Source organism: Paenibacillus sp. Root52 (genome assembly GCF_001426865.1).
GTDB lineage: Bacteria > Bacillota > Bacilli > Paenibacillales > Paenibacillaceae > Paenibacillus.
Window position 1 is genome coordinate 115,343 of record NZ_LMFO01000002.1, and the last position, 57,671, is coordinate 173,013.

The 57,671-nt window shown below is 44.8% G+C and carries 44 protein-coding genes (2 of these 44 running past the window's edge); 8 read left to right on the plus strand and 36 right to left on the minus strand.

What is annotated here, in order from left to right:
• Nucleotides 1-2,911, minus strand: partial view of an S-layer homology domain-containing protein gene (locus ASD24_RS05665; protein ID WP_056692881.1) — the 5' portion only. It extends 1,088 nt beyond the left edge of the window; 2,911 of the gene's 3,999 nt are visible here — the first part of the coding sequence; the start codon lies at nt 2,909-2,911; the stop codon falls past the left edge of the window.
• A gap of 482 nt (nt 2,912-3,393) precedes the next feature.
• On the opposite strand from ASD24_RS05665, the gene ASD24_RS05670 reads away from it, so the two are divergent.
• Entirely contained in the window at nt 3,394-4,233 is an 840-nt protein-coding gene (locus tag ASD24_RS05670; RefSeq protein ID WP_162248927.1) for a helix-turn-helix domain-containing protein, read from the plus strand.
• Nucleotides 4,234-4,454: 221 nt separating this feature from the next.
• Here the strand turns inward: ASD24_RS05670 and ASD24_RS05675 are convergent, their stop codons facing one another.
• The 3 genes from ASD24_RS05675 to ASD24_RS30915 form a co-directional block, all read right to left on the minus strand.
• A complete protein-coding gene (locus ASD24_RS05675; protein WP_056692886.1) occupies nt 4,455-5,081 on the minus strand; it encodes a type 1 glutamine amidotransferase family protein in 627 nt (208 codons plus the stop codon).
• A gap of 108 nt (nt 5,082-5,189) precedes the next feature.
• Nucleotides 5,190-6,152, minus strand: coding sequence for a helix-turn-helix transcriptional regulator (locus ASD24_RS05680; protein WP_056692888.1), 963 nt, complete (start codon nt 6,150-6,152; stop codon nt 5,190-5,192).
• Between the two features lie 270 nt (nt 6,153-6,422).
• Nucleotides 6,423-6,719, minus strand: a complete 297-nt coding sequence (locus ASD24_RS30915; protein ID WP_235540405.1) for a hypothetical protein — start codon at nt 6,717-6,719, stop codon at nt 6,423-6,425.
• 436 nt (nt 6,720-7,155) lie between these two features.
• On the opposite strand from ASD24_RS30915, the gene ASD24_RS30920 reads away from it, so the two are divergent.
• The gene (locus tag ASD24_RS30920) at nt 7,156-7,404 is read left to right on the plus strand and encodes a hypothetical protein (protein ID WP_082560294.1); all 249 of its coding nucleotides are present in this window, start codon (nt 7,156-7,158) and stop codon (nt 7,402-7,404) included.
• 383 nt (nt 7,405-7,787) lie between these two features.
• Here ASD24_RS30920 and ASD24_RS05695 read toward each other — a convergent pair whose 3' ends face one another.
• The 8 genes from ASD24_RS05695 to ASD24_RS05730 all read right to left on the minus strand — a co-directional run bounded on the left by ASD24_RS05695 (nt 7,788) and on the right by ASD24_RS05730 (nt 17,621).
• Nucleotides 7,788-8,789: a hypothetical protein gene (locus ASD24_RS05695; RefSeq protein ID WP_056692895.1), complete on the minus strand. Its 1,002-nt coding sequence runs from the start codon at nt 8,787-8,789 to the stop codon at nt 7,788-7,790.
• Between the two features lie 4 nt (nt 8,790-8,793).
• A complete protein-coding gene (locus tag ASD24_RS05700; protein ID WP_056692897.1) occupies nt 8,794-8,976 on the minus strand; it encodes a hypothetical protein in 183 nt (60 codons plus the stop codon).
• A gap of 377 nt (nt 8,977-9,353) precedes the next feature.
• Nucleotides 9,354-9,635 carry a hypothetical protein gene (locus ASD24_RS30925; RefSeq protein ID WP_235540407.1) on the minus strand — a complete coding sequence of 94 codons (282 nt, stop codon included), beginning with the start codon at nt 9,633-9,635 and terminating at the stop codon, nt 9,354-9,356.
• A gap of 286 nt (nt 9,636-9,921) precedes the next feature.
• The gene (gene rlmD / locus ASD24_RS05710) at nt 9,922-11,691 is read right to left on the minus strand and encodes a 23S rRNA (uracil(1939)-C(5))-methyltransferase RlmD (protein ID WP_056692902.1); all 1,770 of its coding nucleotides are present in this window, start codon (nt 11,689-11,691) and stop codon (nt 9,922-9,924) included.
• Nucleotides 11,692-12,348: 657 nt separating this feature from the next.
• On the minus strand, nt 12,349-13,230 hold the full coding sequence (locus tag ASD24_RS05715) for a diacylglycerol kinase (protein ID WP_056692905.1): 882 nt from the start codon (nt 13,228-13,230) through the stop codon (nt 12,349-12,351).
• A 624-nt stretch (nt 13,231-13,854) separates the two neighbouring features.
• Nucleotides 13,855-16,233: a GH36-type glycosyl hydrolase domain-containing protein gene (locus ASD24_RS05720; protein WP_056692908.1), complete on the minus strand. Its 2,379-nt coding sequence runs from the start codon at nt 16,231-16,233 to the stop codon at nt 13,855-13,857.
• Between the two features lie 315 nt (nt 16,234-16,548).
• Entirely contained in the window at nt 16,549-17,328 is a 780-nt protein-coding gene (locus ASD24_RS05725) for a sirohydrochlorin chelatase (RefSeq protein ID WP_056692911.1), read from the minus strand.
• A gap of 2 nt (nt 17,329-17,330) precedes the next feature.
• Nucleotides 17,331-17,621, minus strand: coding sequence for a YerC/YecD family TrpR-related protein (locus ASD24_RS05730; protein WP_017690665.1), 291 nt, complete (start codon nt 17,619-17,621; stop codon nt 17,331-17,333).
• A 454-nt stretch (nt 17,622-18,075) separates the two neighbouring features.
• Between ASD24_RS05730 and ASD24_RS05735 the strand changes: the two genes are divergently transcribed.
• Together ASD24_RS05735 and ASD24_RS05740 are read left to right on the plus strand one after the other, a co-directional pair.
• Nucleotides 18,076-18,711: a hypothetical protein gene (locus tag ASD24_RS05735; RefSeq protein WP_082560299.1), complete on the plus strand. Its 636-nt coding sequence runs from the start codon at nt 18,076-18,078 to the stop codon at nt 18,709-18,711.
• 198 nt (nt 18,712-18,909) lie between these two features.
• Complete coding sequence (locus ASD24_RS05740) at nt 18,910-19,995, plus strand: DNA alkylation repair protein (RefSeq protein WP_056692919.1); 1,086 nt, start codon at nt 18,910-18,912, stop codon at nt 19,993-19,995.
• A 203-nt stretch (nt 19,996-20,198) separates the two neighbouring features.
• On the opposite strand, the gene corA is transcribed toward ASD24_RS05740, so the two are convergent.
• From corA to ASD24_RS05760, 4 genes are all read right to left on the minus strand, one after another.
• Nucleotides 20,199-21,158 carry a magnesium/cobalt transporter CorA gene (gene corA / locus ASD24_RS05745; protein WP_056692921.1) on the minus strand — a complete coding sequence of 320 codons (960 nt, stop codon included), beginning with the start codon at nt 21,156-21,158 and terminating at the stop codon, nt 20,199-20,201.
• 356 nt (nt 21,159-21,514) lie between these two features.
• Nucleotides 21,515-22,504, minus strand: coding sequence for an inorganic phosphate transporter (locus ASD24_RS05750; RefSeq protein WP_056692924.1), 990 nt, complete (start codon nt 22,502-22,504; stop codon nt 21,515-21,517).
• A gap of 14 nt (nt 22,505-22,518) precedes the next feature.
• Complete coding sequence (locus tag ASD24_RS05755; protein ID WP_056692927.1) at nt 22,519-23,136, minus strand: DUF47 domain-containing protein; 618 nt, start codon at nt 23,134-23,136, stop codon at nt 22,519-22,521.
• Nucleotides 23,137-23,463: 327 nt separating this feature from the next.
• Nucleotides 23,464-24,537: a DUF3048 domain-containing protein gene (locus ASD24_RS05760; RefSeq protein ID WP_056692930.1), complete on the minus strand. Its 1,074-nt coding sequence runs from the start codon at nt 24,535-24,537 to the stop codon at nt 23,464-23,466.
• A gap of 338 nt (nt 24,538-24,875) precedes the next feature.
• On the opposite strand from ASD24_RS05760, the gene ASD24_RS05765 reads away from it, so the two are divergent.
• Complete coding sequence (locus tag ASD24_RS05765) at nt 24,876-25,415, plus strand: DoxX family protein (RefSeq protein WP_056692933.1); 540 nt, start codon at nt 24,876-24,878, stop codon at nt 25,413-25,415.
• A 349-nt stretch (nt 25,416-25,764) separates the two neighbouring features.
• Here the strand turns inward: ASD24_RS05765 and ASD24_RS05770 are convergent, their stop codons facing one another.
• Nucleotides 25,765-30,549, minus strand: a complete 4,785-nt coding sequence (locus ASD24_RS05770; RefSeq protein ID WP_056692935.1) for an InlB B-repeat-containing protein — start codon at nt 30,547-30,549, stop codon at nt 25,765-25,767.
• 434 nt (nt 30,550-30,983) lie between these two features.
• On the opposite strand from ASD24_RS05770, the gene ASD24_RS05775 reads away from it, so the two are divergent.
• Nucleotides 30,984-31,196: a hypothetical protein gene (locus ASD24_RS05775; RefSeq protein WP_056692938.1), complete on the plus strand. Its 213-nt coding sequence runs from the start codon at nt 30,984-30,986 to the stop codon at nt 31,194-31,196.
• A gap of 154 nt (nt 31,197-31,350) precedes the next feature.
• Here ASD24_RS05775 and ASD24_RS05780 read toward each other — a convergent pair whose 3' ends face one another.
• The 3 genes from ASD24_RS05780 to ASD24_RS05790 form a co-directional block, all read right to left on the minus strand.
• A complete protein-coding gene (locus ASD24_RS05780; protein ID WP_056692941.1) occupies nt 31,351-32,136 on the minus strand; it encodes a DODA-type extradiol aromatic ring-opening family dioxygenase in 786 nt (261 codons plus the stop codon).
• A 99-nt stretch (nt 32,137-32,235) separates the two neighbouring features.
• On the minus strand, nt 32,236-33,066 hold the full coding sequence (locus ASD24_RS05785) for an alpha/beta hydrolase (RefSeq protein WP_056692944.1): 831 nt from the start codon (nt 33,064-33,066) through the stop codon (nt 32,236-32,238).
• A gap of 374 nt (nt 33,067-33,440) precedes the next feature.
• Complete coding sequence (locus ASD24_RS05790) at nt 33,441-33,677, minus strand: hypothetical protein (RefSeq protein WP_056692947.1); 237 nt, start codon at nt 33,675-33,677, stop codon at nt 33,441-33,443.
• 427 nt (nt 33,678-34,104) lie between these two features.
• Here ASD24_RS05790 and ASD24_RS05795 point away from each other — a divergent pair, with 427 nt between their 5' ends.
• Nucleotides 34,105-34,857, plus strand: coding sequence for a DUF1129 family protein (locus ASD24_RS05795; protein WP_056692950.1), 753 nt, complete (start codon nt 34,105-34,107; stop codon nt 34,855-34,857).
• Nucleotides 34,858-35,042: 185 nt separating this feature from the next.
• Here ASD24_RS05795 and ASD24_RS05800 read toward each other — a convergent pair whose 3' ends face one another.
• Nucleotides 35,043-35,954: an AraC family transcriptional regulator gene (locus ASD24_RS05800; protein ID WP_056692951.1), complete on the minus strand. Its 912-nt coding sequence runs from the start codon at nt 35,952-35,954 to the stop codon at nt 35,043-35,045.
• A 210-nt stretch (nt 35,955-36,164) separates the two neighbouring features.
• Nucleotides 36,165-39,332: a copper amine oxidase N-terminal domain-containing protein gene (locus tag ASD24_RS05805; protein WP_056692955.1), complete on the minus strand. Its 3,168-nt coding sequence runs from the start codon at nt 39,330-39,332 to the stop codon at nt 36,165-36,167.
• Between the two features lie 328 nt (nt 39,333-39,660).
• Between ASD24_RS05805 and ASD24_RS05810 the strand changes: the two genes are divergently transcribed.
• Nucleotides 39,661-40,629, plus strand: a complete 969-nt coding sequence (locus ASD24_RS05810) for a hypothetical protein (RefSeq protein WP_056692957.1) — start codon at nt 39,661-39,663, stop codon at nt 40,627-40,629.
• A gap of 282 nt (nt 40,630-40,911) precedes the next feature.
• Here the strand turns inward: ASD24_RS05810 and ASD24_RS05815 are convergent, their stop codons facing one another.
• The 14 genes from ASD24_RS05815 to purF form a co-directional block, all read right to left on the minus strand.
• The gene (locus ASD24_RS05815) at nt 40,912-41,517 is read right to left on the minus strand and encodes a GNAT family N-acetyltransferase (protein ID WP_235540409.1); all 606 of its coding nucleotides are present in this window, start codon (nt 41,515-41,517) and stop codon (nt 40,912-40,914) included.
• Complete coding sequence (ilvA, locus tag ASD24_RS05820) at nt 41,517-42,803, minus strand: threonine ammonia-lyase IlvA (RefSeq protein WP_056692960.1); 1,287 nt, start codon at nt 42,801-42,803, stop codon at nt 41,517-41,519. The genes ASD24_RS05815 and ilvA overlap by 1 nt, the downstream gene beginning before the upstream one ends.
• A 67-nt stretch (nt 42,804-42,870) precedes the next feature.
• Nucleotides 42,871-43,761: an alpha/beta fold hydrolase gene (locus ASD24_RS05825; protein ID WP_056692962.1), complete on the minus strand. Its 891-nt coding sequence runs from the start codon at nt 43,759-43,761 to the stop codon at nt 42,871-42,873.
• A 242-nt stretch (nt 43,762-44,003) separates the two neighbouring features.
• Nucleotides 44,004-46,295, minus strand: coding sequence for a beta-glucosidase family protein (locus ASD24_RS05830; RefSeq protein WP_056692964.1), 2,292 nt, complete (start codon nt 46,293-46,295; stop codon nt 44,004-44,006).
• A 222-nt stretch (nt 46,296-46,517) separates the two neighbouring features.
• Nucleotides 46,518-47,123: an alpha/beta hydrolase gene (locus ASD24_RS05835; RefSeq protein WP_056693031.1), complete on the minus strand. Its 606-nt coding sequence runs from the start codon at nt 47,121-47,123 to the stop codon at nt 46,518-46,520.
• An 8-nt stretch (nt 47,124-47,131) separates the two neighbouring features.
• Entirely contained in the window at nt 47,132-48,082 is a 951-nt protein-coding gene (locus ASD24_RS05840; RefSeq protein WP_056692967.1) for a ring-cleaving dioxygenase, read from the minus strand.
• Nucleotides 48,083-48,473: 391 nt separating this feature from the next.
• Nucleotides 48,474-49,556 (minus strand): hemolysin family protein, encoded by a 1,083-nt coding sequence (locus ASD24_RS05845; protein WP_056692970.1) that lies wholly within the window; start codon nt 49,554-49,556, stop codon nt 48,474-48,476.
• 89 nt (nt 49,557-49,645) lie between these two features.
• Complete coding sequence (locus ASD24_RS05850) at nt 49,646-50,986, minus strand: hemolysin family protein (RefSeq protein ID WP_056692973.1); 1,341 nt, start codon at nt 50,984-50,986, stop codon at nt 49,646-49,648.
• 702 nt (nt 50,987-51,688) lie between these two features.
• The gene (gene purD, locus ASD24_RS05855) at nt 51,689-52,954 is read right to left on the minus strand and encodes a phosphoribosylamine--glycine ligase (RefSeq protein WP_056692975.1); all 1,266 of its coding nucleotides are present in this window, start codon (nt 52,952-52,954) and stop codon (nt 51,689-51,691) included.
• 134 nt (nt 52,955-53,088) lie between these two features.
• On the minus strand, nt 53,089-54,636 hold the full coding sequence (gene purH / locus ASD24_RS05860) for a bifunctional phosphoribosylaminoimidazolecarboxamide formyltransferase/IMP cyclohydrolase (RefSeq protein WP_056692977.1): 1,548 nt from the start codon (nt 54,634-54,636) through the stop codon (nt 53,089-53,091).
• A gap of 186 nt (nt 54,637-54,822) precedes the next feature.
• On the minus strand, nt 54,823-55,443 hold the full coding sequence (gene purN, locus ASD24_RS05865; protein WP_056692980.1) for a phosphoribosylglycinamide formyltransferase: 621 nt from the start codon (nt 55,441-55,443) through the stop codon (nt 54,823-54,825).
• A complete protein-coding gene (purM, locus tag ASD24_RS05870; RefSeq protein ID WP_056692983.1) occupies nt 55,443-56,483 on the minus strand; it encodes a phosphoribosylformylglycinamidine cyclo-ligase in 1,041 nt (346 codons plus the stop codon). Before purM ends, purN begins: the two co-directional genes overlap by 1 nt.
• 52 nt (nt 56,484-56,535) lie before the next feature.
• On the minus strand, nt 56,536-56,970 hold the full coding sequence (locus ASD24_RS05875; RefSeq protein ID WP_056692986.1) for an immunity 26/phosphotriesterase HocA family protein: 435 nt from the start codon (nt 56,968-56,970) through the stop codon (nt 56,536-56,538).
• A 12-nt stretch (nt 56,971-56,982) separates the two neighbouring features.
• Nucleotides 56,983-57,671, minus strand: partial view of an amidophosphoribosyltransferase gene (purF, locus tag ASD24_RS05880; RefSeq protein ID WP_056692989.1) — the 3' portion only. 790 nt of this gene lie beyond the right edge of the window; the window shows 689 of its 1,479 coding nt (coding positions 791-1,479); its start codon lies off the right edge, out of view; the stop codon is at nt 56,983-56,985.

Consider the following 57,671-nt stretch of genomic DNA (forward strand, 5'->3'; position numbering starts at 1 on the left):
TGGTTCCATTCTTCACCGTTGTCTGCGGGGTCACTGTCTCATTCTGAACAACTGGTGGTGCTGGTGCCGGCGTTGAAGGTGTATATGGATTCGATGGAATTGATGGATTAGACGGGATAGATGGGATAGACGGAGTCTCCGTCTTGCCATTTTTCACTTTTATCGTATACGTATTTACCGTACCATTGGCAGCTGTTACCTCTACATTGATGTTCGTTACTGTACCAGGTGTCAGCGATATGGCTTCGGAAGCTGCACCGCTAGCAACAACTGTACCGTTCACTTTAACGGTTGCCCTGTTGTCCGCTGCTGTCGCAATTACGTTAATGTTATTAGCATCCTGCAAGGAAACAGCGTATTGGGTCGTTGCTGCATCAAAAGTCGGTTGCAGTGTTCCACTACTCAGTGTCAAGCCGCTGAGGTTGAGGTTCACACTCACATTATCCCGGGGTGTATAGATTCCGAGATCACCAAGATCGATTTCATTGCTCTGGATTTTCTCATATTCACCTTCATAGAATTCATCCAGATATGAATGTCCAAGAATGAATCTGTCTGGATTCGCGGCTCCATAGTAGCCGGCATTGGCATTGCTCTGACTGTCAAACAGCACATAGCTTCCCTGCCATCCTGAGCCAGCTACGCCCCAGCTGATAATATGATCGATGTATGGAGAGAACTTGTCGAACATTTTGTACAGCAGCGCGTACTCATAACCCAGAGCATCCGATTGTCTGACATTAAGCGTTGCTGGAGCAACGGCACCACCACCTGGGGTAGTCGTTGGCATCTTAAGGTCAAGTTCTGAATAAGCGATACCGGACAGAAGACCCTGGTCAACGAGAGAAGCATAGAGGGCTACGGCATATTGGTTATCGCTTGCAAGTGTCCTCCCAATCGAATCATGTCCTTGAATACCGATATCTTCGATAAGGGGCCTTCCGTCATATAGTGGATCAGAGAGCCATGCGGTGTTCAGCGCACGAACCATGTTGTATACCGTTCTCGCCTTGGTACGATTAGAAATGTCGTAATCGTTGTAAGTCAGCTTTGGTGGATCGTTAACGATATAAGCGTCAATGCTACCAGCATTGTCGTTGCCATCAAGCTTCATGTACTCGGGAAGGTCAGCGTAATTGGCTTTGTAAGCCTCAGCCATCTGGGTATTGGGTGCCGCGATGTGCGCGTATTTGAACAGCAAGTAAATGTAATGCTCAGAGATATCGCCGCCAATCACATCATCCGACATTGCAGCAAGCCAGTTGGTGTTTTTGAGTGTCTGTCTCCAGCTGTTCGGGTCCTCAGGAATCGTCTCACTGTGACGGCTTTCGTGAACCTCTTCATTGAGTACATCCCATGAATGAAACGGAATTACTCCTCGGGATATGCTTGAGCCATACTTCGTATCTGTAGTCAGGAAGTGCCGCATTACATACATGGTGTGGTTAAACTGCACTCTTCTGGCCATTTCTTTGTCTACTTTAACCATGGTTGTAACACCGTTACCCAATCCGTAGTAATCAGTTGTGCCATTGTATCCCAATGTAATGGTCGCAGGAATCATTTGTCTCATCCATGCAGGAGCTTGGTTATACCATGCCAGAACGTGGCCGTGGGACTTGTACTGTCCGGGAGTTCCGGAATCCCTAATCGCTTGATATGAGCTAGTCGGAAAACTGTATTCTCCTATACCAGGAGTGGTGCTTGCGCCGATCAGAGCCTCGTCAGTAACACTTTTCAACCAGCTTGGACCGCGGGGATGCGTAGCATCGGCTTTGAGATTATTGCCATCGACAAAGATTTCATAATGATTGGCTCTCGTTCCGGTTACTGCTCCGGTTCCAATCGTACCGACCATGAACTTGCCATTGTCTCTATTGTAAATATCCTTTAAAGGCGTTACGGCACTCTGGTTTTCCTTGTTGACTACGCTCGGAAGTGGAACACCGTTAGGATCAGGTTCGGTTATTTTGATATTGCCGACAAGAAGCATACTGGTTTCTGCAGGACGTCCGTTCTCGCCGTGGAGTTCAAGAATGAAGTTAGAGGACATACCTGTGGTAGCAGTAATACTGTGATGCTTCAACAACCAGGTTTCGCCGTTGTAGCTACCAGTCCAGTCGGGGTTAAGGTTGTTATAATCGTAATCTCTGAGGTATGCATCGATGTCCGTGCCAGCATTTCTGATTCTCCACCTCATAAATTTGCCTTGAGCGCTCTTGGGATAGTACACATCAAAATCAATCGTTGCACCTTCAGGAACATTTACACTCGGAGACAAGGGTGATTGAATGGACATTCCGCCGAAGTTGCCTGTCCCATCGTGGACGTAATTGATCTGAAGAACATCAGCTTTACCTTGGGAATCTGCAAAAGGATATGGAATCATTTCAAATGTACCACCAGCAAAGTCAGCAGGAACACGGTTATCGAGTGGTGGATTTTTGGCAGACCAATCATTGGTGGGCTCTGTAATTTTTACAGGTAGCTTCCCCGTACCTGGATCAAGACGAAAATAGGGATCTGAGCCGTCCGATTTGATCGTTTCAGTGAAATTCACTATGGCTTCTTGAAGGCTAGCTATAGCTTCGTCTGTGGGAGTGAGCGCATCACGCGCATACTCAAGCGCATGATCAAGATCTTGAAGTTCATTGGCATTAACCCAGGGAAAAGCTTGATTCACATCAGAGCCATCGCCAGACTGACTAACTTGGAGTGGGAATTCCTGGTTTCCGGCTTTGAGAGCCTCAGCTTGAGCAATGAGATCGTTCAGTTCAACAGTCATATTAATATCAACGGTCAGTTCGTCTTCAGCCGCAGCAGCTGGGATAGGAGTAAATGTAAATATGGAGAGCAACATGATGACTACGAGCATGCGGGAAACGTTTTTTAAACATTTTTCATGGTTCATCTTCGTTTTCTCCTTTTCTCAAGGCAATTTCTAAACTCGTCATAGAGCTGCCCAATAGAATAATATTGAGAGGTTGAGTGTTTGATATCTTATCTTTCTATATTTTCCTTTGATTACGTCATACATGGCTTAACGAACAATACAACACCTCCCTCTGATATTGAACGAAAACAATTTGAAAGCGCATTCACAAAAGTGAATGACTACAAGGTCTCAACTGTCTACAACCTTACGATTGACGAGCAGTTGAATGAAGCTCAGCAATCCGTCACCGACATGTAAACTCTCTCTCTGCCACTCTGAGTTGATGATTGATAATATGATATACACTCCTTATAATTAACTCCATGGATGAAGTCTAGATGCTTTGTATTTTTTTCGAAAGCGGTTACAATAAATCCCCTCCTATAGCTCACGTCTACTCTTTTTTTGGAGGTCTCCAATTCTAGATCACTATGTTGTAACGAAAAATGGAGATGATTATGGACTACAAAGAAATTAATCCGCAAATCGAATATTTCATCAATAGGCGTTCCACTCCGAATTGGATTATTGAAGATGCGACAACGAACTTTATCGATTTATCCTTTTTCACAAGCGGGAAAGCTGTTTACAAAGTGAATGATGAATATGTTGAAGTCAATCAGGGCGATCTCATATGTATTCCACAAGACAGTCGGCGAAGTGCAACTACGGATGCGAACAATCCGATCGAAAGTTTTGCTATTAATTTTCAGTTATATGATATTAAGGGCAATCATGTGGAGCTTCCCTTTCCGTTGATAACCCATATTGGCTTCTCCGAAGAATTATTATCTTTATATAATGAACTGACACTTGTGTGGTTGAAGAAAGAGCCAGGATTTGAAATAAAAGCCCATGCGCTGCTCTTGATGATTCTTCATCAATATTTCAAGCGCTTCTATTATAAAATTAACGTTCAGAACATAGACAGCAGAATCCAGAAAACCATCAGATATATCCTGAACAATCTCCACCATCCGATCAAAGTAGAAGAACTTGCTAATATTGCCGGCGTAACAACCGCATATTACGGAACACTTTTCAAGAAGTGTACAGGCTCTTCTGTAAAGGAATATATTAATAAAATGAAGATTAGCAATGCGGAGAATATTCTGCTTAGCGGTGAGTTTACCGTAATGGATGCCGCATATAAATGCGGCTTTGAAGATATCTTTTATTTCAGCAAGCTATTCAAAAAAATTAAAGGGTATCCGCCCTCCAAAATCCTATTGGATAAAAAGATGAACGAATTGACGGGTCCTCACCAGAACATTTCTTCCAACCTGGAACAGGAGTAAGTAGGGACAAATTATTTCCTCTATGGGGCATCGTGTCTGTTCAAAATCGACGAAGCCCATAGCTGGAATTAAGTTAAGTATCAATTACGTTCTATTACTGCTCGTAGCCTGCAAAATACCCCCACTAATCAAAGAAGGGGCTTAAAACCAATGCATCTTTATCATTAATCTTTCCTTATCAACAATGCCATCGATTCTACATGGCTTATATCCCTATACTGTCATTGGATTGAATTCATTAATTCATAGAAATATGTAGGTTCATGAGTTTTATTAAGACGATACCAAGCATCCAAGGTTGTGGGAGAAAACACATCTAACTCTTTTAACACATGAACGGAAAACTCTAATGGAGCTACTCCGGATGCAGTGATCAATTTCCCATCCGTGACAGCAGATTCCATATTGTAATATTCTTCGCCTGTGTAAGAGGGGCAGATCATTTTAAGGTAGGCCAAATCATTGCTTGTGTGCCGACGTGAATCTAGCAAACCTGCTTGAGCAAGTCCTATGGTAGCACCGCAAATTGCTCCAATGACAATCCCTTCCTCTAAACATATCTTGGCTATTTTTAATATGGGCTCGTGAACAGCTTCTGTCCATGTATTTCCACCAGGTAAAATAAGTGCATCTATGCTTTTAATACTGCATTCATCCACTGTAACTTCAGGTATTATTTTCAATCCGCCCATGGTTGTTACTGGCGTCTTTTCTACTCCAACAGTGACTGTTTTTACTGGAGCCAGCCCCTGTCTAAAGTATCTTCCAGAGTTCAATTCGGCGGTTAAATAACCGATCTCCCAATCGGACATGGTATCAAAAACATAAAGGTATACGGTATTATTCATTTCTAAGTGCTCCTCATAAAGTTATTAGTAACAGCAACCATTCATCTTTCATGAGTGGTTATCATTATAATAAAATAACTTCACTGACAACTGCTGTCAGTGAAGTTATTAAGCTTGATAATATTCCATTAAGTCTGAGGCAACCGCCACAAGTCTCTTCTTTAAATTCTGTGGCTCTATAACGTGAATGGATTTCCCATAGGGAAGAATGATATACGGAACATGTGTATACAGTAAATCTTCCTCAAGTAAAAAAATGGCTTGCGTTGCTGTTCGCTCCTGTAAATGATGCTCCAAAAACCAGTGTAAGCATAAATCATCCAACGCCTCTGCCCTGCCACCAATAATTAAAGAAATTAATCCGGGTTTACCTGCTACATCTGGCAGCAGATTTCCTATAAAAAAAGTACGCGCTGAAAAATCTTTGGGACGACTAAAAGAGAATGGCGTGCGTGTGATGTTCAGAATTCGTTCTACCCGAAAGCTTCGGATCTCATTCCGAAGGTGGCAAAACGCAATGGTGTACCACTTATTATTCCAATTCACCACGCCATACGGGTCAATCACCCTATTTTGCGACTGCTCTTCATGTTTTTTGCGATAACAAATTTCTACAGACTCTTCATTTGCTACAGCAAACTCTAGTTCTTGCAATACCGGCTGAACAGCGGGGTAGCCCTTCCGGTTTATCACTTCAAACCCAGCTAATTGATGGCTAAGTAACCTTTCCTGCTCCTGATTCGAATACATTTTCAACTTGGATGTTGCATTCTCTAATGCTTCACTCAACGGATATCCGGCTTCTTTTGCAAATAGGGCAGCATGAAGCAATGTCTTTTTTTCATCCATACTAAATAGTAGGGGGGACTTAATAAATTTGTGCAGCAAGCTATACCCGCCATTGTGGCCTGAGTCAGATATAATCGGAACCCCACTCGCACATAATGCATCAATATACCGATAAACGGTTCTTATACTTATCTCTAACTTTTCCGATATTTGCTTGGCAGTCCATTTCTCTCCCGAATTCAACATCCATAGAATGGTTAGCATATTATCATTTTTTGACATAAAAAGACCCACCTTTGACTTACACTAAGCTTATTTTGCTCAACGAGGACTGATAAGCCCAGCAACTTGCTTTTCAAACGCATAATACCCAATCTCAGGAGATTGTAGCACACTACATCATTATTGATCGCAGAATTAGAAAAAAATTAATTAATATAGAATCGTTAAAAGACCCAAGCATTAGATGCTTGAGTCCGGATAGAATATGTAAATGTAGGACTATGTAACTCCCTTAAAGCTCAACAGTGACAGATGCTCCCTATCAATTGTTTACTTCCTCTTAGCAGGTCTCCATTTAAAGCCACAGTTCATACAGCCGTTAACAATTTCACTTCTCCCAGCGAATCCGACTAGGATACTTACAGGTAAGGATGTAAACATGGATATCCCGCAAAGAACTCCGATGATTGCTACTATAGCTCCAAATGGCCCATCTCCGGTACTACTTCCACTACTAATTCCACCAATTTCTATTCTTGCATTCGATTGAAAATAAAAAGCTACAATCGTACCAATTAACACTAATAGGAAAGGAAATAACCCCATCCATCCCAGTGTTTTAAACATGTTTGCGAAACTATATCCTCTTTTGTTCGCTACGACTTGCTGTGACTTGCACTTGCGACATACAACAGCTTTATTTGCTGTGTTCGATTGCCTCCCTGCTCCCCCTGTCTGGCTTTCGATAGCCCTGTTAGCTTGGGCGGACGTTGTCCTGTTGGGTTGATTGGCGGTTGATCTTGTAGTACTTTGCACTTCTTTTGACTCCCTCCTGATGCTTTGTTGTAGGTATATTGAACTATTCGGCAAAACTTTCCAAACTCCTCTTTACGTCCTTCATATTTATGTTCGCGCCTTATTAAACATGGAGCACCATTAATAGTAAAGGGTTGATGACTATGAACAGTCAAAGAGATTTATAGATACTTCCAATCTTGAGGGCATTCTGCTATCAGTGATGCATGCTCAAATTGAAAACACTAGTATTCCCATACAATGAGACTTGAGACCAATCGGGAAGCAATTCAGCGACTTAATAGATTCAGAGAAGAAAAAGTTTTGCCATTGTGATTGCAAAATCAGTAAAGCACAGAATGAACATATCCAAGCGGAACAAGGTAAGTCTTCCCAAAGAAAGGCAGAGATTGAAGCCTATTTGAAACAAAAAAAGACACGGAAGAACAACTCCGTGCCTTTTGAGAGCAAATATCTCGCTTCACCGAACTTGACATTGACGATGAACCCGTCTTGAAGCAGGTACTTCAAAGACTGGTTCATAAAATTGAAGTTAATGAAGACGGTTCAATTAAAGCCATACGTTACAATATTTCCCGTCCTCAATCTGGGAACAACAAGGGGCGTAGGACTAATCTCGCTCCTTCCATTTTAACAAAGCCACCGACTCCACATGACTTGAGTGTCGGTCACTAAACTTTTGGCTTAAAGAAAAGCAGAGGGAGGGGCAAATCTGTAACTGATTTGCGGTATCCCGTCTGCTGTAACTTCTATTCTTTCCACCAATCTATGAAACATATCGGAAGTAAGGTCTTTAAATTTCATGAACCTTTGTAGTTCTTCCTTCATCGGAGTAATCCAACGTCCAGTCCTTTGGAATTTCATAGTAAACAGTATCCATTAATCAAGACTATAATTGAAATCAGTCTTTGCTTTTATTCCAAAGTGACTTCCAATAAAGTGTTCAGTTCCGATAAAATCAACTTTATATTTGTTAGTGTATCTATTATCCCTTATATCTTGGTAGTTTAATGTAATATATATTGAAGGAATCAGCAATGGCCGTTGAAGTTTCTTCTTATCATAATAATCTTTCATATGTGTAAAATCCTTATCAGAAAGCATAATGAAATTATTTATATTATAAATACTAGATATAATTAATCCATTTGCCTTACTATTTAACGGTAAGGGTATCCCCTCTTCATTTTCAATATAAGCAATTTGCTCGCTTTGTACAAATTCATCCCCACTATAATCAATTTGTTCTACTGGATTCATAAACATCCACAATAGATTTCTATCCGTTACAAAGACATCTTCCTTTAAAATTTCAATAATTATTTCAATATTTTTAGCATACCCCATGCCAGTGTTTACTATAGCAATATTAAATAACTGAGATAAGGAAGGAAAATAACTATAATTTTTAATATCATCTTTTTTATTAACTTTCGAATACTTTTCAGGATAATATAACAAAGATTCCTCACTATCAAAAGTTATCAATAAATGTGGCTTTATACGTTCATTTTTTTCTTCAGAAAGAGACTTTTGTAATTCTTCACTTATTATCTTTTTAACCTCCGTGGGGAATTTATCTATCTTTAGATTCATTTCATTATTAACCCCAAGAATTGCCCTTGTCGCATCATAAATCCTTTCTGTTTTCCAATAAATATTGTTATTTTGTAGTAACCTACGAATTTCAATATCTTGTTGAAGATTATTTTGTAAAGTAACGGTGAAAAACCTAATAAAATCAGTCTGAATCGAAGACGTAATGCCATAACCCTTCAAGTCTATTTCAACGAAAGCTAGCTCTTTCACAAACAAATTACTTGACACAAGTTCAAGTAGTGAATTATTTCCTACTATTAATTTTATTGTCTCCTCAGACATCTCATCATTTTTTTATAAACTGACTAATGCACAAATCAATTGCTTTTTCAAAAGCAATTCTGATTCTAGTTTCAATGCTTTCTTTTTGCAATTGGTTTAAACTTTTGATTACATTTTCTTTAAATATGTAATTTGTTACAAAACCCGTTGCTGAACTAGCTAATTTACCAATTGTTAAGAGTTCCACAGTCACTGACTCCTATTTCATTGTAATTTTTCTTTGCACCTTAATTAAAAAGCATACAATTACACATGTCTAACATATCAATGTTTCATATTAACAACAAAAATCAATTTAAAGCTTACTCGTTTTTTAAATTGTTGTTTATTAAGGTTTCTAGCATGTCTGCTGTTTCCTCTGCTAGAATACCTCTTGTTATTTAATTTGAAGTAAACCAAGAAGACCTAAAACCTCCATTAGTTGTGAACATATTACCGGATAAGCTATGAAAGATCCCCCCCCCCTAGTATGTTGATAGAAAACTGACTCGTTCTCTCTATAGTATTGTCTGATTGGTTCGATAAATCCAATTGCATTAACCATAAAATGATCCTCTGCCAGTCTTAAACAATCTTCTGACCACTTTGGTATAGACCCGATATCATCAACGCATGTACCATTGCTCGTACTGGAAAGAGACTGACGTATGTTGCCGTAGCTAACCTATTTGTATTTATTAACTCATGAGTGAATAGTCTACACTCTAAAATTACTCCGAGAAAGGAACGTTTATCCTTAGATAAACATTTATCTATCCATCTTTGGGAATATTGATCTAATTCCAAAATCACATCAAATGGTATAATAAACTTCATTTCAATTTTTTCAGGTTCTTTGTCTAACATAATTTCATCAGTACTTGTCCTCATACGAGCTGGCTCTTCATGACTAACTGTCCCTATTCCAGACAATAGTTCATTCTTTTACGACATGAATGACCTAGTGGTTTCTAGGAAGTAATATATAAAGGCATCTTCATATTTAGGAAGTGCGGTAATATTCTTTGCTTCGTGCTTTAAATTTAGTTTTTCCATAACTACACCATCCAATATAAATTAATTCCATTATACATTTTATCCCTACAAAAAAAATAGCCCCTCATTAGAGGAGCTACAACACCGATGCATCTATTCAATCGTTTCTCACCAACAAAGCTACAGACTCCACATGTACGGTATGTGGGAACATGTCCACCGGCGTTACCTCTACTGTGCGATATCCACCATCCTCCAGCACACGCAGGTCACGTGCCAACGTACTTGGATTACAACTCACATACACTACACGCTCCGGCTTCATCTCCAGAATGGTATCAAGCAAGCGCGGGTCACAGCCCTTACGCGGTGGATCAACAACGATGACATCGGCTTCGATACCTTGCTCTTTCCAACGTGGAATCACGTCTTCAGATGCGCCAACTTCGAACTTCACGTTCTTCATTTCGTTCAACATCGCATTGCTACGCGCATCCTCAATAGCTTCAGGCACAATTTCAACCCCATATACCTGATCCGCATGCTGTGCGAGGAAAAGAGAGATTGTACCGATGCCGCAATAGGCATCAATAACGGTTTCTTTGCCGCTGAGTCCAGCGTACTCCACCGTTTTCCCATACAGCACTTCCGTCTGAACCGGGTTTACTTGGTAGAATGAACGAGCTGAGATCGCAAATTGCACATCGCCAATAAAGTCATAGATCACATCACGGCCCCATAGGACACGGGTTTCATCACCAAAGATCACGTTTGTCTGTTTCTTGTTCACGTTCTGGCAGATACTCGCCACATGCGGAATCGCTTCACGGATACTGCCAATCCATTCGTCCTTGTACGGAATATCTCGACCATTGGTAACGAGCACGAGCATCATCTCGCCGGTACGGAACGCCTTTTTCACAACAACATGACGCAACAGTCCACGGCCTGTCTCTTCGTTATACGCACTAATTCCAAAATGACTGCCGATCTCCTTCACCTTCGCAACCACTTCATCGTTGTGCTCATGCTGGATGAGGCATGTCTCCATGTCGATAATCCGGTGGCTACCTTTGGCATAAAATCCACCCACTAGTCCACCTTCGGTTACACCAATGGGCACCTGTGCCTTATTGCGGTAACGCCAAGGCTCGGTCATGCCCATCGTTGGGAGTACGCGAATACCCTGCGCTGTGTCTTCCTCGTTCATGACACCCTCAAGACGCAGACGAATACGGTTGCTTTCGTTACTGTTGGCATCTGAAGCAGCCTGTCCAGTTGTCTCATTTGCATCCTGTTCCGACCGTCCTGCCAACTTCGCTACATCAACTGATGCATCTTCCTGCAAGTTGGATGCTAGTGTCTCCGCGTTCTCCACCATCACATTCAGCTTACCAATCCGCTGCAAATTATCCACCACGAGCTGGCGTTTCCACGCAAGCTGTCCAGCATAACTCATATGCTGGATCTGGCAGCCGCCGCACTGATCATAAATTGGACAAGGAGCGGATACCCGATCCGGGCTCGCCTTAACGATCTCTAGAAGTTTGGCGTAACCATACTGCTTCTTGGTTTTCATCACGCGTACGCGTACGGTCTCACCCGGAAGTGCCCCTTGTACGAAAAGGGTATACCCCTTGGCACGGCCCACACCCTCACCATCATGGTTCATGCCAGTAATGTCGATGACCGTCTCTTCATTTTTGCTTACAGGCAATCCTTCGATTGATGCTGATTCACGCACACGCCCCTGCGGACGAACGGTAGAGAGAGATGCGCCTTGTGGCCGCGTCCCTTTCCCTTGCTGACGTGTAGATGGACGAGATGATTGACTCGACTGACGGGACGCTGAAGCGTTCCCTTGCCCCTGAGAGGCAGCCGAATTCCGGCGGTTTTTTCCACGACCGCTGCGGTTCGTATTAGACAACGTACATTCACTTCTTTCTTCTTAATATATAATTCCACCGCCCATGCAGACAGTGGTTTAATCCATGTATGGTGGGCATGTTCAGGTCCACGAGCCAGCCATAGTTCACTGACATAGTTCGCTGATAAGTTCACTGACACTAACTCAACTCTAACGAACCCTAGACACCTTATTCACATCAAAAATAACGTTCCAAAATTCTAACGAACTTCAGAGACGTTATTTCATTCTACAATGGTGTTTCCATATCTTTTTGGGTCATTTCAGCCTATATAGCGACACTGAGATTCGTTAGAATTCTAGTTCTACTCATTTCGGTAAAATAAGGCTTCCTGAGTTCGTTAGCACGAACCCCATGAGATTATACGTGATCTCTGCAATCGCCGCAACTGGAAAAGCCCTACGATGAAGCACTCAGTCTATCGACTCATGCATGTAGCATCTTGCTAAACAGAAGAGTGTTTCCTACCGCTTGTAGCTCTAGCACACGGTACCTCAATTCATGATAGCGGTGGTCAGCACTTTTCTCCGTATCTGGATTGAACCCCGATCGGGTCTCCAGTGCCTGTCGACTTATGTTTACTTTCGCGTCTTGCAGCACTTGTGGTTGGAGCTATCTCAGTCTTACGACTCTTCTAGTTACAGCTCCCGCTTGAATCAACGATACAGCATCAAGTGATGTCGTAGGTTCTTGAACGTTGCCGGGAGCGTACCGCCCAGCTCTCCATCCAGGTTCAATTGCACATAGCCTGGTGAAGTCACTTCCATATAATCCGTCTGGAAGTGAACAACCTTCTTATCGTTCAGGTGTTCACCACGCAGTGCAAGCGTTACGAGGCGGATCATGTCAGCCAGGTTACATTTGCGCACACCGATGACATCGAACAGTCCATCATCAATCGTCGCACCTGGGGCAAGCTTCTCGAATCCCCCTACGGAGTTCGTATTAGCGATCAGGAACAACATGAATTCATCATGAATTTCCTCCTGACCTGCTGCGCGGATAATTAGCTCCTGCGGAGACAGGCTCGCCATTTTCTCAATGCCCTTCATATAATAGGCTAGTTGCCCAATCATCGTTTTTAGACGACTCGGCACTTCGTAGGTCAGCTCAGTCAATGAACCTCCACCTGCGATGTTGATAAAATATTTATTGTTCACCTTCCCAAGATCCAGAGGACGAAGCTGTTGGTTAATAACCAAATCCACGTAATCCTCCCACTGTCTTGGAATGCCCAGTGCACGCGCAAAATCATTCGTTGTTCCGAGCGGGAACACGCCTAATGGTGGGCGATTCTCACGCTCAGCCATACCGTTGATGACTTCATATAGCGTCCCGTCGCCACCAGCAGCAATAATCATATCGTATCCACGTTCAATGGCGAGTTCTGCTTCCCGGGTTGCATCTCCCTCACCCGTTGTTGCATGACATGAAGCTTCAATACCACCCTGATCCAAACGTTGCAAAATATCAGCCAGACGTTTCTTCATTTCTTCCCGGCCTGAGGTCGGATTATATATTAAACGAGCTTTTTTCATCTCATACGCCACCTATTCCACATTATGCATGAGTCTGTACGATCTCATTCTCATTAGCTTTCATTGTAAGCATCTTGCGCTATCCAGAATTTACCCAACTCATCCTATCCGTTAATCATGCCTTAACAATGTTGTTATCCTATATCTATGCTTAAGGAATTCCGTCTCATTCCCTAAGCCTTTATATTACATCATATCATCAAATGTGAACTTGTCCTAGCCTATAGAGTGCAACCACCCTAGTCCTCGATGAAAATGGTTCCTTTTACATAACACACGATGTTTTTCAAAACCGATTATATAAACTACCATTCTACCCGCCTACGCAAAATTTAACCTACTACAGCTTCAATAAACCTTACTACTCTCCATGAAAAATCGGACATAGGCCTACTCATTATCTCTGATCAGTACGCTAGATGAAGATCATTAATAATATCGAATACTATCTATAAAGCAAAACTGCCCCCTTATCAAGGAGACAGTTTTAATATGAGCTATTCTTTAGAGCACTAGATACTACTCGTATTTTTGAAAACAAAGACCGTTGAATATTTACTGCAAGCTATGTTCTACAAAGGTAGCTACAACTCATTTTAGAGAATTAGTTTTACAAAAACAGATCTACAAAGGCAATTTCACCATTACATTATAGCTTGTCCCAGCTTGTATATTCGTGATGATATCGCCATCAATCCGTTGACCATCCACATAAACTTCCATCGCCTGAACAGATGCATCCTTCTCCATGTTTACGTGCAACTCAGCCCCGCGGAACAAACGTGTAACTGAAGCGTTGTTCCAATCCTCTGGCAGTTGTGGGCGAACTAGAAGTCCTTGCGGGTGACCTTGTAATCCGAACAGACCGTCAATCACACAACGATAGACCCAAGGTACCGTACCTGTGTTGAACAGATTACTGGATCGTCCGGCTGTACGTGGGAATTGGCGATAGGCTCCGCGATAATAATTGGGAATAAATACAGGTAGTTGTCCCCGCTGGATTATATCCTCGGCATTGGGGCCTGGTATCATTTTACGCAGCAAACGATAGGCTCTCTCCTTCTCTCCGACCAGATACAACGAATAGATATAGAATGCTGCAGCATGGTTATATACCGCTCCGTTCTCTGCACTTCCGGGATGCTTTTGCGTAACCCGTCCTACATCTTCCCGCATGGACGTGAAGGACGGCGCTAGCTTCTCGACACCATACGGGGACTCCAACTGCTCCTCTACCGCACGGATTAACTTCTCCCGCTTCTCTTGATCCGCAGCCCCACTCATGAGTGCCCAGCTCTGAGGATTGATATAGATGCGTCCTTCCACATCCGTGCTCACACCAAACACGACATTATCATCCGTAATGCCCCGTGCATACCAGTTACCATCCCAGAGGTACTCATTCGCTACTGCATTAGTCTGCGTGGCTTCCTGACGGAATTCTCCTGTAACCTCAGCATGTCCTGCCTGTTCAGCAATATCTGCCCACACATTAAATGCATATGCCGTCGCAATCGTCAGCCAACCGGACACCCCAATGCCTTTGTATCCTACCATGTTCATCGGATCACACCAGTCACCCTGATTAATGTAGTTCAACCCTCGGCCATCCCGCTCATGGATCAGCCAGCGCATCGCAAGATTCATATGTTCCAATACCGAAGCCTGCTGCTCACTGTCTGCAAAAGAAACCCGTTCCTCCAAAATGCTATAATCATTCGTTTCATCCAAATAAGTTTTGAGGCAGACTGGAAGCCAAATACAGTGGTCGGTATGAGGAATCTGGTTAATATATTTCAACTCTGCGTCCGGGTGCAAAATAATACCGTCTGGCATCGCGCCGCTGATCTGCTGCTGGGACATTGCAGTCAGGAAGGCAGCCCTCGCAATCTGTGGCTGAATATAACTCATGCCCATATTGTCCTGCAAATAGTTTCGGGTCTGCGGATCGGTGGATAGACGATTAGTCTTACCATGATAGTACATTTGGCGAGGTAGCCAGTGATTCACAATGTTATCCAGCCAACCATCCGGCGTCTCGATCTGGATATTGCCTTGCCCTGCGGCAACATAATCCGCATATTCCTTCTCAGCTGCGGTGAAGCCGTCCTGTCCGTTTTTATTTTTGTTCAAAAAGTAGTGCTGGCGGATGCGCTCAATCTCTTCTTCATCATGGGCCGGGCCAAAGACAAATCGATACTCTTGCTCTGCGCCTGCATCTAGCTCCAATCTATATTGCAATACAGCCACAGGCGTCTCGTACCGCGCATCACCACCACGTAGTGTATCCGCTTGAAGTGCCGAAGGAGCATGAAGGCCTCCTTCGCCCTCGAAGCTCTCTTGATTCACTTCCCATGAGACTGGCTTATGCTCTGCAAGCAGATAGGTCTTGTCCTTATAATTTTTAATTTTGCTATAATCCTGATACTTCTGGTACGGCGTGATCGCCGAGCAGACGATGCTCTGCAGATTCTCTACATATGACCCGGATTGGTTCATCCATGACATATAGCCGACCGTAAAATACGGATAGATACTAAGCTTGCGTTTTCTCGAAGACAGGTTCGTCACTCGCACACGCCATAGCTCCATCACCTCTTCCTTCGGTAGACGTAGGGACATTTCAATGCAAATATCGTCTTGAACAACTCTCCAATGAATATCGTTTTTACCTACAGCGAAGGTATATTCGTCGGCCTGTTTACGAACCGGTTCATATGGTGCTGAGAAAAGTTCTCCACTTTCTTCGTCTTTGATATATATAAATCGTCCTGGATGGTGAGCAAAATATGGCTGTTCCGGTTGCATAAACGTTTTGGCTTCCAGGTTGGGCGCGTATGAGTATTTGGCAGGTTCCGGTTGCATAAATTGAGCCACTGCATACCCCCAGCAATTCACATGGATCATCATCTTCTCATTCCACAAAAATCCGGATGCCTTCGGTAGAATCGTCGGGCTTGTCAATTCAACATATTGATTATCTTCCGTTACTTTAATCATCACTGAACCTCACTTTCAGAGTATGAAATCATAATACAGAAAACGTTTTAGGTAACTTGTATACAACTTCGTTCATTATACCACGGGAACGCTTACAATAAATCGTAATTTCAAGAACAAGTTGCATCATAGCGTTTGCTTTAGGACTAGAACTTGATATGCACATTGCAAAAACTCCCATCACAGTTACCGTAGACGTTGTTGGTCATCTACGCTTTACTATGATAGGAGCATATCAGAAATCTTCATGTTGAGTTTGTCTTATCGTTCATGGACACAAGGGAGTTCTAACATTTCTTTCTTCAAAAGAAAGCTTTACACCTCAGTCGCACGACATCGGTCTAACAAAATACGGATCTGCCGTTCCAGCCACTGACCTAAGAGCGGATGTGGCAGCAACGTCTCACCACGATATGCGTAATTCAGATCCTTCAGGCGCTCCGGAATAACGTTCATGGTGAAATAACCGGCACTCAAAAACAGCGGCGCCACGATGACTCGGCTCCCCCGCTCTTCACTCCAATACTTCGCCTTATCATACACGCTCTCCGGGTTAAGCAAAGCATAATCTGTGTGTGCTACACCACTAACCTCACGAACCCGTTCCGCAAGTGAAGCAATACCTACTTCCCAGCGCTGGCGGAATCCATCACGGATACTTCCATGACCCACTAGCAAAATCGTTTCATGCTCAGGCTCCTGCGATAGTGACTTCACCTTGTCCCACACCATAACAGCGATATCAGGATCGTTATCGACCGGATAGCCGAAGTGTACCTTGGCTGTGACATGGAACGGTTCCAGATCAGTTTCGCGTTCTGGCGCGTCTTTGGCGCCAATCGCATACTCTATCTCATCCACATGCGTACTGCCTGAAGATACAAATAAAGGTACGACTAAGAGATCGGTAACACCTTGTGCTTCCAGTCGGTCGATACCGTCCTGGATCAGGCGTCCTTCCACAAGTTCAAGAAAACCGGCTTCAACAGGCATAGCCTCAGGTAAGTTTAACTGAGCGATCGCGTCATCGACGGAGTCTACCCAGGTCTGCTCATGAGAGCCGTGACTAATGATAAGTACACCCGGTTTCTTCATCATTAGCGTCCCAGACGTTCCAAGGTCATTTTATATCCATCGTTACCATAGTTCAGGCAACGTTTAACGCGGGAAATCGTCGCAGTGCTTGCGCCTGTCTCCGCTTCAATCTGATTATACGTGTTGCCTTTACCCAGCATACGGGCAACTTCCAAACGTTGAGACATCGATTGAATCTCATTTACTGTGCATAGATCATCAAAGAACACATAACATTCTTCAATATCTTTCAGTGTTAAGATGGCTTCGAATAATTGCTCAATACTTTTATCATTTAGCTTTTTCAGCTGCATTTTATCATCATCCCCTAGCGGTTACTGTGTACCCCCATTGTACGCATCCTGAGTTGGTATTTCAAGCGTTAACGATTTCACGCAGTGCAGAATAAAAATACATGTTACCGTTTTCAAAAGAACTATTGTCCTCTCACCGCGTACAACTCGTGATAATCCCGCAGTATATCCAGTTTTTCGCCTGTATATTCCCGATTAAATATGTAGGATTTTAACCATCCTAAATGTTACAATTTTGTGTCCGAACTACCCAATACGTCATAGAATCCCCTTTGATGCCATGCGCCCAAATCCGCAAATATCCCGTTTTCCGTGATACCCGCCTACGCCGTCTCTCCGCGAATGACATACAGTATAGCAAAAGGGAGTTCCATCTCGGCCTTGTTATGTACTTTTGACACCAAGCTGAGGGAACGCAATTCCGAAATCCAACATAGAAGGAACGTGATTGTTTATGCCACAGCATTATTATCACCGCCAGCCTACGCCACGGCAACGTCCGTCTTCCCATCCACATCGGCAACGGCAGGCTTATACTTCAGCCTATGCACCGCCAGGGGTTATCCAACGTTCATTAAATGAGGCTCCGGTTCAATCCATGTATCCTGGCGTGGAACCCTATTATCCAAACTTCGCTGAGGTGGAGGCATCTGGACTGGTTCCTTATGGGCAAGGCGCACCTGCCCCCAATTTTTATGCCGGAGGCGCCCCAGTTAGTGCCCCTATTCCGGTTCAAGAACCTGCATCGTCTGGCAGCTCAGGGTTCTCACTTGCCAACATCGGTGAATTAAAAGGGATGATCGACCGTTTCGGTGGTATTGATGGCATCATGAGCGGCATCGGCAAAATGCAAAAAGTTGTCGGCGGTATTCAGCAAATGGCTCCAATGATGAAACTGGTGATGGGAATTTTACCGTTTGGTAAAGGGAAAAACAATAAAAGCGAGGCAGATGCGGATTATGAGGAATATTCTTCGCCTCGGCCACGTAAACGCCGCAAAAAAACAACAACAACTCCTCGTCGCCGTAGCAACACGGTAAAACGTAAAACAAGTTCCGCCAAACGTCGTCCCAAAAGTAGCAAACGTTAACGCTCGCTCTGGCACCTTCTTGAAGAAAGAAGGTGCCTTCATTTTTCTCCATTTTCATTAAGAACCTATGTTCTTATTTCTCTAAATTAAGGTATACTATATATGTTAACCCAACCATTGTACACATTTAGTTGGTCGGGAATATCGAACATAACAATAACGAACTTAGCCATTACATAAGAAACAAGGAGGCAGACTATGGAACTCTTTAAAGATAAATACACACCTGCATTAATAGAACGCACGGGTAAGCTACTGCAACAATTCCATCCCACCCTGGATACTCAGCGTTTTCGCGATCTTGTCTTTGCCGAAGGCTGGGATACATTAGAGTTCAAGGCAAGAATTCGCCGAATTACCCTCGCACTAACTGAAGTACTTCCAACTCGTTATGAGGATGCGTTACAAATCATTGAGCAGGCTGCACCGGACATGCGCGGCGTTGAGTATCTATTCGTACCCGATTACATTGAAGTTAACGGGCTTGAGCCAGAACACTATGCGTTGTCCATGAAGTACTTAACCGTCTTCACACCTTATTCCAGCTCGGAGTTCGCGGTACGCCCGTTTATTGAACGTTATCCCATTGAAACAATGAAGCATTTGATGGAATGGACAGGCAGTTCGAACGAACATATCCGTAGATTAGCAAGCGAAGGTAGCCGTCCGCGTTTACCATGGGGCTCGAAGCTCCGAAGTTTAGTCAGCGATCCTTCACCCGCACTCCCTATTCTCCATGCATTAAAACAGGACGAGTCACTCTATGTGCGTAAAAGTGTGGCAAACCATCTCAATGACATCTCGAAGGATCATCCTGATCTGGTTCTCGATCTCGCATCCACTTGGTATGGGCAGCATGAACATACCGACTGGATTGTACGTCACGCGTGTCGTTCCCTACTTAAGCAAGGACATGTTCAAGCACTGCGTTTATTCGGTTATCTTGAACAGGACGCCATTCATATTGAACATCTAACGCTTGCGCAGGAGACCGTAGCCATCGGTGAGGAACTTCATTTTTCGTTCGATGTGGTAAATGAGAGCGGTGAAGCACAGATGCTGCGAATTGAATACGAGATGGGCTATATGAAGGCAAATGGCAAACAGGCACCCAAACGGTTCAAATGTTCTGACAAGGTATACCCACCAGGAAGAACCCGAGTAACTACGAAGCAATCGTTCAAGGTGATTACCACGAGAAAATACTATGCCGGTCTGCACACGCTAACCATTATTGTGAACGGGGCAGAGACAGCCGCCGCTTCTTTTGTAGTGAAAGTGTAGAGTCACAGCATAACGTAGCGACACACCCAAAAGTTATGCACATCTTATTTGCTGCCGAAAACTTATTCACATGTGGATACATTTGATTTCCCTTGTAAACAAGAATCATAAAGGCCACCTGGCAACTGATCTCCTGACCGTTAATACCGTCTGAGATTTTGCCCTGTGGCCTATACTGATGTAATGTTCGGAATTTTACGCTATCACTTGAACCATCCGCGCTTCACAAACCATGCCACCATACTTCCGCCTAGCACAAACATCAATAACAGTACCGCACCATACCCAAATTTCCACTGTAGCTCAGGCATATAAGCAAAATTCATCCCATAAATACCCGCAATCAGCGTAAGTGGCATAAACACCGTTGTAATCACCGTGAGTGTTTTCATAATCTGATTCATTCGATTGGAGTTCAGTGAGATGTAGCTATCCCGCAGATCTGCTGTCATCTCTCGATCAGCCTCAATCATATCCGTCAGCTTGAGCAGATGATCATAGATATCTGTAAAATACGCTGTATGCTCTCCTGTCCGCTGCACATGTTGGGAATTAATCACTCGGTAGAGGAGATCCCTCATAGGAACTACCGTCCGTCTGAGCTTAAGCAGTCTGCTACGCAGGTCGAACACCTGGTTCATCAGATCCTCTACTGACTCCCTGCCACCCCGGTTTTCCAGATCTGCTAGCTCATCCTCAATGGCAAACAAGGACGGAAAATAATGATCGACGAGTTTGTCCATCACGGTATAGGCTGCAGCTACCGGGCCGCGAGCCCAGATCGTTCGTTCATGTGCGTGATGCAATAACCGCTCCCAAGCCTCATTGACCTCTTCAAGTACACCGTGGTGGAATGAAACTAAGAAGTTAGTTCCTAGAAACAAGTCCACCTCTTCCGCTTCCAGCGTGACTGGATTCAAGGCATGTAACACGAGAAACTGTAAATTATCATAATAGTCGAGCTTTGGACGTTGCAATACATGCAGACAATCTTCTATCGCTAATGGGTGAAAATGAAAATATGTATCCAGCATACGGCTCTCTTCTTCCGTAGGCTGGTTAAAATCTGCCCATACCCAGGCATAATCGTTCAAATCTAGCTCTGCAAGTGGCACATTTACGGAGACTTGATGATCTGGTGTAATTGCGAGTGTACGTATCATAAATTAGACCACGTCCTTGTCCTAGTATCCTTTACGTTATTGTACAATTTAATCATCATATCGTCTCCTGCAACCGCCTGTTAGTCCTTGCTACGTATAGAAGCTCCTGCGAACACGACAACAAAAAAAGCCAACCCTGTTGGCTTCTCTCATTCCCTATCCACAGTTTCCTGTATCCACAGGATAAATATCTTTTGGTTTATCATTCCACGGATGGCTATCCACATATCCAGCCTGTCCACACGTTCATGCACAGGCGTCTCTTCTTTTTGGTTGTATAATTATCCACATATCCCGATATTCACAATGTTATGAACAACTGTCTAGCTTGTCCGTCATGATTAGGAATATATTTTTTAGAAAATGATCCAGTACAGCAAACCTGCTAATGCTGCAGTAATTGGAATCGTAATGAACCAGGTAATAATGATCCGTCCAGCTAGTCCCCATTTTACGGCAGAGAAACGTTTAGCAGAACCAACACCCAGAATTGCGGATGTGATTGCATGCGTTGTACTTACCGGAAGATGTAGTAACGTCGCAGTGAAAATAACGGAAGCCGCTGACAAGTCTGCAGCAAAACCATTAATCGGTTCGATTTTGAAGATTTTGGTTCCCATGGTTTTGATGATTTTCCAACCACCAATGGAAGTACCAAGTGCCATGGCTGTTGCTGCAGAGATTTTAACCCACAGTGGAACCTCCAAATGGTCTTGTACTTTGGCTGCAACGAGAGCAAAGGTGATAATCCCCATCGCTTTTTGTGCATCGTTCGTACCATGCGTAAACGCCTGTAGTGCCGCTGTGAAGATCTGTACCGTACGGAATCCTTTGTTCACATTATGCGGACTGCGTTTGGCGAAAATGTATTTGAGAATAATCATGACCACATAACCTATGGCAAATGCAATCAGAGGTGATAACAACAAACCTCCGACGATATCAATAAATCCACTCCACTTCACTTTGTCCGATCCTGCACCTACGAATACAGCTCCTGCCAACGCTCCAATCAGTGCATGAGAGGATGAAGAAGGAATTCCGAACCACCAGGTTACAAGATTCCAGATAATTGCCGAGATCAAGGTGACGATGACGACCTCAATCCCGTTATCTAACTTGGTGGGGTCGGTCACACTCCCCCCAATCGTCTTCGCAACACCCGTAAACATCATTGCACCGACAAAGTTCATCACGGCTGCGAGCAGAATCGCACGTCGCGGCGTCAGTGCCCGTGTTGATACCGAAGTGGCAATGGCATTAGCCGTGTCATGAAACCCGTTGATGAAGTCAAACGCCAGTGCAAGGAAGACGACTATACCTAATACCCAAATCGTTGTTTCCATTATTCTCTGGCTCCTTAAGAATTACGCATGATGATAGACTCAAGCACGTTCGCTACATGTTCACAAGCATCCGTCGTCGTCTCAAGACGCTCATAAATTTCTTTGCGCTTGATCAGTTCAATTGGATCTGACACGGTAGCGAAGAGATTTTTGATACACATGCGTAGTACTTCGTCGCCCTGGTTTTCCAGATCATTCAAACGAATGGTGTACTCACGGATAGCGAGCAATTTTTTCTGTGACAGCAGATGAATTGCCTTCTGAATTTCGTAAGCCGATTGGCGCAAAATGTCAGCGAATTGAACGATATACTCGTCCGGGTCCGTCAGTTGGTACATATAGAAACGGGAAGCCGTTGCTTCAATTCCGTCCAATACGTCATCAAGAGTTGTTGTCAGCTCCATGATATCATCGCGTTCAATCGGCGTGATAAATGTTTTGTTGAGTTCTGTAATGATCGTATGCACGTAATCATCACATTTCGACTCGTACTTCTTCATTTCATTGGCAAAAAGAGTCACATCCTGAAGGTTGGAAACATGCTGGGAGAAATAATCTGCCGCTTGAACAACCGTGTCTGCCATGTTCTCCAGTGTTTCAAAAAATATATCCTTCTTCTTCTTAAGCTTCATAGCTCTATCCCCTTTACGAGAAATTGCCGATAACCGATGAAACATGAAATGACAACCTTTGATATCTTATCATATTTGTTTCATGGTTTGTACAAAAGGTGTGATCCTTTTTTATATTCTTATCACATTAATCTGAAATGAATCTTAATTATTTGGTATCACTGGCAAATTCAAGGTTAGATTTTACACTGCGTTTACAAATGGAAGCAAAAACCGGATGTAACGGCAATCTCATTTTCACACCAGAGCTAAATTCCACGACCTGAATCATCATCTATTCCGAATCTAAATTCGTCGATTCATATCATTTCTCATCCACTTCTCCATTTATTGCTCACTCAGCTTCACATGGTCGGCAAAACTCGGCTGATTCGGCACAATGCTAATAAACGTCTTACCCGGCACAAGCGCTACCTCACTGCCATCCTGCACAAATCGAATGATATCGCCTTGCTTCTTCTCCCACTGTCCACGGATCATCTTGCCCTTCTGGAATAACATCGCTTCCCCGCCTTGCTCCAGATTGACGGACAATCGTCCTACATCATCGAGCACCTTGTGATCTGCACCCGCAACAATAATGTTAGCTGCTCCAAGTTGTTCACCATTATCCATATCCTGATCGGCTTTGCCGTTTACCAATCTCATATATCGTCCGCTAACTTCATCATAATCATACGTCACAAGGTAACTATTCAATAAATAATGAATTTCGAATTGCTTCGCTGTCTCTCCGCCAGAAGTAGAACCTTCTTCATTATAGGTATAGACAGGCGATACACTATCGTGACTGTAACCCTTGATATCGGCTCCTTCTCTCAGCTTGTCCACAGAGGTGTATAGATTATGCGGAGCTTTACGATCCGAGGAACGCCAGAAATACGGCCCACCGTTTGATATTTCATCCATATGTTGTTTTTGTTGTCGTTGCAGAATCGAATACGCCTCTGGGCTACCGCCTGCATGGACAAGCACCCCGTCATAGCTCTCGCCAAGCTGGATCAGATACGGTCTAATGCTACGCACAGGCCCCACCGTCTCAGCGCCGCCTTCACTCTGGAATATTGCGATGAATCGGGTAATCCCTCCCTCTGCAAGCACCTCCAATATAATATCTGCAGAACTTAGACCCGATTGAGGCCTTGCCGCAGGAGCATTATTAATCATTACAGCCAAGGGTCTGTTTGTGATCGCTTCATTAGAAGGCAAACCTGTAAGCGGGGCAGTAAAGAGAGCTTTCGCTGGTTCTTCGACGACTTGTTCCTCCTGTACGGGTGCTGGAACATTATTCGGCTGCTCTGGCATCTGGGCTAACTCTTTGTCCTGACACGCAGCAAGACTGATGGCAAGGATAAGTAGAGACGTAGCGGATGCAGTTCGTTTCCATGGGAAAAGCTTCAATTCAATGTACCTCCTGAACGGTATGGCTGGATCTAAGATGTGGAGAATATCTCATGTAGAAGACCATTTCACGTTTTTCTTTCCATTTAATCACAAGAGCAGTGGTTTGTCTTTGATTTGGGAGCAATTCTCTACCCCTAAACCTCCATTTGAAACCATGGTTGAGAAACGAAATGTGTCCTAACTGTGAACTTCTCAAACCTTACTTAAAATTTGAATTAGATTGTGATTTTTATCACAAACAAAACAGTCCTCGAACTATACAATAAAGACATCAAAGGTGATCACTTAGAAAAACAAAAACAACACACACTAGATTCCATGAAGGAGTGGTTTATATGTTCAGCTTCAACCAATGGCTTAGAGAAAACAAAGTGGCAATGTGGATTTTGACAGTACTTCGGGTGTATATCGGTTACGATTGGATGACTCACGGATGGAGCAAATTGACCGGCGGATTCCAAGCTAGCGGATTCCTTGCAGGCGCAGTTGGAAAAGCAACTGGTGAGAATCCTACGGTTCAAGCTTGGTGGGGAACGTTCTTAGAGAAATTCGCTGTACCAAACGCTGGATTGTTCGACTTCATTATCCCACTTGGTGAATTCCTTGTAGGTCTGGGTCTCATCCTTGGATGCTTCACAACACTGGCAGCACTGATGGCATTGGTCATGAACTTCGCGTTCCTCTTCTCGGGTACTGTGAGCACGAATGCTCAACTGGTACTAATGCAAATCTTCCTTGTAGTCGCTGGTGCAAATGCTGGTAAAATCGGTCTGGATCACTGGGTACTGCCTTACCTTCGCGGATTGTTCAGCCGTAACAAAGGTAATGACACCAAAGACACACCAACCATTAGCGCGAATCACAAAACAGCTTAATAAATAATCAACAACGCTGCCGCCCTGCTCCCCGTCCCCCCTGGGAGCGGGGCTTTTTTATATCCAATTATTCTATGATCTAAACAAACCGTTCACCATTCTCCACAACAGCTCATTTATTACTTCTTTTGTGCTCTCAACAAGACTATTCTCCTCGGCGTAAGGAGTGAACACGATAAAAAATGAAAAAAAGCCGTTTTACGATACGATATCGTAAACGGCAAGAGAGGTTAATTCCCGAATCGGGTTCATTTATGTCGGGTGCATTCATCAACACTTGCACCATTTCCGCTCGTGTGGCTTACGCTTTCGGAGCGAATTGCCCGTTGCTTCCGCCATCACATCACGATTACTTTACTCGCGCTCTCATTAACACCTGCGTTGCTTCCGCACGGGTTGTCAGCGCCGAAGAATCAAATGCTCCATTGACTCGACCTTTCATCAGACCCGATTGCTGCATGTGAGCTGCTGCCTGCCTTGCCCAAGTCGGGATGCTGGCTGCGTCAGTAAAGGAGGAGTTGATCGCAACGTCAGTCAATGTCAGCGCACGGCTAACCATAACGGCCATCTCCGCACGTGTGATTGGAGCGTTTGGATAAAAGTTACCACTCGCATCCCCTTGAATCCAACCCAGCACACTTGCCTGTGCAATCTCCTTACGAGCCCATTTTTCAATCTGCGCCTCATCCGTGAAAGATAGACTTGTTGCATCTTCATGATCAGACACCGGCTTCAGCATCCGAACAAGCATTGCTGTAAATTCTGCTCGTGTAACTTGCGCTCCTGGATGGAAAGTACCATCAGCATAGCCTTTGACAATACCAAGCCCACCCGCTTCACGAATACTGTCAGCTGCCCAGTGACCTTCAATATCGCTAAAATTGGCTGCTGTAGGAGCATCTATTATTGCCGGAACTGCCATCACAGCAAAACGTGTAAAGTGATTCACATCTACGCGGATTGAATTGCCGTCCACTTTGCCGTCTTCAACCATTGTCCATGGGGTGTTCGGCTCTTGCTGGTAGAAGACCGCAAGTTTCTCATTGCTTCGAAGTAAAGTAGGGTCAAAGGTCAGCGTTAACTTCACTGGAATCTTAAAATTACCCTGCGTATTTTTGGTGAACTCAACCACCTGACTCACAACACGTTGATTACTTGCTAAACCAGTCACCGCTGTGTCTACCATGATCGCTTTAATTTCTAATGGCTGATCTGAAGCACCAGCTGGAACCTCAAGCAGCACTCCTGTGCCTAGCCGAAGCTCGCCAGCTTGCCCTGCAGGAATGGACACGCTTGCCTGCGTAACATTGTTATCATTAGAAGGATTGCCGCTTGAGATCGGACTTGAATTGGAGTTGGAGCCTCCTCCACTTTCGTTGCTTCCACTATCTCCACTACCGCCACCGTTCCCTGTGTTTCCATTGTTTCCGGAGTTACCACCGCCTGGTGGTATAAGCGTCCAACCCGCATATAAGGTCATATCTGCATTTACGGTCGCTGTTGCAAAATCAAACGGCTGACTGCGTGCGATATCCGAGTACCATCCCGTAAACGTATACCCCGTTCGTACCGGATCGCTTGGACGAGATAACATCTCTCCGTTATTTACTTCAATAGCCTGTATTGTCGTTCCACCATCCGCATTAAAGGTGACGGTTCGCAAGGCTATATTCCATTTCGCATACAACGTCATATCTGCCACTACTGTCGTTGTTGCAAAATCGAATGGCTGCCCCGAATCGGTAAACCAGCCAGCAAACGTATAACCTGTGCGCTCTGGATCGGTTGGACGAGACAGAAGGTCGCCATAAGCAACGGTCTGTGGAGCAATTGTAGTGCCTTCATCCGTATCAAATGTAATCTGCTGTACTTGAACTGCCCATTTGGCATACAAAGTTACATCCGAGTGGATCGGCTGACTAAAATCAAACTTAACCGTGAGCTGTGAATCTGCAAACCACCCGGCAAAGACTTGACCTTCCGTATCCGAAGTTGGCTCATTTATTAAGGTTAACTGATCGCCATGTCCGATACTCGTATCCGGTATATCCGAGCCTCCGGTCGTATCAAAGCTAACGGTATAGAGAATACGTTCCCAACCTGCATATAGCTGAACATGATCCTGAATAGACGATGTCGCAAAATCGAAACGTTGCTGTAAGCTAGCATCACTATACCAACCAGCAAAGGTATATCCCGTTCGGCTCGGTTGCTGTGGCTCCTGCACCGGATTGCCATAGTCGAGTAACTGCTCGCTTACTACAGTACCACCATTACTATCAAAGCTGGCTGTATATTGATCGGTACTCCAACCTGCATACAAGGTAATCGAGTCAGTAATGATGATCGTCTGGAAGTCAAATGGCAGCGTATGTGCTGCATCTGCGTACCAATTGGTAAACGTATAACCCGTACGTACCGGATCTGTAGGACGCGTAATCAATGTGCCGTACTCTATCGTCTGATCAGGCACGTTAGCATGACCTCCCTGATATACGTCGAACGTGACCGTATACGATTGGAGCGTCCAGCTTGCATAGAGCTGTGTATCCACCGTTATTGGCATACTTGCAAATTCAAAGCGCTGTGTGTGAGCCACATCTGTGTACCAACCGCCAAATGTATATCCCGTTAGCGTTGGAGCCGTTGGCTCGCTCATGAGCGTACCGTAGTCGATCTGACGATCCGCTATCGCTGTACCTCCGTTACTATTAAAGCTGACGGTGTACTGATTGATATTCCAGCCCGCATATAGTTGAGTATTTGTCGTGATCGGTGTATTCGCAAAATCGAAGAGCTGCGTTTGTGCCGCATCACTATACCAGCTAGAAAATCTGTACCCTGTACGTGTTGGAGCGGTTGGTGCACTAATCGTGGAGCCATACGTAACCGGAACATCTGATACAGCTGTACCTCCGCCGCTATTAAAGCTGACGGAATACTGGTTGATACTCCAGCCAGCGTACAGCTGTGTATTTCCCGTTATCACCGCAGTGGCAAAGTTGAACAGCTGTGTACGACCAGCATCGGTGTACCAACCTGTAAACGTATAACCCATGCGCGACGGAGCAGTTGGTGCGCTAAGCGTAGAGCCATGATTTACCGCAACATCCGCCACTGCCGTACCACCGCTGCTGTTAAAGCTAACCGTATATTGGTTAACAATCCACTCGGCGTATAGCCTCATGTTCTGCGTTATTGCCGTATTTCCAAAATGGAATGGCTGCGTGCGACCCGCATTCGTGTACCAGCCGTTAAATGTATGACCGGCTCGTGTTGGCGCTGTCGGTTCGCTAATGGTCAAGCCATAGTTCACCGGAATATCCGCTACGGCTGTTCCACCACTACTGTCAAAGCTGACGGTATACTGGCTAGCACTCCAACCTGCATACAGCTGTGTATTCGTCGTAATCGCCGTATTCGTAAAATGAAATGGCTGCGTGCGACCCGCATCGCTATACCAACCGGTAAACGTATAACCGGTTCGTGTCGGAGCGGTTGGCTCATCGCCATGATCGCCATAATAGAGATCTTGCGCGGCTACGCTCGTTCCGCCGCCGCTATCGAACAGAAGCTGCCGTGGTGCATAGTAGCTGAATGTGATCGTTGAACTATTGTTAGCCGTGTCGGTGACGATCAGCGTATAACTACCTTCTTGACTGACCTGACCTCCGTTCGCAAATGCCGTACCATTCAGCGTAGCAGTTCCATCGCTAAAAATAATTGTCGGCGGCACCGTATAACGCCCTCCATTGCTTACCCCACTTACTGTCGGCGGTGTTAGATCGACTTCAAATTCAACCTGTGTGGTACCGTAACGGTTCGTTGCCCGTAACGTATAGTTTCCTGCCTCAGTGACCGGCGTTCCACTTACAAAAGGACTGCCATTCAGTACTGCCGTGCCAGAGGTAAATTCCGGATAGAGTATATGATTGTAGATCCCTCTATTACTAATACCGGTTACAACAGGTGGCAGAGGCTGCTCAACACTGACTCGAACCGTCGAATAACCCGAAGCAAATCCATTATCGTTGTATGTCCTCACTGTAAAGCTATCATTACCGTAATAGGAATTTGGAGCCTGATAATTAAAGCCCATACTATCTTGGCTAACCCGCCCATACTGCGGCTGAGTCCGCAACGAAACTCCCTTGGCATTCGCACTATCAGGAACATTCCCCATTAAATCCGAACTGTTAATACGCAATGTCTGTCCCGTAGCGACGGTATAAGTCGTATTTGTGTATGCCACTGTGGAAGGCGACCTTCCTCCATCACCACGTGGAGGGAATAGCCCTCCAAAAACTGTATAATATTTGAATTTGTAAGGATTAATTCTCAAATCAGGTATACCAAATGTATCTTTTCCATTACCACCGAATTTCGACCCTAAGAGTGAAAATAATGCAACGTTTTGCATTAAATCGTAAATACTACCATCACTATTTTTCCAATTGGTCTTCATCGGAACAAGAAATGGTATGGTCTGTCCTAGTAAAACTTCACCATTTTGATTGCTGATATCATTTCCGTCCTGACTACCCATGGGTCTTGCAGCAACAGCAAAGTGTAATGGTAGGTTTTGCAGCGGTGCACTAATACTGGGCAAAGTGAATTTTTGACCACCCTGAGATCCAAACTCATTACTAATCACGGAGGAGAGCTGCGGATAATTCTGCGCATCATACGTAGTCCCATCCAGCTTGAGCCAGCCATCAGGCGAAAATGTATACGGGAAGATGCGTACTTCGCCTGCACGCCCCATGGCAGCCCCGCTACCTTCGTGTGTAGGATATATCCCTGTAGTAGCTATGTAATAACCCATCCCGTCAGGTACGGGAAGTGATTTGAGATCCGGTAACGCAAAATCAGTTACTCCATCGCCCCCATAGCGATAACCAAGCATGGAAAACAAAGCTTGATTACTCTGAATACTCATCTTTTGGCCTGCAGCAAACGCCCAACCCGGCGGCGCAAAATCAAAAGGCAATAGCTGAATCTCTCCTAGATATTTTTCATACCACTCATCTGCGTGTGCTGACCTTGTTGTTCCCAATCCTGCCGATAATGCAGTAAACACGAGCACAAAGACCAGTGTGATTTTCCAAAAAGCACGACAGGTATAACGTATCACTCCAATATCTCCTCCTTATTTACACATTGTTCCTCATGCTAAATGCAGCTCCGCCAAGCCGTGAAATGATGTTTGTACTCTGATGTCTAGCGACCTGAAGCTAAACTTCTCGCCCCTCTGTTACATGGTCCTGATGAGCTTGCATTTTGAGAACAGCCTACCATCCCCGTCAGCATGCGATTTTCCCGTAGCGTATAACATGATTACGCTTAGTTTACTTTATAGATCAGGAAAAGAATATAGCAATTCGTTAGCTATCCAGACTTTATTTTTTTGCACATTTTTACATTTGCAATGATATATATCACAAATATAACTCTAATTTTCCAAAGCGTTACAACGCAAGTTGCTCATATCCAGCTGCATACACTTGCTCACCTATAGAATCCCATATTATGATGGTATAAAGTCCAACAGAACAAAGGAGTATCTCTATGTCTACGCAGCGCCGTCTCCAAACTGACGCCGATTTCCAGGAAGCCATGACCTCAAAACATAAAATTCGGGTATTCAAAGATAACCACCAGATTGACTCTGGAGGTATTATCATCCGTTTTGACGAGAAAACCGTTGTTGTTCAGTCCAGTGTCAGTGAACTGGCCTATCACTCACGTACCGAATGTGAGTTGTTCGAAATTCGCAAATAGTCGTATACGTGAGGCTACAGGTGGTACATTATATATTTCAACGCTATGACGCCCCAAACAACAAAAAAAGGTTCCACGCAGTCAACCAAATGACCGCAGGAACCTTTTTGCTTATTTATATACATAGATCTAGTTTGTTCTTATCTGCTCCAAGTTATATGCCGTCTCCAAACTGCCAGCAATTCAAACTTAACGTGCCGCAGGCATACGATTGAAATAATCGCTTCGCTGTGCGAGACATATCCGCTGTGCCCATCGCGTAGAACAATGGAGCCAGATGTTCCATGCCATAGGACGGAACTGCCGTCCGCGCATGAGGAGCTTTTTTTTCATACAGAAACAATTCTCTGGTATTCCACTGCTCTAGACGCTCCCCAAGCCAGTCATCGAACTCTACGGCCCAGTCTTGTGGCTCATCATCCTGTGCTAGCATTCTCAGATTATGAACCGTTCCACCACTACCGATGATTAGCACGTTATCGTGCCTGAGCTGCTCCAGCATACGCCCAATATCATACTGCTCTTGTGGGGAACGCAGCGAGTCTACCGATACGGCAATAACCGGAATATTGGCTTCGGGGTACATGTGCAGCAGCGGCACCCATACGCCATGATCCAGTCCGCGTCCTCGAACAGGTCGATGTGGCAAGTTGCTACGTGAGAATAACGCACAAATCTCGCTCGCAACGTCGGTCTGCCCAGCTGCAGGGTAATGTATGTTATACAAGGCTGAAGCGTATCCGTAAAAATCATGCAGGGTCTGATGGGACTCATCCATCGTTACCGAAGGCTCGGGACAGTCCCAGTGTGCGGTAAATACAACGATTGCCTTTGGAGCCGGCAGCTTGTCTCCAAGCTCGTTCAAAAATTGAGTGTAGTCACTGCTCTCCAACGCCAGAGTGGGAGAACCATGCGCAATGAATAGTGCGGGTAATGTCATTGCTGCCAACCTCCAGACACGGATAGGATGTTTACCTCTCTATTTTACCCCGAAGGAGGTTCTTTTCCAAGTTACTCCCCGTGACTTTTGACTTTTTGCTTATATCATCCAGTGCTGCCAATCCTGTTCGATCTTCTGACGCTCACCCAGCCACTCTCTTGTCCGACTAATTAGCTGTTCCCGCTCCTTGCCTGAAGAGAAGGTGTGGTCTCCCTGAAAGATAATCTCCTTATCGCAGCGACCTTCTTGGCGCATCCAGAACACCTTTTGATACAAAAATGCGTAATCAACTGGTATGATCTCATCTGACGTTCCATGAACGACTAGCACATCGCCGCCAAATTTGACAGCCTCTTGAAATGGTTGATGCTCTGCCAGTGAATCGAAGAATTTCGGTGTGAATTTATATCCTAGGTAGTCAGCTGCACCAACCTTCACGCCTTCATCGTACACTTCCCGTCCAGTGATCTTCACAATATCATTGAATGGATAACCTACCGATGACCACATCACGAGATTCTTAACGCGTTTATCACGAACAGCTGTCAGCAGGGCCACTGCGCCACCTAAACTATGACCAATCAAAGTCACTCGGGTTGGGTCTACATCACTGCAATTCACAGCATAGTCCAGTACAGAGCGAGTTTGAGCAATCATAGACTCCAGTCCCTCAGCCCCATACTCGCCACTGCTCTCCCCGCAACCGACATAATCGAAGCGCAGCACCAGATATCCATCCTCAGCCAGCTCACGAGCGGTTTTGACAAAAAGACGATCTACCCCGATCCGACTACCCACAAAACCATGGCAGATGACAGCCAGAGGAACCCGCTGTTGGTGGTTCGCCTCCTTAATGTCCTTAACCACTGGATAATGTATCGTGGCTGTTAATTCTTCCTCTCCATGGCGAATGCTGATCTGACGCTCCATGCCGATTTCCCCTCTCCGTTGTTCCTGACTATATGTTCACTTTTTAATTATATATAAATCCGATAAGTTTAGTGTGTATTAAAGTTGTAATAGTATATTATCATCTCAGAACCTTCACGTCAACCTGAGTCGCATCCTCTTTTCATTGGAAAGTATAGCGCCTACAACAACCACTCTTTATTGTTATTTTATCGACATGCACGCCGCAAAAATGAATGTACATTGTTCATCCAATGCCAAATTCCTGTTGGATGTGTCGTCCGTTCCATAAATGTACACATACCAAAGAGGTTCCACCCAAGCAACTCATTTGCCTGAGATGGAACCCCTGGAGTCACACGGATCTAAATGAAGCTCACTCATCTATACTGTATTTATTCGTAACTTCGCCGGAACATGGCATGTGTCTCCGTCTGTCCCTGCCACTCGTGCTCACGTGCAAAATCAGAACTCGCCCAGAAGCTTCCCTCTTGCTCATTTCCTTCTGTAAGTTCATCTGATACCTCTGTATCCTCCGTTAGTTGCTCCAGTGGAACAACCTCATCCATCACACCGCGGGAATTACTGTTCATCAGTAGTTTTCGCGTTAGGTCATTGTTGGACTGATTCATCGTAGTCGTACTCCCATCCTTAGATTTTCGTTTGGAAATGCTACTATTGTGGTGGAATCAGGCTTCCTTTATTCACAATTCACACAATCGCAATAATATGAGGTGAGAGATCAGACATGCATACGCATAGCAATACTGTACCATGGGAAAAATAACAAAAATGGCTACAACTCACACCTCCCTCGTGCCTTCTAGCGAAAGGATTGAATGATATGGAACAGTGTATAGAATGGATCCGTGCTCACGGTAAGCTGGTGTTATTATGCACCTGTGTTATTCTCGCCTGCATTTGGATATGGAAGAACCATAAACAGCTATTTTATAAGGAATGACTTTGCGAAAAGACAGCCCTTCCCGTATACTAAATTACCGTTAGGGTTTTCACTTCAGTGGGGACGGAAATGGGTTTAGACAGGGGGAGCAAGCAGTGGGGATTTCCTATAAGAAGCTAAGAGAAATACAGAATCGACAAATGACCGAATTGAGTCGAATGACACCGGATAACGTGAAATTGTTTAACCAGATCAGTTCCATTGCGAGAAGCACTACTGCGGATGAGAAAACACAGGAAGAATGGATTTTGTCTGCGGGAAAAGAGATCGTTCAGGCTCAGCAGGATGGGCGTTCTGCCCATGAGCTATATGGAAGTGATTTAGAGGCGGCTGTACATACCGGACTTGGTCTGGAAGAAGAAGAAGATAGCGCGGCCTCCGAGCAGCCAAAGAGCCTTGAAACGAATAGCACAGAACCACAGCAACAGAAACAACCACGCACGCCAAAATGGTATGCGATGATTGCTTGGGCATCTGTGTCCTTTATCCTGCTGATTCAAGGCGGAGCTGGTTTAATTATCGGTTGGACAGATGGTGACATCGAGCCGTTTAGTCATATTAGTCTTTTCTCGATCATCGTGGCAGCCGTAGGCGGTATTGCTCTTGTAGAGATGCTTCGCCGTCTAGCTGAGCGACCAGATGATCAAGGTGCGGACAGAAATGCTGTACCGAAAGTTAATTTGCGCGGGATCGTTATCTACCTAGCTGTTGTCGTGCTTGTCTTGTTTGTGGGATACCCATTGCGTGACAGCCTGCCTGTGTTTAACCTCGCACCGTGGGTTAGTTTAGTGATTGGTATCATTGGTTTGGCCTTATTACGCCCCCTCTTTGGTCAAAAGAAGGGTTAAGCTAGCTATTAATGTAAAGCGGATACCGAATGTTCATTGTAATGGTAGTTCAGATATGAAAAGGAGCCGTAATGGCTCCTTTTTGGTTTTTTTATTTTAGATTGTCACCAGCTTACGAGGTATAAAGATATATCCCTTTTTTATGCTTAACTGGCTAAATAGTTTATGAGGTTTAACAATGCATTTTAGTGGAGACTGTCTTGATTAGCCTTCAACTGATTGCGCTGTTTAATTTCTTTGCCAGGGGTTTCCCCGAATTCACGTTTGAACATGCGGATAAAATAATTCGCTTCCATACCGATCATCTCCGCCGCTTCTTTAACACTAGATTGAGGGTGATCTTCCAGCCACTTGGACGCTTTTTGCAATCTTAGACGCTGCATGTACTGATGTCCGGTTACCCCATGCTTCTGATGAAATAAACGATTAAGATGTTGTACAGAGTAACCTACCGCTTCCGCAACATGCTTCAACAAGAGATCCTCCTGATAGTGTACATGCATCAACTCAATAGCACGAGCAAATGCCTCACTTCCCGGATCATTCTCCTTTTCTGCAGTAATTATGGAGGTTTGACTCCCTTCTACCGAGCCTGCTTCTTCATGAGATACCCTGCAACGTGCGATATCCAGAATAAGCTGATATATCAAGGCTGAGTTGTTCCAGCCATCTGTGCGTCCTTGATCTGGTGCATGCCAGATATCCGTCATTCTTGACCAAAATTGTTCCATATCCTTCAGATTCCGAGGTTCCGAAGGTAGTAACCCAACGGCATGAAGCACCGATTCAACAGATTCTCCTCCAATACCGATATACCCAAGTTCCCAGCCAGATTTGGAATGGGGCATATGCTCATAAGCTACCCCAGGTTCGATCACAAACATTTGCCCAGCATTCACTGACCAAACTCCCTTACCGGGAATCTTCAATTTCCCCATGCCAGTGCGTGACAAAAACAATTGATACACCGGAAACCCATCAGGTCTGAGCTGCGGCTTCTCTTCATGTGTTCCAACGCAGTACAAATACAGCGGCAACCGGGAATCCGGCAAACCAGTCAAGCGAAATGCGAGCATTCCATCATTCCTTTCGGACATGTCCTTCTCGTGCTTATTCCTCCTATTATCCCTTTGTTTGTCTGACACGACAACCAGCCTAAGGAACCTATTTGGCGACATAATCTGATGGTCAAGTTATAAAAAAATATATTAGTTTTCTTGTGATCAATAAAAAAGGCTCCCTTTCGTGAGAAAGGAAGCCTAAGTTTATTAAAGTAACTTCAATAAATTCAATTTTTTCATATCGTATTATGGTGTCGCTTGGGTTCGATCATTTGCAACCGGTGATTGACTGGCACTCTGGTCAGAAGGTGTTGTACCATTGTTTCCATTACCTGGATTTTCAGTAGGAACAGCATAATCAAAAGTAACAACATCAGACTTTGTATCTTTATTTTTGGTTTGGTCAGCAGCTACAGCGACTACAATTGTTTTATATTTATCTGTACCAAATGCTACACCATCAGAATCTGTTCCATTAGCTGTACTGACGGTTACGCTAAATGGATTACTGCTTGCAGGAATAGATGCTACTACTCTGCCTGTTCCGTTCTCAAATGTGGTGCTTCCATCTTTAACTATATAGACATCATATCTACTAATCTCATTCACATTAGCCGGCCTAGTAAGGCTTATATCAATGGAAGATCCATTGGGGCTGGCTGTCAATCCTGTAGGTTTTTCAACAAAAACAGGTGCCTGTTGCTTTGCATTTATTGTGAATGAACTATAAGCCAAGTTTGATTCGCGTTTACTGTCAGATGATTCGGATAAAATGTATGCCGTGTAGTTTCCTGGGCCAATCTTCTGACCTCTAATATCAAGTAGTTCACTTGGAAGAATCGCTGTTCCTCCACTAGTTTCTACAGCTCTTATAACAGAAGATGTATTATTTTGGGCAATGGACTTCGCCACGTTAACATCAAATGCGCTTCCAGCTGGGGCAATCATCACTACATAACGTCTGATTCCTGTTTTGGAAGTCGGTTCAGTATATTTTAAAGTAACATCCGTAATATCTCCATTAGCTTGATTGTCTTTTTTAACGTTAACCTCTGTAATGTTCACTGCTCCAACAGCACTTGTCGTAGCCAACTTCACATCAAACCCTGTAGACAATGCATTAGCAATAGAATCATTATTGCTCATTGCAAGAACGAAGACTCGATAGTTTACATCGTTACCAATCGTAGTACCATCCGTTGCTTTTGAGTTACTATCAAGCGTAACACTGTAGTTACCGCTTCCTCCAGCTTTATTTACAATTTTAAAGTTTGAATTCCGATTAGCTTCTGCAAGGTTGAAGTTGCCTACATTCCCTGACTTAACTACAAATACACGGTATTGGTATATATTTGCCTCATTTGCTGGTCTATTGAACGTCACTTGCAAATCGCTACCATTTCCATTATCCGAAATATCCGCTGCTTGAACACCAGTTGGCGGAGTCAGCGCAGTATTCTTAGTAAGTGTAATCGGTAGAGAATAACCGGACAATGAGTTCTGGCTAGAGTTTCCGCTGCTGCTTACCGATAAAACAAACACACGGTAGCTTACACCTTCTCTAATGGTTGTACCATAGACATCCCTTAGACCAGAAGATAGTGTGAAGGTCTGATTACCTCCTGTTTTGTTCACTTGTTGATAGTAAGATGAAGCATTCGCTGCATTCAGCGTAAAGCTACCTACATTAACAGAAGGAACAACGAATACACGGTACGATGACACTCTAGATTCGTCTGTAGCTCTTGTAAACGAAACACGTAGATCCTGGCTATTCCCATAATCACTTACATCGGCAACCGTCAGGTTACTTACCGCCCCTGCATTCCCATTGTTCGTCAATCTCAGCACTGCTGAGGAAGAAGACAATATATTGGCAGCACCATTGTTACCTACAGCCAGCACATAGATTCGATAATCCTGCAGGTTCGTCACATTATAGCCGCTCGTATCCTTCATTGAAGAAGGCAGCGTTGTCGTGATGTTATTGCCTGTTTTGTTCACCGTATAATAGAAGTTAGATGACAAATTATTGGCTGTGGTCAAGTTAAAGCTGCTGGATACCGCATTACGCACTACAAAGATACGGTAGCTGGACACTTTGGATTCATCTGAAGAGCGGTTGAAGCTCACTTGAATATCGCGTCCATCCCCATAATCTGAATTATCTTTAACTTGTGTAATGACAGGAGCTGTTGTAGCGTTAACTCCCAGTGTTAATGATGCAGATGCAGCAGACAGTTTGTTGTCTGTTGTTGCCGCATTAGTGCTCACGGACAGAATGTAGACAACGTAGGCTGTACCATTTTTGATAATTTCTCCAGATGTATCACGCGTGGATGAGCTGAACTGGCTCTTCATTGTTTGCGTATTAGCCTTATAGATAATCGTTGAATTGGAGTTACTCACTTTGTTCGCTGCAGCTAGATTGAATGAAGAAGCATCCTTCGCTTTCACCACGAACGCACGATAATACGTAATGTTAGACGTATTGCTCGGTTGCGTGAAGTTAATCTCCAGATCACGTCCATCGCCGTAATCACTAATGTCTGCTGCACGCAGGCTAGTTACAGATTGAACGGCTGTCTTCACAGCAGATAATTTCAACGTTTGAGAAGACCAACTGAGTGTATTTTTATAGTTGTTGTTGTTATTGCCCACTGTAAGTACATACAAGCGATAAGTTTCATTGGAGTTCAACAGATCTCCATTCACATCTCGCGTCTGTGCGTTGAGTGTCAACTTAGGATTATTGCCATTTGGTGTAATGGTTGTATAGTTTGCAGATGGTACGGCTGTTGCCGAAGACTCGTTGAAGCCATTCACATCACGGGTTTTGACCAGCATGACACGATAGGCCGATACCGCTCTTTCCGAGGTTGGACGTGTGAAGCTTACGGTGAGATCGCGCCCATCTCCATTACTCCCGGATACAGAGCCGTAAATATTCCATGCTGAATATTGTGTATCATCCACAGGAGGTGCTTCCGTTTTCTTAATATCTACCCGCTGCATACGGGAGTTCCAGAATACTTTTTCCCCAAAAGCTTCGCTCACAAACCGAATGGGAACCATCGTATTTCCTTTGATCGTATTGGCAGGTACATCCAGCGCTACGGCTGCTCCATTGATGTAAGCAACTTTGGAACCCAGCGTCAGTGAGACTTCTTGATCGCCACGCGTTGCCTTAATCGTTTTGGTTTTGTTCGTGTACTGTACTTTGGCATCCAATCCTTCGAAGATCGATCTTAATGGAACCAGTACACGCCCGCCCTTCATTACAGGTGCTTGAGCTGAAGATATCTCTGCATCATTGATATAAATGCTAATTCTTGCAGCAGCATCCATAACCGACGTCGGTAGTGCTGACATTAACATGGCTGATACCGCCAATGCAGACATCACCTTTTTCACTTGATTTCCTCCCGCTTTCCTCATATCCCGATATCCCCATTCTTATCATTATTGAACTGCAGAATGTATTCATTTCATCACAATGAATTCCTGTAATTTCCTGTGTACATCTATGACGTTCGGACGTATGGAAAAGTTTCCATCCTTCCAAAATATATTTTTACAGAAACCCCCTTCCATCTTCTACCTTTCAAAAGTTAAAAATAACAGAACTTTTTGTCACTATTCCGAAACAACATCTCGATTCAAATCGTTTACTGTTAGAACAAATGGAATTATAGGATTTTTTTCTACTTACACTTTTCTAATCTACGGGAGGTTTACACATATGACACCTTCGTACCCATCTGCCAAACGTAACGGATTGCGTTTCATCATGACAGCAACAGCTCTAGCACTGTTGATTCAATCCGGAATGGCAGGCACAACAGGAGTCGCTGCCGCCGCTTCAACTCAGACCGAGGCCAAAGTAACGACTAATAGTTCCAAGGCAATTTATACAACATTTCAATCCAAACTCAAACAAAAGAACGGCTTAATCGCTGCAGATGCCTATCTAACGAACCGTATTACACAAGTAACGTCTCACCATCTAACCTTGATGGTGTTGCAATTAGAGAATGCTCGGTTGAAGTCATTAACGACCATGACAGACCGCATGCTCGTTCCTAATGTGCAAGACAAGATGATGAAGATTTATCAATGGAACGATACTTTCACGGGATTAATGAAGCGTACTCAGGATACCAGTCTACAGACCCTGTTAAAAGAAGCACGCGATAGCGGTTACAAACTCGTTATGATTGAGGGTTCTCTTTACCCCATCATGAACTACTCTGCCTTCCAGAAATATAATGCCAACGTGAAGCCTGACATTTCGCAATACATGAATATAATGGCTGCAGAGACTAAGAAGATCCCAGCAGAAGACGGTGGGCTACTTATCGGGTATCAGGAAATATTGCTTCGTGCTCGTAATCAGGAGCAATTTCTAGAGCTTTATCCAGCATCGAATCGGGTGAAGCAAGTGCAGAACCTGTTTGATAGTTACACCATGTACACCTTCTACGGACTAAATAACACGCCGTTATTTGATTACGAGACGAATAAAATGGTGCCTAATGCGCAGAAAGGGTACACATCTGTCATCCAAAGACTAGCGACTGTCGATAGCCCTTTTCTAGATAAGCTTGCCTCCTTCATGGATGTGGTACGTGAAGCCAAATACGAGAAAACGACGGCTGTTGAAGCCTGGCTGGACATCAATGTTCCATTACCAAACAACTCTAGTCACTAAACTTACTCCTTATGAGGAATAAGCAGATAGGTAGACTTATTCAGTTTGGTCTTTGCACTTCGTGTCGCTCTTTTACAATTCAAGCTAGCTTAAATTTTGTTGTCCAATTACCACGTCACTTCAGTGACCCGTTCAGCTTAAATGTACACAAAAAAAACCGCGACAGGCTTTGACCTATCGCGGTTTTGATTTGGTTTTAATTTAAAGTTTTTAATTCATTTTAATTACGGTTAATTCGGCTTAACTAGAGTATAATAATTCACTCTTCAATTCGTCTATCTACTACACCGGCTTAACCATATGGCTGTACTCATGTCCTGCAATGACAAGCACATCATCCTTGACGTAGCCCTGTCGTTCATACAGCATCAAGGCACGACCATTATCTCGCTCTACAATCAAGGATACTTGCTTGTGCCCGAGAGTGCGCCCCTTCTCTTCAAAAGCAGCCATCAGCGCTCTCCCGATGCCCTGCCCCTGATATGCTTCACTGACGGACAACGTATCCAGATAATACTCACCCGGACGTGTCTCTTTGACTAAAGCATACTTCTCATCCTGGCTACGCCCAGGTCGATTCCGAATCGGCTCATCCAGCAGGTCTGCTTCGCTTCCGTCATAGGCCACTAGAATCCCTGCCACAACTTCATTTTGCTCCATGACCGTCACATTACGATAGCTGATCCGATTATCTTCTTGCACGAAGAACTGTTGCAGAATACGCATCGCTTCCTCATGCTCACCTTCACCCGCCAAGGCATAAGCAATATCGCCTATAGCTTGGTACAGTAACGGAATGACCTGATCTACATCCTCTTTACGTGCTGGTCGGATCAGAGAACGCGCCTCTTCAGAACCAGCATTGATCGACATGTTGGAATCATTCATCAGATCAACATGTTGAACAGATTAAGATTTTTGTTTAGTTCCGTATAAGCAATGCCTTTACGGTTCATGCGTTCAATCAATGGTTGGTAATCTTCCTTGTGTAACAGTTCGATTCCAACCAATGCTGGCCCATTTTCTTTGTCATGCTTCTTCGTATATTCAAACCGCGTGATATCATCATCCGGACCAAGAACTTCTTCCAAGAATTCACGCAGAGCTCCTGCACGTTGCGGGAAATTAACCATGAAGTAATACTTCAACCCTTCGTAGATCAGGGAACGTTCTTTGATCTCCTGCATCCGGTCAATATCGTTATTGCCGCCGCTGATGACACATACTACAGTCTTTCCTGCGATCTGCTCACGGTACTGATCCAGTGCAGCAACCGCCAGTGAGCCGGCAGGCTCAACAACAATCGCATTTTCATTGTATAGCTCCAGGATAGTTGTACAAGCCTTACCTTCCGGGACTTTCACAATATCATCGAGCGTTCCACTACAGATATTGTAGGTGAGATCACCAACCCGTTTAACGGCTGCACCATCCACAAATTTATCAATATCATCCAGTGTAACCACCTGTTTGCGGAACATTGCTTCACTCATCGATGCAGCACCAAGCGGTTCAACACCGATAATGCGCGTTTCTGGACTTACTGTCTTCATATACGTTCCAACGCCAGCAGCCAGACCGCCTCCGCCAATCGTTACGAATACATAATCGGCATTTTCATCGAGGCTCTCCATAATCTCCATCGCCACTGTACCGTTGCCTGCAATAATCTTCGGCTGGTCAAACGGATGAATGAACGTCATCCCATGTTCATCACATGCACGCATCGCTTCAGCATACGCATCGTCATACGTGTCTCCAATCAGTACTACCTCAACATTGCTGCCTCCGAAGCGACGTACCTGCTTTACCTTTTGGTTCGGCGTCGTGCTCGGCATGAAGATTTTGCCGTGGATTCCAAGTGCATTACATGAAAAAGCCACGCCTTGCGCATGGTTCCCGGCACTTGCACAGACAATACCTTTCTCCATCTCTGCTGGAGTAAGGCTACGAATCATGTTATAAGCGCCCCGAATTTTGAAGGAACGCACGACTTGAAGGTCTTCCCTTTTTAAATAAACATTACAATTATATTTGGCCGACAATACAGCATCCCGCTGTAGAGGTGTCCGTACAATGACTTCACGCAGCACATGATGTGCGCGTACGATATCTTCCATGCCTACACCGACATGTCCGGGACTCATGGTACCCGTTGGTTCCACTGGTTTCATCTGATCTCCACACTCCACTTATATTGGCTGCAATGCTCTTGCACTGCTCTCTTTTTTTATTATTGTATCACTTTTGCTCTATTGTTGCGCCTGAGCTCACATTATTTATCATTCGTACAATTTCATCAATAATGACCTGTGGATCTGTATACATAACCGTATGACCGGACTGATCTGCGCCAATCCATCTCGCATTGGACAGCTTACTCACAGTCTGACGATGCGCCGCAATGAGGGCAGGTCTAATCTTCCCTTCTCCCTTGCCTGGTTTAGTACCTGAGATCACGCTGACCTCAAGATCATCCAAGGCTGGGGGCTGTGCCAGAAGTGCTGTCATATCATCCAGAAATGTTTTGCCTTCGGCAAGCATCGTTTTTGCTGCCTGCACAGTGAAATCTTCTTTGAGATGATCTGCTACAACATCATCTGGCTGAACTTTTCCAGCCTTACTTCCGAGCAAGCGATATAAGCCCGTATGTGCCATGATTGGAATGAGAAAGCCATTTAAGGCAAAGCTTTTTTTAGCCAGACTGGAGAAGTACAACTCGCAATGTTCATCTGATGGATCCACCAGTACAATTCCTCGTAGTTGGGATGTATTTGCAGCCGCAGCAGTTCGCACAATTGGCCCACCCCAGCTATGCCCAACAAGAATGAGCGGCCCTGGCTCCAATGCAGACAGCAAATCTCCCAGATCTTCTGCCATTCGGTTCAGACTGCGCGGAGCAGAATCTACTTCACTTCGTCCTGCCCCTGCTCTATCATATACGACTGTTCGTGCGTGCTCAGCAATAGCTGGTGCAACCAAACCCCAGGTAGATCTCGAGAGCCCCATACCAGATTCAAATACCACTGTCAGTTCGCCTGATCCTTTGGACATATAATGCAGCTTGCGACCATCACGGGTCTGAATATATGCACTTGAACCAAACGTATGTAAGCTAGGACGATGATCCATATTTCCCCTCCCGTTTATCTGTATAGTCATCCTGAACCGAATCTAATTGAAAATGATTATCAGTTAATTATAAAATATTCTTCACTTTACGACAAGCATAGCACAGCTAAGCCCCTCTCTTCTCTTTTCTAAATTATCCATCTCATATTATAAATAGAAAGAAAACCCGATCCATCATTGGATCGGGTTCGAACTTATGATACATCCACTCATCCGTTGATATCATGCTGCCACAACAACGATTATGCTCGAATGCCATGATCCTTGTTGTTCAGTTTCTCCAACAACTCGTTCATGTTCTCTTCGCTCATAGCCCCGCCACTAAAGGCAACGAGAGCACGTAGCGGCATATATTTCATCATGGCATCCATCATATCTGCATGGTCTCCAGCATCGTCACCGCCAAAGCCGCTTGCTTCCTGGAATTGCTTCAATGCCTGCTCCAGTAGCTTCTTATTGGCAGGATCGCGCTGAATATCGCCTAGTGTACTATTACGTGTATACGTCGGGATAAAGGTAGCCGTGGATTCTACGGTCACTCGTGTGTGTAAATGAATGTCCCGGGAAGAACTGCCGACCTGAATCTCGAACTCTCCCGTCTCTACATGCCAATCCTTCATGTCCACATTATAATAAGCGAACGAGCGCTTATCCAGAGTGAAGCCAATCACTTTCGACTCGCCTGGCTCCAGCTGAATTTTGGAGAATGCCTTCAACTCCTTGGCTGGACGAATGGCGGTGCTCTCTACATCACGGATATAGAGCTGTACGATTTCTTTACCGGCTCTGTCCCCCGTGTTGGTTACACGAACACTTACCTGTATTTCATCCTGATCCGTCAATTCCGTCCGATTCACGGTGAGATCAGCATATTCAAACGTCGTATAACTCATACCGTATCCAAAAGGGAACAAGGGATCAATCTGTTTGGTGTCATAATATCGGTATCCTACAAAAATTCCTTCGCGGTAATCGACCCGATCACCTTCACCCGGGAAATTAAGATAAGACGGATTATGACTGAGCTTCGCAGGGAACGTCTCTGCGAGTTTACCTGATGGGTTCACCTCACCGTACAATAGATCAGCAATTGCACCACCAACGGCTTGACCACCTAAATACGCTTCAAGCACAGCTTGTACCTTCGGCAACCATGGCATTTCAACAGGTGAACCGTTGCTTAGGACAACGATGACACGTGGTTGTACTTTAGCTACCTCTTCGATTAGACGGATATGGTTGTCTGGCAAGCGCAGATGCGAACGATCATACCCTTCTGATTCATAGCGGTCTGGCAGTCCTACGAACACAATTGCCGTGTCCGCCGTCTGAGCCGTCTGAATCGCATCAGCCATCATTGACTCATCTACATCATCTGCTTCAATTCGGTACCCTGGTGCGTAGGTGAGCTTCACCTCTTCACCCGCCACACGAGTCATCTCATCCACAATATCATCCACTTGGGTTGGATTAATATGAGAGCTGCCTCCACCCTGAAAGCGTGGTTTACGTGCAAAGGCACCAATCAGTGCAACAGAACCTTCGCGTTGTAGCGGTAAGATGCTCTCCTCATTTTTCAGTAAAACCATGCTCTCGGAAGCCACCTTACGCGCAAGCTGATGGTGCTCCTCTTTGTCATACGTTGCATTTTCCTGCTTATGATCAACCGCTTTGAAGATCAGTGTGAGCAATCGCTCTACCGCCCCATCGAGCTTCTCCAGAGACAGTTCACCGTTCTCTACAGCATCAATGACCTTACGTTCGCCAATTCCGCCACTTGCCGGCATCTCCAACTCCATACCTGCCGCCAGCGCATCCGCACGTTCGTTCACAGCACCCCAGTCAGATACAACAATGCCTTCATGACCCCATTCGTTCTTAAGGATATCTGTAAGTAACCATTCATTCTCACCTGCATAGGTTCCATTAACCTTGTTATAGGAGTTCATCACCGTCCACGGCTGAGCATCCTTCACTGCACCCTCGAAGCTCGCAAGATAAATCTCACGTAACGTTCGTTCATCTACAACGGCATCAATCGACATGCGTCGCTCTTCCTGATTGTTCACAGCAAAATGTTTCAATGACGTGCCTACACCCTGACTCTGGACTCCCTTAATATGACCCGCGGCCAAACGTGTGGACAATAATGGATCCTCGGAAAAATATTCAAAATTACGGCCACCCAGCGGTGAACGTTTAATATTAACACCCGGGCCAAGCAAGACGGATACGTCCTCCGCCTGACATTCCTCTCCGAGAGCAACGCCGACTTGACGCGCTAACTCGGTGTCCCATGAACTTGCCAGCCCTGCTGCAGATGGGAAACACGTTGCAGGCACACTTGCCATCAGACCCAGATGATCAGCACTCGAATCCTGCTTACGTAACCCGTGTGGGCCGTCCGTTACCATGATGGATGGAATACCGAGACGCTCCACCCCTTTTAGATGCCAGAAATCGAGACCTGAGCACATGCCCGCTTTTTCTTCCAAAGTCATCCGCTGTACCAATTCTTTGATGTTACGTTCCATAATAACCCCTCCAGTTCATGATCTGTTATATAAGATAAAGCATACATGGTTTCGTAATGCACTTTCAAATGTTTACCCCATTCGCAACGTTTACATAACGGTTATTCCTATTCTTTTGTGCAAAAAAAACAAAAACAGCCTGATCTCTAAAGATCAAGCTGTCCAACTATGCCTCTCACAGAGCAGTTATCCCATGTTCGATATCCGTCACTCCGTAAAGCCTCACGCCTGAGACGCAAACCATGCTGCCGCAGCTTCTGCCTCGGTACGTGTAAGCTGATGTCCCTGACGCTCCCAGTGCATGTGCACTGTTGCTCCAGCTTCGCTTAGCAAGCTCGCCAGCTCTTCAGTTTCCCGTTTAGGCACGATAGGGTCATTCTCCCCTGCTCCAATGTATACAGGCAAGCCTTTCAGATCAGGTAGCTCAAGTCCACGTAATGGCACCATAGGATGATGTAGAATTGCTCCTTTGAACACATCCGCCTGATGGAAGATTAGGCTTGCAGCAATATTAGCTCCATTGGAGTAACCAAGGACAATGACATTCGAGCGGTCAAAGCCATATTCTACGGCTGCTGCATCAATGAACGCGCCCAGCTCTGCCGTCCGTGCGATCAGATCTGGTTCATCGAATACACCTTCGGCTAAACGACGGAAGAAGCGAGGCATACCGTTTTCAGATACATTTCCACGTACCCCCAGAATACCAGCTCCAGGTGCAATCATCTCAGCCAGACCGACTAGATCATTTTCCGTGCCTCCTGTGCCGTGAAGCAAGAGTAACGTCGGTGCATCAGGCTGTGAGCCTGCTTTATAAATATGTTTCATTGTATTGGTCATGATTTTGCGTCTCCTTTCCATTCCCGTACTTGAATTGGTGGCAACATCTGTTCAATCTGCTCACGTTGTGGTTCGTACCATTCAGGCAACATTAATTTCTCGCCCATGCTTTCTTGTGGTTCGTCCCGTGCAAATCCTGGAGGATCGGTAGCCAGCTCGAACAATATACCTCCCGGCTCTCTGAAATACACGGCGTTGAAGTACTGACGATCAATAATCGGCGTTGGATAATAACCGGCTTGCTCCAGATCTTTCTGTACTTGTTCATGCTCGGTGTAATCTTTAGCGCGCCAAGCAATATGGTGTACCGTTCCGGCTCCGCCAATGCCCCGCTGGATTCCAGTCGATTGAATGTCGATGAGTTGACCGATATCTCCGGTAGCACGTAAGCGGATTATTCCATCCTCTTCACCGACTTGCTCCAGACCAAGCATCGTTTCCAGCACATCAATTGTTTTCTCAGGTACATGAGTGAATAATACCGCACCTCCGAAGCCTTTGATTGCATGCTCTGGCGTTACACCATTGAACGTCCACTGGCTCGGCTGACCTTCTTCACGTTCAACCAGTTCCAGCAGCAGACCACCTTTATCGAAGAAACGAATATATTGCTCGCCAAACCGTGTTTTATTTTCAAAAGGGATATCAAAAGAAGCAAGACGTTCTTTCCAGAATGGCAGACTGCCTGTCGGAATAGCATAGACCGTAACCCCTGTCTGACCTGAACCAATCACGCCTCTTCTTGCTTCTTTCTGAGGGAAAAATGTGATGATCGTTCCAGGCGCTCCGCCTTCATTCCCGTAATACAGATGATACACATCGGGTGCATCAAAGTTTATTGTTTTTTTCACCAATCTCAGAGCCAGTACACCGGCGTAAAAATCAACATTTTTCTGTGCATCGTCTACAAAAGCGGTAACATGGTGAATTCCTGAAGTTCTGAACATAACATCCACTCCCTTATTTTTGTTGGTTGATCATTTGATTTTGAAGTCGTTATTTATTCTCACTGCTGTTTTATTGCAGTTTGTTCTTATTGCATTTCTTGTTGCGCGTTTTATTGCTTGTTCTTACTGCTGTTCATCATTACTTTTTGTTATTTATCTTTAATTTAAGATTCTTTAAATTTATATTAATCCATCCCCATCCAAATTGCAAGCATTTGTTTTAAATTTAAGATTTATGTCGTTCTTGAAACCTGTTGCGCATCTTCTTCATTCTAATTTGTCCAAAACAAAAAGACAGACCCCCGATGCAATCGGAAATCTGCCTTAGCTTACCCTACTTCTTTCATTACGGGATAACCCGGTTCTAAAGAAGTTACATTTTGAATTTCAATTATACCAATTTCAGTCTTTTCGGTGGATTCACCAAATCCTTGTGTTCGTACTCATCCTTGATATCGCCCACGATTTCTTCCAGAATGTCCTCCATCGTAACCATACCGACAGTTTCGCCTTGCTCGTTATGCACCGCAGCAATATGAACGCGACTCTGTTGCATCTGAATAAGAACATCCTTAATTGGGGATTGCTCTGAGAATTTAGGCATGTCATGAACAAAGGTGTTCATGTTGAACTCTCGGCCTGCTGCCAGACTTGTCAGCATCTCTTTGGTATTAATGAATCCGATAAAATGAGATTGATCTCCACCTGCGACAACAGGATAACGTGTATATTCATGCCGGTTTAGAACTTCGATCATGCGATCAATAGGCATTTCCTTTTCCAGTGTAACGATTTTTTCTCTACGAATCATAATCTCTTGTAGGAGACGTTCATCAAAAGCAAAGATATTTTTCAGATAGTCGAGCTCAGTCTGATTAATCTCTCCGCTCTCATAACTCTGAGCCACGATGAGCTTCAACTCCTCCTCGGAGTGAACAGTATCGTGCCCTGCTGGCTTAACTCCAAAGATACCAAGCAGAAGACGAGCAGCGCCATTAAGCGCGTAGATGAACGGGTTCATGATCTTACCAAACCAGTACAAAGGTGGTGCTAACAACAGCGTCATGCGCTCAGCAAATTGAATCGCAAGCGTCTTAGGTGCCAACTCACCAATAACAACGTGCAAGAACGTGATGATGGCAAGCGCAATACCATAAGATAACACAGTAGATAATGCCGCTGGTACTTCTAAGCGGTCAAACAACGGATGTAACATTTTCTCTACGGTAGGTTCACCTAATGCCCCTAACACGAGAGCTGTAATCGTAATCCCCAACTGACAGGCAGAGAGGTAGTAATCCAGATCGTGTGCGACCTTCTTAGCAAGTACTGCTTTCTTGTTTCCCTCAGAGATCAATTGATCTATTCGAGACATTCGGACTTTGAGAATTGCAAATTCGGCTCCTACGAAGAATGCAGTCAGTCCGATAAATACCGCGACCAAAAATAAATTCAAGGCTATTATTCCGTCCAATGATTTCCCTCAGATGAGGGATTCACCTCCAAGTAAATTATATTTCATGTGTTGAACTCCATCATTCAAGCATTCACTTTAAAATGGCCTTAATCAGATACACTGCTGGTCGGAACTTCAACTTCTGCCCCGTTAGTACGCTCCAGTAGTACCTGCTTGATCTGGTAATTATCGGTTTCAACGACCGTCCAGACATAATCACCGTGCTCAACGGTATCTCCGTTGTCAACGCGAACTCCCTTTTGGAACTGAATCCAGCCTGCAACGGTATCCATCTCTTCATTACCCTCAAAATTCAAACCAAACTGTCTCTCCAGTTCGTCTAATAGGACACGGCCGTTAATGAGATACTGGTTCTCACCCGTCTCTTGAATATCTGCCACTTCGTCGGCATCGAATTCGTCACGAATTTCACCAACAAGCTCCTCTAGAATATCCTCCATCGTCAGGATTCCCGACGTACCCCCATATTCATCCACGACTACAGCCATATGCACTCGTTCTTGCTGCATCTTGATCATCGCATCCTGGATACGGGTAATTTCCGAAACGAAAGGAATCTCACGAACAAAATGCGAGAGTTGATATTCTCTGCGAGTAACCATGTCAGGCAAAATTTTCTTCACATTGACCATGCCCACAATACGGTCTTTATCGCCCTCTTCGACGACAGGATAACGCGAGTAGTTGTGCTCATCTAGAATCGGAATGATCTCATCGTAGACCATCTCCTGATCCAGTGTAACCAATTCTGTTCTCGGTACCATAATATCTTTAGCTACGCGCTCATCGAACACAAAGACATTTTCCATATAAGAAAGCTTAGTTCGATTCGTCTCGTCGCCTTCATAGCTTTGACTCATAATTATCTTGATCTCATCTTCCGAATAAGCCTGTTCGTGACCTGCTGGCTTCACGCCGAATCCGCGAAGGATCACACGCGATGTGCCATTCAGCGCCCAGATGAAAGGATACATAATCTTACCGAACCAATACAGCGACGGTGAGAGCAGCAACGTCAATCTTTCCGAAAATTGAATTGCGAGTGTTTTGGGTGCCATTTCACCAACAACAACGTGAAGGAAAGTGACTAGAATAAAGGCGATTGCATAGGATGCAATCGACGACACGGCAGGTGAGATACTTAAATATTCGAATACCGGATATAAAAGTCTTTCCACCGTAGGTTTACCCAAAGCACCAAGTCCCAGAGCTGTAACTGTAATTCCGAGCTGACAGGCCGATAAATAATAATCCAGATCTGAGACTACCTTTTTGGCTAGAACAGCCTTCTTGTTTCCTTCCGAGACAAGTTGATCGACACGAGACGTCCGAATCTTAACAACTGCGAACTCGGATGCAACGAAAAATGCGGTTAATACAATCAAGATAACTAGTAATGCTAAGTTAATAATGGTAATTATGTCCAATGATTTCCCCGATTCTCAGGGATTCACCTCCAGAAATAGTTACAGCGTTATCCATTAACCTTGTTAATTCCATAACGGCTGATCGTTGTTAACATTGTTTACTTCCAACTAAACTTGAAGCGTAAAACGTATATAAAATCGATAAATGATGAACTTACATAGGTCAACCTTGGCTTTGTAAGTTGTTAAAACAGGAACTAAGGATGCAGCAATCATACTAGAAACCTTCTCAATCCAAACAGGGTTACCCCTCATGCTGTTAACTGTTTCCCCGATTTACTCCACCTTAATTCTCCATTTGGACAGTTTACAATATCGCCTTCCCAATAGATATCCACCTCCCTTCTTGTTCATTCCTGTTTCAGAAAAGTATACCACGTTCCACTCCCAACCATCCAGTTGCACGTTATGGTTTGGAGTACTTAGTCATATGTATTGTTCACAGAATAGTCTATATGTATGAAGATCCATCCAACTAATTGTTTATTTATACAATTACTACCCTACGTATTTATTCCCTAAACACCATCTTTTTGTACTATTTAAGTGGCGTGAATGATATGCAGTAGTCTTGCAATTCTGGGATAAAACTAAAACTACTCTTCGGATTCATATAATCAGTATACGCAACAAAAGGCTCGGAGGATGCATACACTTTGCTATCAGCGTATTTCCTACGAGCCTTTAATATTCCTTGTTCTATTAAACCAATGCTTTGGCAGCTATATCAGACCGTTGATGTTTACCCTCAAAACGAATGAGCTCCGCTTGCGCGTATGCTTGGTCTCTGGCTTCACTAATGTCTGAACCCACACCAACAACACCCAAGATCCGTCCACCATTCGTTACCCATTCACCTGATTCATTGCGTGCTGTTCCTGCATGGAACACAATAGCATCCTTGGCTTCATCCAACCCTTCAATCCGTACACCCTTATCATATGGACCTGGATAACCACCGGAAGCGAGTACGACACATACAGCAGCTTCATCGCTCCAATCAATCTCAATCTCAGCCAACTTACCATGAACCGTTGCCCAGAAAATGTCGAACAGATCAGATTTCAGACGTGGTAACACAACCTGTGTCTCTGGATCACCAAAACGAGCATTGAATTCGATCGTTTTAGGTTTACCTTCAGGAGAGATCATCAGCCCAGCAAACAGAACTCCCTGGAACGGACGCCCTTCAGATACCATCGCTTTCGCCGTAGGTTTGATAATAGTCTCAACTGCTTCTTCAATAATAGAAGAATCAATGTGTGGCAATGGTGAGTATGTACCCATCCCCCCAGTATTAGGCCCCTGATCGTTATCGAATACAGGCTTATGATCCTGAGCTGCAGCCATTGGACGAACCGTTTCCCCATCAACAAAGGCGAGAATGGACATTTCCTGACCCGCAAGGAATTCTTCGATAATGACCTTGGCACCGGCCTCTCCAAATACCTTGTCCACCATAATGCTGCGCAGAGCCTGATCCGCTTCTTCCCGTGAATAAGCTACAGTTACACCTTTACCTGCCGCAAGCCCATCCGCTTTGATCACCACAGGAATGGATTGCGCATTCAGATAAGTCTGTGCTTGTTCATAGTTATCGAACTTCTCGTAGGCTGCAGTTGGAATGTTGTATTTATGAAGCAGATCCTTCATAAATGTTTTGCTACCCTCAATCTCAGCTGCATTTCGACGTGGACCAAACACTGGAATACGTGTGTCGTCAAATGCATCAACAATACCATCTGCAAGTGGATCATCTGGTCCAATGACAACCAGACCAACCTTTAGCTCTACAGCCAGTGCGGTTAGTTTATCGAATTCATGCACCCCGATTGGGTGACATTCGGCTAGCTGTGCAATACCTGCATTTCCCGGAGCACAGTGAATTTTATCTACCTTTGGGCTCTTCGCCAATGCCCAGATGATCGCATGCTCACGGCCACCACCGCCAACTACCAGAATATCCATCGCTTCGTTTCCCCCTCATGAATGATGTTCGTTAATATAATTAATTCAAATACATTAGATTGAAGTTTTTCTCCCAAAACGAGGATGAACAAGCGGATTCGCTTGTTCATCGTGGTTGGTATTACCGTGTAGTCTTAGTGTTTGAAGTGACGAACGCCTGTGAACACCATAGCAATGCCATGTTCATTTGCTACTTTGATCGACTCTTCGTCTTTGATCGAACCGCCAGGTTGAATCACAGCCGTAATGCCTGCTTTGGCAGCCAGTTCAAGGGTGTCTCCCATTGGGAAGAATGCATCGGATGCTAAGATTGCTCCCTTAGCTTGCTCGCCAGCCTGCTCAATTGCAATTTTGGCTGCACCGACACGATTCATCTGTCCAGCGCCAACACCTACAGTCATGTCATTTGCCGCGAGTACAATCGCATTAGACTTCACATGTTTAACCACTTTCCAGCCAAACAGCAGTTGTTTCAGCTCTTCTTCGGAAGGTGCACGATCTGTCACCACGTTCAATTCGCTAGCTTCAATGGAATGTACATCCGATTGTTGTACAATCATACCACCATCGATAGATGTAACCACGAATTGACTTGCACGATTGCGAGCCGCGTTCAATTCACCCGTTTTGAGCAATCGAATATTTTTCTTCTTCGTCAAGATCTCAAGTGCCTCTTGTGTGAAGTCAGGAGCCAGTACGATCTCTAGGAAAATCTCACTCAACTTAGCCGCGGTATCACTATCGATAATGCGGTTAGCTGCAACAATCCCGCCAAAGATCGAGGTTGGATCTGCTGCATATGCTTTGCCATAAGCTTCATAGATACTCTCTCCGACACCTACGCCGCAAGGATTCATATGTTTTACTGCCACTACAGCAGGCTCTTCGAATTCTTTCACGATCTGCAATGCTGCGTTGGCATCATTGATGTTATTGTAGGACAATTCTTTACCATGCAATTGCTCGGCTGTCGTTAATGTATCCTGAGCAGCAAGCGGTTTGCGGTAGAATGCCGCCTGTTGATGTGGATTTTCGCCATAACGCAAATCCTGGAGCTTTTCGTAAGTAACGGTCAAGCGCTCTGGTAGTGGGTCACCATTCACATTGGACAGATAATCAGAGATAAGTGCATCATAAGCCGCCGTATGACGGAAAACTTTTGCCGCAAGCCGTTTGCGTGTTTCCAGCGTAGTATCACCACTGTTACGTACTTCCTCCAGCACTTGGCTGTAGTCAGCAGCGTCTACAACAACACTGACAAAAGCATGGTTTTTGGCTGCCGAGCGGAGCATAGTTGGACCACCAATATCGATGTTCTCGATGGCATCTTCATACGCCACATCCGGTTTTGCAATGGTCTCCTGGAATGGATACAGATTAACAACAACCAAGTCGATGTAGCCTAAGCCGAGTTCTTCCATCTGACGTGTATGTTCTTCGTTATCACGAACAGCAAGCAATCCACTATGAACTGCGGGATGCAATGTTTTGACACGTCCATCCATAATTTCCGGGAATCCAGTTACATCCGAGATTCCGATAACAGGTACGCCTTCCTTCGACAATAGGCTGCTTGTGCCCCCTGTCGAAATAATCTCTACACCCATTTGCGACAGCTCGCGGCAAAAGTCCACGATGCCTGTTTTATCCGATACGCTGACCAGCGCTCTTTTGATACTCACAATATGCTCCTCCTTTAATGTCCCATAGCTTCGCGTTTCATGACGAAACACAGCCGATTTATTTCCCGAGAAATATCACAAAATGCGTACCAATATTCGACTTCAACGATCACATAACCACATGACCGACAGATCTAGCGAAAAAAATTGAATGAAGAGTAGATCGAATGACAGGATGACCCTCTTCTACTCTACTATCTGTCTTACAGTTACTTGGCGGCCATTCAGCTCAACCAATCCCTGGGCGAACCAAGAGACGACTTCAGGGTATAGCTGCTGTTCGGCAGCATGAATGGATTTGCTGATGGTTTCCGCCGTATCCCCGAGCAAAACCGGTACTGGATGCTGAGCAATAATAGGCCCTGTATCCATACCTCCATCCACAAAATGAACAGTCACACCTGTAATCTTCACACCGTATTCTAATGCTTGTCCGACAGCATCTTTGCCAGGGAACGCTGGAAGAAGTGAGGGATGGATATTAATCAATCGTCCTGCATACCGATCCACCACGACTGAAGTGAGCAAACGCATATATCCGGCAAGAACGACCAGATCTATATTTTTCGCTTCTAACACTTCAACGATCTCTTTCTCGTAGGCTTCTCGTGAATCATAATTCTTCGGGGTGAAGAGATGGCAATCCACGCCAGCATCCTGTGCCCGCTGCACGACACGTGCAGCAGGTTTGTCACAGACCAGCAGTTCAACGGATGCATTCAGCCCCCCGTTCCGCACTGCATCGACCAATGACTGAAAGTTACTCCCTTCACCCGAGGCAAATACAGCAATCCGGTAATTCGTCATTAAACATCCGCTCCTGTGAAGGTTACTCGCGCATCTCCTTCGGTAACACGGCCAATGATGTACGCTTCTTCACCAGATGATTTCAGTTGTTGCAGAGCTTCCGCGGCATCAGCTTCATTAACAACCAGCACAAGACCGATCCCCATGTTAAATGTTGTGAACATATCACGGTTAGTGACATTGCCCTTCTCTTGTAACAGGTTGAAGATCGGCAGGATTGGCCATGAGCCATAGTCGATATCCACGTTTACGTTACTTGGCAACATCCGTGGGATGTTCTCAATAAATCCACCACCAGTGATGTGAGCCATACCTTTTACCTTTACATTCTCAAGCAAAGACAACAATGGCTTCACATAAATCTTCGTAGGCTCCAACAGCGCATCGCCCAGCTTACCACCGAGCTCCTGCACTTCGTCCTGCAAACTCAGTCCAGCTTGCTCCAACAGCAACTTACGTACCAAGGAAAAGCCGTTACTGTGTACACCACTGGATGCAAGTCCAATCACCGTATCGCCAGGAGCGATGGTTGTACCGTTGATGATTTTTGCTTTATCCACAATACCTACGGTAAATCCGGCAATATCGTACTCTCCTTCACTGTACATCCCCGGCATTTCAGCCGTTTCGCCACCAATCAGTGCACAGCCGGACTGATGACAGCCTTCTGCAATCCCCGCAACAATCGCTTCAATCTTCTCCGGAATGACTTTGTCACATGCCAGATAGTCGAGGAAAAACAATGGTTCTGCGCCCTGTACGACAATATCATTCACACACATGGCTACCGCGTCAATTCCAATCGTATCGTGGCGATCCATAGCAAACGCGATTTTCAGCTTCGTTCCTACGCCGTCTGTACCGGAAACAAGTACCGGCTCATCATACTTGTCCTTGTTCAAGCCGAACAGAGCACCGAATCCACCCAGGTCTGTCATGACTTCCGGACGGAAGGTACGTTTCACATGCTTTTTCATCCGTTCTACCGCTTCGTTGCCTGCCGCGATATCGACGCCGGCGTTTTTGTATGCTTCTGACACTACCATCGCACCCTTCATCTGGTTCTATATTTCATTCCAAATATCGTATTTATCATTCCATCTCTAATAGATGGTTCTGTACCAACTCAAACCCTGCCACGCCGAGCGTAATATACTGACTGTATTCTGCCGGCGAGAGATTGCGGATATACTCATCTCCAGCGTACAAATGCCCCGCACATTGAAATACTTGCAGTTCTTTTTTCGCTGGCGTTAATGGGATGTTACCGATGATTCTCCATGTTCCATCTTTGAGATATGCCGGTGACGTGAAGATCACGCTATTCTTTCGCTGCATATAAGGATAGACAAGAAATTCGCGATCTTCAAAGCTTACAGTTTCGTCATGCTGAATGCTCATCACGCCGAATGAAAATGCCTTTTTGAAGCGGCCTCTCAATGCACTTTCGACCTGACATACAGCCAAACGCCCATCATGCATCGGAATCAGAAAAATATCGCCCTCATTATAGCTTTTTCTTCCCATAAGCCTAATCTCCTAACAACTACATCCGAATTTTTCTTCGCCATTGAAGTCGAGACGAGTTGGATAATCATTATCGAAGCATGCAAGGCATAGTCCGCCCTTGTAGTCATCCTGATTATCTCCCTGAATGGATGTAATCAATCCATCAGGGCTAAGGAACGCCAGAGAGTCCGCGTTGATTTCACGACAAATCTCTTCCACCGACAGCTGTGAGGCGATCAGTTCGCGGCTATCCGGTGTATCGATCCCGTAGAAACACGGATTTTTGAACGGCGGAGATGTAATCCGCACATGCACTTCCGTAGCCCCTGCATCCCGTAGCATATTCACGATCCGTCGGGATGTCGTACCACGCACGATGGAGTCATCGATCATAACCACACGTTTGCCCTCAACTACACGGCGCACGGCGCTTAGTTTCATCTTCACACCTTGCTCCCGTAGCTCTTGGCTCGGCTGAATAAATGTTCGACCTGTATATTTATTTTTGATCATACCCATCTCATACGGAATCCCCGTCTGTTCAGCGTATCCAATCGCTGCCGAGATACTGGAATCTGGCACCCCCGTAACCAAGTCCGCATCTACAAATGCCTCAATCGCCATACGGCTTCCCATCCGTTTACGGGCAGCATGTTGGTTCGCACCATTCATGTCACTGTCCGGACGAGCAAAATAAATATATTCCATCGCACACAGCG

Excerpts from the sequence above, each read along its gene's own strand:
- ASD24_RS05730 (WP_017690665.1), bottom strand. The coding sequence starts at position 17,621 with ATGCAGCTGAAAAAGCTAAATGATAAAAGTATTGAGCAATTATTCGAA.
- ASD24_RS05840 (WP_056692967.1), bottom strand. The coding sequence starts at position 48,082 with ATGTTCAGAACTTCAGGAATTCACCATGTTACCGCTTTTGTAGACGAT.
- ASD24_RS05775 (WP_056692938.1), top strand. The coding sequence starts at position 30,984 with ATGTCTACGCAGCGCCGTCTCCAAACTGACGCCGATTTCCAGGAAGCC.
- ASD24_RS05735 (WP_082560299.1), top strand. The coding sequence starts at position 18,076 with ATGCCACAGCATTATTATCACCGCCAGCCTACGCCACGGCAACGTCCG.
- ASD24_RS05755 (WP_056692927.1), bottom strand. The coding sequence starts at position 23,136 with ATGAAGCTTAAGAAGAAGAAGGATATATTTTTTGAAACACTGGAGAAC.
- ASD24_RS05790 (WP_056692947.1), bottom strand. The coding sequence starts at position 33,677 with ATGAATCAGTCCAACAATGACCTAACGCGAAAACTACTGATGAACAGT.
- ASD24_RS05835 (WP_056693031.1), bottom strand. The coding sequence starts at position 47,123 with ATGAAACATATTTATAAAGCAGGCTCACAGCCTGATGCACCGACGTTA.
- ASD24_RS05810 (WP_056692957.1), top strand. The coding sequence starts at position 39,661 with ATGACACCTTCGTACCCATCTGCCAAACGTAACGGATTGCGTTTCATC.
- ASD24_RS05695 (WP_056692895.1), bottom strand. The coding sequence starts at position 8,789 with ATGTCTGAGGAGACAATAAAATTAATAGTAGGAAATAATTCACTACTT.
- purN (WP_056692980.1), bottom strand. The coding sequence starts at position 55,443 with ATGACGAATTACCGGATTGCTGTATTTGCCTCGGGTGAAGGGAGTAAC.
- ASD24_RS05875 (WP_056692986.1), bottom strand. The coding sequence starts at position 56,970 with ATGGGAAGAAAAAGCTATAATGAGGGCGATATTTTTCTGATTCCGATG.
- ASD24_RS05725 (WP_056692911.1), bottom strand. The coding sequence starts at position 17,328 with ATGAAGAAACCGGGTGTACTTATCATTAGTCACGGCTCTCATGAGCAG.
- ASD24_RS05800 (WP_056692951.1), bottom strand. The coding sequence starts at position 35,954 with ATGTCCGAAAGGAATGATGGAATGCTCGCATTTCGCTTGACTGGTTTG.
- ASD24_RS05765 (WP_056692933.1), top strand. The coding sequence starts at position 24,876 with ATGTTCAGCTTCAACCAATGGCTTAGAGAAAACAAAGTGGCAATGTGG.
- ASD24_RS05740 (WP_056692919.1), top strand. The coding sequence starts at position 18,910 with ATGGAACTCTTTAAAGATAAATACACACCTGCATTAATAGAACGCACG.
- ASD24_RS05680 (WP_056692888.1), bottom strand. The coding sequence starts at position 6,152 with ATGTCAAAAAATGATAATATGCTAACCATTCTATGGATGTTGAATTCG.
- ASD24_RS30925 (WP_235540407.1), bottom strand. The coding sequence starts at position 9,635 with ATGTTAGACAAAGAACCTGAAAAAATTGAAATGAAGTTTATTATACCA.
- corA (WP_056692921.1), bottom strand. The coding sequence starts at position 21,158 with ATGATACGTACACTCGCAATTACACCAGATCATCAAGTCTCCGTAAAT.
- ASD24_RS05670 (WP_162248927.1), top strand. The coding sequence starts at position 3,394 with ATGGACTACAAAGAAATTAATCCGCAAATCGAATATTTCATCAATAGG.
- ilvA (WP_056692960.1), bottom strand. The coding sequence starts at position 42,803 with ATGAAACCAGTGGAACCAACGGGTACCATGAGTCCCGGACATGTCGGT.
- ASD24_RS05825 (WP_056692962.1), bottom strand. The coding sequence starts at position 43,761 with ATGGATCATCGTCCTAGCTTACATACGTTTGGTTCAAGTGCATATATT.
- ASD24_RS30915 (WP_235540405.1), bottom strand. The coding sequence starts at position 6,719 with ATGTTTAAAACACTGGGATGGATGGGGTTATTTCCTTTCCTATTAGTG.
- ASD24_RS05750 (WP_056692924.1), bottom strand. The coding sequence starts at position 22,504 with ATGGAAACAACGATTTGGGTATTAGGTATAGTCGTCTTCCTTGCACTG.
- ASD24_RS05785 (WP_056692944.1), bottom strand. The coding sequence starts at position 33,066 with ATGGAGCGTCAGATCAGCATTCGCCATGGAGAGGAAGAATTAACAGCC.
- ASD24_RS05830 (WP_056692964.1), bottom strand. The coding sequence starts at position 46,295 with ATGGAACGTAACATCAAAGAATTGGTACAGCGGATGACTTTGGAAGAA.
- ASD24_RS05715 (WP_056692905.1), bottom strand. The coding sequence starts at position 13,230 with ATGAAAAAAGCTCGTTTAATATATAATCCGACCTCAGGCCGGGAAGAA.
- ASD24_RS05675 (WP_056692886.1), bottom strand. The coding sequence starts at position 5,081 with ATGAATAATACCGTATACCTTTATGTTTTTGATACCATGTCCGATTGG.
- ASD24_RS05780 (WP_056692941.1), bottom strand. The coding sequence starts at position 32,136 with ATGACATTACCCGCACTATTCATTGCGCATGGTTCTCCCACTCTGGCG.
- ASD24_RS05815 (WP_235540409.1), bottom strand. The coding sequence starts at position 41,517 with ATGAATGATTCCAACATGTCGATCAATGCTGGTTCTGAAGAGGCGCGT.
- ASD24_RS05720 (WP_056692908.1), bottom strand. The coding sequence starts at position 16,233 with ATGATTAAAGTAACGGAAGATAATCAATATGTTGAATTGACAAGCCCG.
- purD (WP_056692975.1), bottom strand. The coding sequence starts at position 52,954 with ATGGATATTCTGGTAGTTGGCGGTGGTGGCCGTGAGCATGCGATCATC.